This is a genomic window from Kiloniella litopenaei (assembly GCF_000982415.1).
Taxonomy (GTDB): Bacteria; Pseudomonadota; Alphaproteobacteria; order Kiloniellales; family Kiloniellaceae; genus Kiloniella; species Kiloniella litopenaei.
On record NZ_LANI01000025.1, the window covers coordinates 1 to 57,671 of the forward strand.

A 57,671-nucleotide genomic window follows, 5' to 3' on the forward strand; every position below is an offset into this window, starting at 1 on the left:
CGCAAATTGCGAGGACTTTGTCAGCAGTCTGTAAGGGGCATTGCCCCTTTCTTTGTTGGAGCGGGTTGAAACAGATAAATTTAAAAGCCAAACTGATATCAACCAAATCAAATCCTTGATTTGGCAAACCCGCCAGAAACTATAAAGTGGGCGCCCGAGTTAATACGAGGAGAAGCATGCGCGGTGTTTGAGCGCAATACGTCCTCTTAAGGGACGGTACAAATCTTCTCAGTGGCGCTTGAACGATTATAAAAGGCCTTTTAATGAATCTCCCCACAAACACGGCACTTGTTGTCATTGATGTACAACGGGCTATTGATGAAGCTTTCTGGTCTCGGCATGGGCCTAGAAACAATCCTGCTGCGGAACAGGCGATGGCGGCTGTGTTGAAACACTGGCGCGATACCAAGCGTCCTATTTTTCATATTCGACACGATAGCGTAAATGCTGATTCTACCTATGCACCGGGAGCAGAAACTCATGTTTTTAAGCCCGAAGTTATGCCTCTATCCGGTGAAGTGGTCATTGGAAAGGCCGCGAACTCTGCTTTTATCAACACCTCGCTTGAACAAATACTCCGGGATCAGGGGATAGATAATCTGGTGATGATGGGGGTGATTACCAACAATTCTGTGGAAGCAACGGTACGTCATGCTGGTAATCTCGGTTTTACGACCTATCTCATAGAAGACGCCTGTTTTACCTTTGCCTTTCCCGACTATAGCGGCATCCTGCGATCTGCGCAGGATGTACATGATATGTCACTTGCCAACGTGGATGGTGAGTACTGTCAGGTTATCAAGGCAGCGCAGGTATTGGGCGTCTAGACACAGGCCTTGAATGCAAAAAAACAAAGCGGGGGAGCTATGAAAAACTATCTGATTAAAAAGCATGAAATTGAACAGATGGAGGGAACCGCCAAGACGCATTTCCTCAATCCCAATGCAATACGTACCAACAAATCCCTTGGTGATCTCACGGATTTGACGGGTCTTGGTTTTCATATCATAGAGGTCGAACCGGGCCGGGACACAACGGAATACCACGTGCACTATCACGAAGATGAATGCGTCTATGTGCTCTCCGGTACGGCAACGGCCTATATCGGCGATGAAGAATACCAGATCAGTGAAGGTGATTTTGTTGGCTACCGTGCAGGCGGAGAAGCTCACGGTATTACGAACACAGGCACAGAAACCTTTAAATGCATTGTCGTCGGTCAACGGCTCGCTTTTGACATGGCTGATTATCCGCACAAGGACAAACGTATCTTCCGCGAAGACGGCAAACCATGGCAACTGGTGGACAAAGAAAACATCGAAACGCCCACCGGTCCCCTGGGCAAAAAATAAAGGGGGAAGTCAGTATTTCACGCGCAGAACGACTTTTGAGCTTGATAGAGGAATTCAGACGCCATCGCCGCCCCGTTTCCGGAAATGATCTTGCGCAGGCATTGGATATCTCGATCCGAACCCTCTATCGAGATATCGCATCACTGCGTGCGTTAGGGGCTGGTATTGAGGGCGAACCCGGTGTGGGGTATGTGTTGCGTCCGGGTTTTCTATTGCCGCCGGTGATGTTTACGGCAGAAGAGGTGGACGCACTGGTTCTCGGGTCGCTCTGGGTGGCGGATAAGGCCGAAGCCCCTATGGCTGAAGCTGCGCGAAAGGCGATGGCAAGATTGACGGCGGTTATGCCGATCGAACTTGTTGATCGGGTGGAGGCCCAATATGCCGTTGTGGGGCAGAGTGAGCCATCCCATCAAGAGACAATCGATATGACGGTGGTGAGGAAAGCAATCCAAAACGAACGGAAGCTGCTTGTTCACTATCGCGATGGGGCAGGTAAAAGTTCCGAACGTGTTATATGGCCATTTTTCTTGATCTATTTTAATGGCGGACGTCTTATTTCGGCATGGTGCGAGCTCAGGGAAGATATCCGCCACTTTCGGACGGATCGTATTGAAACTCTCTCTGAAATATCCGCGCGATATCCCCGACGCCGACACGATCTTATAAAGCTTTGGCGCGAAGCTGAATCCTGTGAAAATTCCCCAAAATGACTACTGCCATTTTCTGACATGCCAGCGGGTTAGTGTTCTTTCGTAACCAGAGGAACGGACATGAAACCATTTGCATTTCAACGATTATTCTGCCTCGCGGCTTTACTGCTTGGCACTCAACCAATCTATGCGCAATCGCAAGATAGCCAGGAAAATAAAATTATGGAACACAATCAAATTCACACGATAATTGAAACCAATAACGCGGCTGTAGCGTCGGGTGACATCGAGGGAGTGCTTGTCACTTTCGAGCCAGATGGTGTTCTGGTGGGGGAACCAGGCATGATCGCAAAGGGCACACCTGCATTACGAGAAGCTTTCAAGCAGTTTATTGCCATAAACCCTAAAATAACCATTACCAACCATGAGGTCATTCAGGCTGACGATATTGCGCTTCATTCTTCGACCTGGACGCTGTCTGGACTGGCACCAGATGGTTCGCCCATTGAACAAAGTGGGTTTTCTGTTGTCGTACTTCGTAAACAGCCAGATGGAAGGTGGTTGATGGTGATCGACAATCCATTTGCAAATCATCTTTTGTCCAGAAATTAACGTTCTGAACTTTTTTGTTCAAGCGCTACTGAGGCTGGTCCTCACTTCGTTCCGGGCGCCCGGTCGGACTGGCCAGACCCTTTATAGGATCTGGTTGACGCAAGATTAGACAAATAAGAGCTACCACCAAATTGCTGGTGCAATTTGGCAAGCCCAAGTGGGCGCCCGAGTTAATACGAGGACAAGCATGCGCGGCGTTTGAGCGCAATACGCCCTCTTGAAGGGTGGAAATAAATCCAAATTATTTTCTAATGGCGGGAATAAAACGCGCTCTGCGTTGTAACCCTGACAGGACAAGGATTTCCAATGTCCTGTCAGGGTTTTTATTTTTACCGCATAAGGAACAGTCGGGTTATGTATTATCATCACACGCTCAAGGCATCATCACTTGCTAAAAAAAGCCTTTCAAGAAGCACATTTTTAAGCACATTACTTTTGGTAGGTGCGCTTGGGGTTTCAGAAACAGCACAGGCAGGGAGCAGTCTTTTCCAGAAGCTAAAGAACAATCTGGAAAACGAAGCTACTCAAGAGGTTACACAAGAAGCTGACAAAGCACTTCAGGCCGGGAAAAAAGAAGTGATTACGGGTGTTACGCAAACTGGGGCACCACAAAAGAGCACGACCCAGACATCCACATCATCTGCGACAGAAGTTGCGGCGACAAACCAGACACCCCAGTTGGGCGCGCCGTCTCAGGATCTGGTTAGCATGACCAAATGTGCTGCTTTAAAGCCCGAGAATATTACCATTGGAACACTGGGAGACTATACGTTTCAACAGGGCTTTAGCAATGAAAAGCGGTCTGGTTTGATCAACCGCCGTGCGGGGGCTTTGAGCAATGGGTGTATTCTGCCGTCCCTTAATTCTCGTGAAATTGCCTATATGGAAGTTGATGAAAAAAAGCTTAAGGCCTTGGGCAGTTCCAATGATTGGGAAATGCAGTGTATAAAATCGGGTAATCCGGGCGCTGGTGTTGTCGGGGCGAGTGAGCCAAAAAGCGAATATTCCTACACCGTAAATGTGCTAAGCGGCAAAGACATGATGCTGCACTGTGGTAATTCTGAAAATGTTGCGGAATGCGCCGAAGGCAGTAACAGCAGCCGTAGTTCTGCCTGGAAGAAAAAACTCGATGCAAGTGGCAAAACCATGCTGAGTGTCTTGGCCAATACCAGTACGCTAGCCCCTGCACAGGGTGAAAAACTCTATTGCCAGTACTACAACAAAAAATCCGGCAACAGTCTCTTTGCTTTTGAATACCTGAGGTTACAAAACTAAAGCTGGCTAGCTGATTTTCTGTACATGAAAAGGGCTCTGATATTTTTTATCAGGGCCCTTTTTGAATAATTATCTGCTGATCGTAACACCGATCATCTTGAGACCGGCAAAAACCAGTGCAGCGCCTGCACATTTATTCAGGGCGCTGGCAAACCATGTTTTTATACCGCCTTTCTCTCCGCTGCGGGTAATGCGTTCGCCCATATAGGCATAGGCGCTATAGATGGGAAGTTGCAGGGCAAAGGTTGTTGCCCCCATGATCAGAATTTGAGGGGCAATGGGGCGATCCAGATCGATAAACTGCGGTAGAATCGCGATAAAGAACAACATGGCTTTGGGGTTGGATGCCATGATGAACAGGCCTTGTAGGAACAAAGCTATGCGCGTTTTCTGTCCTCTTGCAGGGGCGATGTTTATAAGGGCTGATTTGCTGAATAAGGCTCTGAGACCAAGATAGAGTAGAAAAGCAACGCCGATCCATTTAATGGTCGAAAAGACAAAGGTGGATGGGAGAATAAGGGATGCTATCCCCGTGGCTGACAGGGTGAAATAGATCATGCCGCCAACGGCAATTCCAAGAATACCAAATATTGCCCGCCCCAATCCGTAGCTTGCCCCTTGAGAGATAACAAGTATAGCCGAAGGCCCCGGGGAGGAAATTACGATAGCCGTCGTCGTGGCAAAGAGGAGGAAAAGATGGAAGTCCATAATGTGGCGCCTGTCTGGAAGAACCCTATGAGAGGGCCTTGATGGAAAAATAACGTAATGAGTAACGGCCGTAATTTAACAGGTAACAAGAACGAGGATGCAAGTTTTTAGCTGTTACAATAGCTTGCCCATTGTCCGGGACTAATACCATAGGCTTTTTTGAAATGGCGATTGAGGTGGCTTTGATCCGCAAAACCAACCGTAAAAGCTATGTCGGCAAGGGGGTGTTTTTCTTCGATCATTCTGCGGGCAAATTCTAAACGTCGCATAATCAAAAAGCGATGGGGGCTGGTGCCAAAAGCTTTTCTGAAATGCCGAGACAGAGTAAAGCGATCCATACCCGTTATCTGTTCCAATTCTTCAGAATGTACATTGCGACAAGCATTCTCATAGAGAAAGTCTTTTGCTCTATCAACGGCAGAGGAATGGGTCTTGCGTACAGAGGGCTTAGAACTTTTGGCATGGGAACCTTTGGCATGGCGCACAAGGCAATGGGCTATTTGACTGATCGTATCGTCTCTTGCCAAATCGCTCAGGTTACATTCAAGTTCACCCAAAGCCGCAATCATCGCGGTTTGTAGTTCTGGATCATCAAGAACAGGCGTCTCGACAAAGGGGAGTGACACATATTTCTCCCCCAAGGCATCACGAATCAAAGATGGCTCAAGATAAAGCATACGGTATAGCAACCCTTCGTCGGTCCCGGATCCACCATCATGCAATTCATCAGGGTGCAGAACGATAATCTGCCCTGGCTGGCTGTACCGTCGATCTCCGCGATACCCAAAGGCTTGAATGCCCTGCATTGTCAAACCCAAGGCATAGGTGTCATGACGATGCGGTTCAAAAAAATCACCAATAAAACGTGCCTGTATCCGGGATAAACCTGAAACCGATGGAGACGAGATGATTTGCGCAGATGCAGAAGATTTGCACGAACGTTCAAGACGTAGATTTATGCTTTCGTTTATCTGGTTGTTTTTGTGCACATCAAGAACCCTGAAACAGAAAGATCATTATGTTTGATACAAAAATTGCCATTGTTTTGCGAGATAATTTACAGCCTTGGCAGGCCTTGAACGTTACCGCCTTTCTAAGTGGTGGGCTTGCGGGTGAAAACCAGACTATCATGGGTGAAGGGTATCGTGATCGGGTGGGGAATAACTACAATGCTCTGATCCGTCAGCCGATTATAGTTCTGTCTGCCTGTGAAAGCACCATACAAAAAATTCACCAACGATCCCTTACACGTGGCGTAAAGTCTTCGCTCTATATCGAAGAGATGTTCTCGACAGGTCATGATGCAGCAAACCGCGCTGTTTTTGCAAAATATGATCCTGATGATGCCAAAGTCGTGGGCATTGCCCTGCACAGTGATAAAAAGATCGTCGATAAAATTACTAAAGGCGCAAAAATGTACGGGTAGAAGCTGGTTTTGGGTAATCATCTGTAGATCAGTTATTGCTTGGTATCTGTCAGTTCTTCGTCAGCTTAAAACGATAGTGTCCTCTTTAATTAATACTCAAAAGCAGAGGATGTTAAAGAATGAAGGGTATGAACCGTTGGACTGGCCTGATCTCTTTGGGTGGGCTGGTCGTTCTTTTGGGCGGATGCAGTAATACCGGGGCGGATTATCGGCCGATTGTTGATGGTGGTGAAAGTGCGGCCTATGAAAGTGATTTAAGCGAGTGTGCCAAAGTGGCCGATCAACGTGGCTATCTGAATGGTGATGTTCAAAATGCAGCCTTACTCGGCACGGGCCTTGGCGCCATTGTTGGAGGGCTGAGCGATGGTTGGGGCGGTGCTTTGGTTGGCGGTGTTATCGGCGCTGCCGGTGGTGCAGGTGCAGAAGCCTGGGATACCCAAGATGAACGCAAGCAAATTGTGAAGAACTGTATGAAGGGGCGTGGCCACAACGTTGTGGGCTAAACCTTCCTCACTTTCGGGCTCTTTTGGAAACGCTGAATTACCTCGAACAGTGAATTACTGGCTGGCTAATAGTCGAATGTTTCAGTTTTCCCCCTGAAACAGCTGTCGATCTCCCATAGCTGCTTTTGCCAGATGATCCAGAAGGGCCCGAACCCGGGCATTTTTTTGTAAGTCTCTATGGGTTACCAGCCAAAGTTCTCCTTCTACATCTGCTAGGGGCGAAAAGACGGGCACTAATCCATGCCAATTTTGTCCTGTTAAGCAGGGCAAGAGAATAAGATCGCGACTGTTGATCGCGAGTTGGGCATTGGTCAGCATACTACTGCTTTCATAGGCAATATGAACAGCTGGGATATTTTTACGTAGCCAGTCGGTTGTTTGTTGTGCAAGTGGGCCGCCTGACCAAGCAATAAAGGATTTTCCCTCAAGGTTTTTCAGGTCAGGTATTTGATAGGGCTGATAGTGAGTTGTTGATCCGTATATCCCCCATTTCAGGGTTGATAGCTTTCGGCCTATTAAACTCTCTTCTGTCGGGCGTGTGGGGCGGAGGGCGATATCTGCTTCGCGTTCAGTCAGGCTCAGACGCTGATTATCACTGATAATTTCTATATAGAGTCCCGGGTATTCTTCTGTGAAGGATGGGATGTGCCGACTCAGAAAAGAAGCGGCGAGACTTTCTGTCGATGTGATTCGCAACCTTCCGGTAAGTTTTTGATCTTTCCCTGTTAAAGCGCGCTCGGCACTGAAAGCTTCCTGTTCAATTCGTTCCGCTGCCGAAATGATTTCCTGCCCTGCTTCGGTGGGGATATAGCCGTGACGATGTCGTTCAAACAGCTTCAGCTTGTATGCCGTTTCTATTTTTTCCAATCGTCTGAAAACTGTAGAGGTGTTTACCTTTAGCTGCTTTGCGGCGCTGGAAATGTTACCTGCGCGAGAGATTGTTAGTACGTATTGATAGTCGTTCCAGGAAATCATGGTTGCTTTTTCGCAAATTAAAACCGCAAACTAACAACTTTTATCTCATAATTGCATGTGATTTCCTAGCGATAAATGAAGATTAAAGACGTGGTATTTGACGGCGATAAAAACCACGAAAACTTTATCTCTCAGCAGGCTTTTAACGGTTGTAAGGAATCTGAAAAATGAAACACTTGGTTATTCTTGGCGGTGGTTTTGCTGGTCTCTGGGCGGCAATGTCTGCTGCGGGTGCACGGGCTGATAACAATGAAGTAAAGGTTGATATTACCCTGATCTCTAATGATGCACATTTGGTGATCAGGCCCCGCCTTTACGAAGGAGCGGGTGAAGACAAACGCGTTCCGCTAAAGCCACTGTTGGATAAGATTGGTGTTCGGTTTATTCAAGCAAAAATAGGGTCCATTGATCCTCGGCATAAACAGGTTTTTCTTTCAGATTATACCTTAGGCAAAGTATCATATGATGCGGTTATTCTTGCAACTGGTAGCCATCTTAAACGGTTAAATATCCCGGGTGTTGAACAGTACGGATTTTCAGCGGATACCTATGAAGATACTGAAAGGCTGGATCACCAACTAAACCGGATAGTTACAGCACAGGAAGAAGCCGCAAAAACACTTATTGTAATCGGTGCTGGCTTCACAGGTCTGGAACTTGCCACCGAACTGCGGAGCCGCTTGAAGAAAAAATCAGACAAAAAGTTCCGTATTATTCTGGTTGATAAAGAAGAGATCGCCGGGGCAGAGCTTGGGGTTAACCCGAAACCCTATATTGATGAAGCTCTACGATTACACGACATTGAGCTTCGCCTGGGAACATCAATTAAAGAGCTGACAGAAAACAGTGTTACTCTTGCTGATGATCAGGTGATAGCAACCCAGACAGTTGTTTTCGCCAATGGAATGGAAGCAAATAAGCTGGCGGCAAGTTTTGGTGATCCAGATGCTGAGGCACAAGGACGATTGGCTGTTGCGCAAGATCTCAGCATTTCGGGTTATGATAACGCCTATGGCGCTGGGGATGTCGTCTGGGCCTATACCGAACCCCAGCCATCTTCAGATAAGAGTAATCAGACGGCCTCTCTTACCGAAAATTTAACCTACGATTCTGATCGGCCGCGGACACTTTTTTCCTGTCAGCATGCGATCCAGCTTGGTCGTTTTGCAGGCTATAATGCCATAAGAAAGTTATCGGGACAGCCGGGAAAAAATTATGAACAGGCCTTTTATGCGACCTGTCTTGATCTCGGCGACTGGGGCGCGCTTTTTACCACAGGTTGGGATCGCACAGCCGATAAAACAGGTGTTGAAGGTAAGGAAATGAAAAAGATGATCAATACCCAGTGGATCTATCCACCTTCGCCTGAATTGTCTCTGGAAGAAATCCACGCCTTTGTTGCTTTTGAGGTTGAAGATACTGCAGCGTAATAAAGGTCGGGTCACTGATATATAAAAAGGCTACCAGAACAAACTGGTAGCCTTTTTGTCTCGTTGGAAAGCGAGATTCGTCTAGTGACGGAAGTGACGCATGCCCGTATAGACCATGGCAAGTCCTGCTTCGTCGGCGGCGGCAATGACTTCGTCATCACGCATGGAACCGCCCGGTTGGATCACTGCGGTTGCCCCGGCTTCGGCGGCGGCAAGCAAACCATCAGCGAAGGGGAAGAAGGCATCGGATGACACCACAGAACCTATGGTTCCGGCCTGGCTCAAACCTGCTGTCTCGGCAGCTTCTTTGCTTTTCCAGGCGGCAATTCGGGATGAATCAACCCGGCTCATCTGTCCGGCACCAATGCCAACAATTGCGCCGTTTTTCGCATAGACGATCGCGTTGGATTTTACATGCTTGCCAACTCTGAATGCGAAAATCATATCGGCGATTTCCTGCTCGGTTGGCTGGCGTTTCGTGACAACTTTCAGATCGTCAGCCGTAATGCGGCCATTATCCCGCCCTTGCAACAGGAAGCCACCGGATATGGTTTTCATTGTCATGCCTGCATCGGTCGGGTTTGGCATCTCGCCTGTCACAAGAACCCGCAGGTTTTTCTTAGCAGCGAAGATCGCTTTGGCGTCGTCATCAATTGCCGGGGCGATAACCACTTCCGCAAAAAGATCGGCAACTTGTGTCGCTGTGGCTGCGTCCATAGTTTTGTTGGTGGCGATGATGCCACCAAAGGCACTTGTTGGATCACAGGCGAGGGCAGCTTTGTAGGCGTCACTCAGATTGTCTGCTGTTGCCACACCACAGGGATTGGCGTGTTTGATAATGGCGATTGTCGGGGCATCGAATTCTGACACCAGCTCAAAAGCTGCATCAGTGTCGTTCAAGTTGTTATAGCTTAGTTCTTTGCCCTGTAGCTGTTGTGCTGTGACAACGCCAGGACGGGCATCAATGGACTTGTAGACTGCGGCTACCTGATGCGGGTTCTCACCATAGCGCAATGACTGTTTGAGCTTGCCACCCAAAGAAGTCTCACGAGGGAAGTCAACACCACATTCCCCTTGAAGCCAATTTGAAATCATAGAATCATAACGTGCAGTATGGCTGTAAGCTGTCGCAGCAAGCTTGCGACGGGTTTCATTGGTTGTCGCACCTGCGTTGGCAGTCATTTCTTCTTGAACAAGGGTGTAATCATCGGGGTCAGTTACGATTGTTACAAAGCCGTGGTTCTTTGCCGCAGCACGCACCATTCCGGGGCCGCCGATATCAATATTTTCTACACAGGTATCATAATCGGCACCTGATGTGAGCGTGGCTTCGAAGGGATAGAGATTCACAACAACCAGATCAATCGGGGCGATGTCATGTTCTGCCATGGCATCAGTATGTGTCTTGAGGTCCCGCCGGGCCAGAATACCGCCGTGGATTTTCGGGTGCAGCGTTTTAACGCGCCCATCCATAATTTCCGGAAAACCAGTGTGGCTGGAAACCTCTTTAACTGGAACGCCAGCGTCACTTAATGCGCGTGCAGAGCCCCCTGTTGAGAGAATTTCTACGCCTTTATCAGCGAGAAACTTACCAAATTCAACAAGACCTGTTTTATCAGAAACAGAAACGAGAGCACGACGGATGGTGTCAGACATAGCAATTCCTTGCAGCTATCTTCTACCCCGGTTGCCCGCCGGGGCGGGAAGTATGGATCATTTTTGTACGCTTTTACGTCAAGAACGATCAGTGTTGGCCGAAATTTTCTTAGGCAGGGCACTAATAAACCGAAGGGTCATATGATGCAATGTATATCGTGTGGTATAACCAATGACGCACGAATTTGTTGTGGTGTTCGGTTTTATAATCTGGTGATATGTTCTGAATTCAATCTGATTGGCCGAGAGTGTTTACTGAGAAAGAGCTTCGCCAAACTGTTGGGGAGGATGTTCTGCCCGCTTAACATCAGGTTTGAGTCGCCCGTTATATTCAGGGACAAGGTGACATAGCTGTTCAATTACCTTTTCACGGTCCCGTTGGTCGATAAGACTGGATAGATAATCCAGATCCCGGTTGAGTACATCACGGTCTGTTATTCTCGGCGTTGCCAACTTCAAGCTGTTATGAGTTGTGGGAAGAAGAGGCTCAGTTTCATGAAATAATTCTTCGTATAGCTTTTCGCCAGGGCGAAGGCCTGTGTACTGAATTTTGATATCCTTTTCAGGTTCAAATCCGCCTAATCTGATAACTTGCCGGGCGAGATCTGCAATTTTCACCGGGTCCCCCATGTCGAGCACATAAATCTTGCCTGCGTCTTCGCGTGCCATTGCGGCACCTAAGGTCATGGTTTGTAATACCAGCTCGACAGCTTCTTTTATGGTCATGAAATAGCGTGTGATATCCGGGTGGGTCACTGTCAGAGGTCCGCCAGCTTTCAATTGGCGTTCAAACAGTGGAACCACTGATCCCGTTGAGCCAAGGACGTTACCGAATCTGACCGTCACAAACCGGGTTTTATTTTCTTGTTTACCAACAAGGTCCATGGTCTGGCAGTAACTTTCGGCCAAACGTTTACTGGCGCCCATAATGTTAGGGGGGTTAATTGCTTTGTCTGTAGAGATCAGAACCATCGTTTTAACACCAACCCGTCGACAGGCATCGGCGGTGTTTTTGGTACCAAGAACGTTGGTATGAATACCTTCGATGGGGTTCGCTTCGACAAGGGGAACATGTTTCAACGCGGCGGCATGGAAAACAAGTTCGGGTTTGAAGCGGTCAAATATTTGATTCAGACGAGATTTATCCCGAACATCACCAAGAACAGCATCCCGTTTCAATTCCGGATAGTCTTCGGATAGTTCCATATCAATGGAGTAGAGATTGAATTCTGAACTATCTAATAGAATTACATGTGAGGGGGTAAAAGAAGCAATCTGTCGTGACAGCTCAGAACCGATTGATCCACCACACCCTGTGATAAGAACGCGTTTCCCCGATATCAGCTTTGCCATAGCCGGACGGTCCAGCTTGGCTTGTTGGCGGCCGAGCAAATCTTCAATAGCAATGGGTTTAACCTCTATTTCGCTACCAATATTGCTTTTGAATTCTGTGGGGTTGGGTAAACGCTCAATAAGTAAATTGTTTTGGGCTGCAACATCATTGATGTGTTGCATGCTGTCTCTGTCGATTACTTTTGAAATTATAATCCTTTGAGGGCGCCTGTTGCTAACAGCTACTTTGTCGAGAGCATCCTGAAGTTTTTCCAAGGGCCCCATAATGGGTAAATCGTGCATACGTCGGCCTGCTTCCTGGCCTGTCGGGTCAAGAATACCGACAACTTCATAGGCACTTGTGGGGTCCCTTGTAATATGTCTGAGAAAAGCTTCGGCAATATCATCAAAGCCGATCAAAAAAACTGGTACCCTTAGGTGACTGTCTTTTTCCATCAGCCTTCGCACGCCCTGATCTTTCCAGATGCGGTAGATCATACGGGGACCACCAAGAAGGAAGATGAGCACAAACCAGTTTATAATCAGAGAGCTTCTGGGAATGTCTTCGAGGCGATTCCAGAAAAAGAGAATGGGGAGGAACAATAACATAACAAGGCTTGAAGCCTTTATGATGTTGAGCAAATCATTCATCGAGGCATAACGCCAAGTGCCTCGGTAGAAATCGAGCATCCAGAATGTGCCAATTCCGATCAGGATAAAAAGAGCCCATGCAGGAAATAGACTGAGGGGCGGAATTGCAGCGGCGTCATTTACATCCATACGCAGTGCCAGGGAGATGGCAAACGAAATCGCCAACATGAACAGGTCATGCGAAAAAGCGACCAATGATTTGCTACGTGAAGTTACAATAAACTTCATTTAATATTTTTCCCAACGGCAATGTAGTGAATAGAATGACTTACTTAATTAGCTTTTACTTTACTGGCAATGACTAAGGTTGACCAGAAAGCTTTCATGTCGATGTGTTGATACTTTCTGGTTCTTATTTTTGATGTTTCTTTTTCAGTAACTTCATTGTGCTGAACACAAGAATAAAAGATATTGTCAGGCTGTACCATGGATAATCAGCACTGAGGAAGAGCGCCAGCGCTATTAAGACAATGTTGCATACCAGAATTGTTAGGGAAACGGCTTTGTGGCTCATTCCGTTTTGAACGCCAACCTGGTAATAGTGCTCCTTATGCGCTTCCCAAATTTTCTGTTTTCTTATTGCGCGCTTCAATAATGTAATAGTTGCATCACACAAATAATAGAGCGGCAGGATAAAGGCCGCGGCCCACATTCCTTTGGTTATTAAGAAAATCATAAACCACCCGAGAATATACCCAAGTGGAATTGAGCCGACATCGCCCAGGAATATGGCTGCGGGTTCCCAGTTCCAAATTAGGAAACCCGATGTCGCTGCAAGGATAAACAGGGGCAGGTAAAGAGCATCTGTTTGCCAGGAAAAATATGCGGCCATGAGAACAAGCCCTAGGGAAATTGAGGACGTTTCAACACCAGTGATGCCGTCAATGCCATCCATAAAGTTATAGAGATTGATAAACCACACCCATGAAAGGCCGATAAAAACATAATCAACCCACTGTGGGATGATTTCAGGAAACAATTTAATTGTTTGGCCGTCATGGTTAATTCCCCACAGGCTTGTGGCAACAACAATAATTTGTACCAGCAAACGAAATTTGGGGGACAGGTTTTTTAAATCGTCCAACCACGAGATGGCCATTAACGCTATCGCTCCGGCAAAGATAAACCAAAAACCGGGTAATGGTGTTAATGATGCTGCTCCATGTCCTACCCAGCCAAGCAGGACAATCCCCATAAGGGCAAGTCCCCCGCCCCGGGGTGTTGGAATTGTGTGACTACTTCGTTCGTTCGGATTATCAAGAATACTCTTTTTGACAAGGATTTTTCGAAGCATTGCCGTCGCCACGCAAGAGGCAAGCAGGAAAATTGCGAATATCGTCAGGATATGGAGAAGCTCTGTCATTGATCCCATAGATTAGATTGGTTATTTTTTTGTGCTGCTTTTTTTGTGTTTACTCTGACCAGTGACCAGTTGATTTCCGTGTTGTTTGTGCTTGTTGTTATGCCAGACAGAACAATTTGCTGACTGCGGCGAATCTCACCTGCTTTTCCCAGATAAATGCTTGGTTCCAGAGACAGGTTCGCCCCTTCGCAGGAAAACTGCCACCCCCCGCCTTTTTGCAGGCTTAATAGCACAGCATCGCCACCGTTTATAAGGGATGCTTTGACGTCGGAATGTAGATGGAAACGGGCTGCAAATTCTTGCCGTATTCTTTCTTCTAAATGATCAGAGAAACTTAAAACATCGCAACCTTCGATCCCTTCACCTTTTGCAAGGGCAATCAAGGTTCGATGATGAACAAGGCCCAATTTGTCTAGATAGCCATCGTGTGACATTTCCAGGCGAGCTTGACCGTTTTTATCTTCTTCTCTTCGGCACGTAACATTATCCGGACGCTTGGCAAGGCCGCCGTTTGGTGTCAGGTGGGCAGAATTTGTTTCTGCTAGTGTCATTGTTGTGTGTGCAGCTGTTGCCCGGGGTATCCAGCGCCATTGCGGATGATTTCTGTGAACGCCACAGTTTGTTATAAGCCGTTCTCGACCTACGGACACTTCAAAGCTGAGGGTTCCGGCATGAGCGGTAAGATCATAACCCGGGGGTGGAGGTGCCCCCGCATCAACGATAACTGTAATACGGCCGGATTGTAATCGTTGAAAACCACTTTGTGGGGCAGCAAGCAAAGGTTGTTTTCTGCCTTCTGCCCGGCGTAAAACCATATCAATCTGCCAACCGTGATCTTCGTTTGAATCGTTAAAAAGACAAAGCCCACCATCCCCGTGAAGAAACATTCTCAAGACAGGTGACATGGATTCAATCGCAGATATTATTGAACCGGGAACGTCTTTTTTTCCGGCGTGTAATGTTGCCCTTATGTCAATAAGATGCCTTAACACTTCCAAATGGATGTGAGGGCTTCTTTGTATATGGCCACCATCGGGCAAAATTTGCAGGGAAAGCTCTTTACCCAGCAGGTTTAATGCACGTTTCAGCCAAGCGGTTCCTTCGGGTAAGCAAACCCCCGCATAAAGAAGCCCCTTAATGGCACGAATAAGTTCTACGCCTGTAAGTCCTGCAGGCAAACAGGCAGACAGATATCGTGCTTGTTTGGCAAGGCTGTCGTGAATGCGTTGGCGAAGATCAATATCAGCAGAACTGCCAATAAATTCATAATGACCAAGCCAGTTATAGAGCCGACACCCCGTTATGGATGGCTCCCAGGTCAAAGGCCGCCATTGATTGTTATCCTGAATCCAAAGATTGAGCATTTCGCGGGCTGTTCGCCGGGCTTGGTCCCCAGCAGCAGCGCGCAAAGATCTTAGCCAGCTAAAGGAGTGAAATTCCCTAATCCAATCCGGTTCTGCCCCTATGGGATTCCAAAGCGGTGCAGGGTTGTTAATGACGTGCCCAGCAAGCTCGATTTGTCCTGCCAGAATTGCCCGGCCTTTGTTGGCGTCCCCCAGCCATGGATCGGTGGGGGTAAAAGCTAAATTGGGAATCGCTTTGCCACTGACGATCCAATCATGAACGGGACTTATAAGCAGGGGGTATTTTAATTTGTACCTGATTTTTCCCAAAATAACCGGATTGGGGAGCCTAAAGAACGAAGCCATACGTTCGGAAATATTGCTCTGGCCATTTATCCAACGGCCAGAGCTTTTTGGGGTATCCGATTTCTGAGTTTGGCTTTGGCCTTCCATAGGCTGATGCTCTTACTGCCCTTTTAATTTTTTGATGTTGTTTGCATAATTGTCTGGTCCCCCGCGAAAGGTTGCTGTACCCGCGACAAGAAGATCTGCGCCAGCTTCTACAGCAAGTGGCGCTGTATCAAAATTAATGCCGCCATCAACCTCAAGATCTATGTCTTTGCCAAGAGCATCAATTTTGTTTCTGAGGGCCGAAATTTTTCCAAGCGCACCAGGAATAAATGATTGTCCACCAAAACCCGGATTTACAGACATGACCAATAGAAGATCAAGGTCATCAATAACGTGATCCACGATATCTACAGGCGTTCCGGGGTTCAATGCCAAGCCTGCTTTGACGCCCAAAGATTTAATAAGTTGAATTGTACGATGAAAGTGTGGACCTGCTTCTGGATGAATTGTGATGATATCCGCACCAGCATCAACAAAAGCCTCGATATAGAGGTCAATGGGTGAAATCATCAAATGAACATCAAACGGCTTTTTTGTTACGGGGCGAACCGCTTTTGTTATAGAGGGGCCGAATGAAATATTTGGGACAAAATGTCCATCCATAATGTCGACATGTATGTAATCTGCACCGGCCTGATCCAGACGTTGAATCTCTTGTCCCAACTGGGAAAAATCAGCGGCAAGGATAGAGGGGGCGATACGTGTAGCTTTTTGCATTTATCCGGTTCTTTTATCCGAGGAAGCGAGGCTCTGCGAACAGAGATAATTTTCTTCACTTTGGTAGCAGTATAGCCTCATTTTCGCAAGCAATTGCCAGATAATGTCTGTTGTGGGTTAGCCAGAAATAATTTTGTCGTAGAGGGCTTTGTCTGTTGCACCTTCTGATCCGATCAGCAAGATCTGTGAAGTCGTGTTGATGCCTAGGCTTTTACGTAATCTTTCATCCTGAGAAATTGCAATGGTGGCAGCGAGTCCGGCCACAGCGGATTCCCCGGCGATTATGCCGGGGTCGTTGCCTATTGGTTTTGCGAGTAGCTTCATTGCAGGTGCAATAAAGATATCCGGTATGGATAGAAAATCAGATGCTTCTTCCCGCAAGATGCTCCAGGCTAGAGGAGATGGTTCGCCACAGGACAGGCCGGCCATGATAGTTTCTTCGGCTATATGAACGGAGGTTAGTGTGTCTTTTATCGCGCTTTTGTACAGACAGTTGGCTAGCTCTGGCTCTACAATAATAACCCGTGGAGAGTCTTTTCCCCATTTTTGTCGCAAGGCCGCACAAACAGAAGCTGCTAGTCCCCCAACACCGCCTTGGAGTAATACATGACTTGGTGGTTGTGAGAGTTCCTGGGTGATTTCGTTTGTCATAACCCCATAACCAGCCATCACATCAGTTGGTGGCTGCGTGTAGTTTTCCCAAGATGTATCCGAAACAACAAACCAGCCGTTTTCTTCGGCATTGGTTTTTGCAATACGAACCGAATCATCATAATCACCGTCTATGCGAATGACATCAGCGCCATAGCTTCTCATTGCTTTGGCGCGTTCCTCACTGACCTCTGCATGGATGTATATTTTGCAATCGGCACCGAATTTTTGCGCCCCCCAAGCCAAAGAGCGGCCATGATTTCCATCTGTTGCAGAGACAAGTGTGATGGTGTTTGTCAAAGAAGCATACTTGCCAGAGCGCAAATCCGAGAGGGATGCCTTTTCATTGAATTTATTTGTCAACTCTCGTTGTAGCACTTTGGCGGCCGCGTAGGCACCGCCAAGGGCTTTGAAAGATCCAAGACCAAACCTTGGTCCTTCGTCTTTGTAAAAGATATTTTGCAAATTCAGAGATTGAGCCAGGGTCTCTAAACGATAAAGAGGCGTTGGAACATATCCATCCCATGTCATGATTTCACTGGATGCATCTGCAAAACTTTGCGGTGCTATAACATTGTTAAATGCTTCACCTGTATGGCGATTATAGGAAGTGTGTTGAATGGCAGCAGAAGAAAAAATATCAAACATAAATTTATCCAAGCTAAAGTCGTGTTAGAAGTTATTCAGGAAGGCGATTTGCGACAAGCTGTGCCCAAAAGGCTGCTCCGATAGTCAGGGCATCATCATTAAAATCATAATCCGACGCATGAAGGGGCTTTCCATGAGCGCCTTCTGTTCCGTTACCCATTAACATAAAGCAGCCTGGCATTTCCTGGGAAAACAGAGCGAAGTCTTCTGAAAATGACATCGGTTCCCGATCGCCGTTGACGTTATCGCTTATTTTTTTTGCCGCTTGAATCGCAATTTGGGTTGGTTCTGCTGAATTAATCGTTTCGATGAATTCTGTGTTGAAGCTGAAATCTGCAGCAACGTCGTGACCTTGTGTTATGCCGTTCAAGAGCCGTTGCATATGGCTTTTAATCTGCTCTCGGTCATCTGGTGTTCTTGCGCGAACATCACCTTTGAGTATTGCCTTTCCCGGAAGGACATTTCTGCGGCCATTAGTAGTAAATTCAGTGATGGATACGACTGCCCCACACCCGGGATCCATTTTTCGTGCAACGATAGACTGGAAGGCCTGTACTATTTCAGCGCCAACAAGAATGGCATCGACCCCTTTTTGTGGCATTGCAGAATGACCTCCCCGTGCAGTGATCCTGATTTCGAACAGACTTTCGCTTGAGCAAATTGTACCAGATCTTGTCGAAAACGCGCCGAGAGGGGCGCCAGGTAAATTATGCAATCCATAGATTTCATCTACTGGAAATTTTTCAAGGAGGTTATCCTTCACCATGGCGGCGGCACCCAATCCATTTTCTTCATTGGGCTGGAAGATAAATACAACCGTGCCGTCGAAGCTTTTCTTTTCTGACAAGAATTGAGCTGCGCCGAGAAGCATTGCTGTATGACCATCGTGTCCACAAGCGTGCATTTTCCCGCTTGTTGTTGAACAATATTGATGAGAACTGGTCTCGTGAATGGGGAGTGCGTCCATGTCAGCCCTTAACGCTATGGCTTGATTCCCTCTACCTTTTCTTAGAATGCCGACAACACCTGTACCTCCAATACCCTCATGGACTTCCAAGCCATAGGATTTGAGTTCAAAAGCAACCTTGCGGGCGGTTCGATGTTCTTCGAAGCCTAGTTCAGGATTGCGATGCAAATCATGACGGATGTCGATCATTTTTTGTTTTTGATCCAAAAAAGCTTCTGGGGTGACATTGGTCATTGTTCATTTTCCTTTTATTCCTGTACATCAGGGTATAGAGAAAATTTTACTAAATTTATTTAATTGAAAATTTTATAGTATTATTTTCATAATAAATTGGCTTCTTTAGGATTAAGATAATAATGGATAGTTTTGATTATAAAATTCTTTCTCTCGTGCAAAAAGATAGTCGTATGACGGCCGAGAAAATCAGCTCAGAAATTGGCTTGTCACCTGCTGCGGTTCAAAAGCGCCTCAAGCGTTTAAAAGACAGTGGAGTTATCAGGGCAGAGGTGGCGTTATTGGATCCCAAAAAAATGGGGCACCCCATGACTGTCATTACAGAAGTTAGCCTAGAGCGAGAAAATTTGAACGTGCTTGATGGTTTCAAGAAACGAATGCGACAGGCCGAAGAAGTTCAGCAATGTTATTACACAACTGGCGAAGCAGATTTTATTATTGTCCTGCTGGTCAGGGATATCCAGCATTATGAACAATTTACCCGCGAGTATTTTTTTGGAAATGCTGAGGTAAGTAAGTTTAAAACAAATATTGTAATGGATTCAGTTAAGGTAGGAATGTCTATCCCGATACTTGATGTTAAAAAATAATATTCTTTTTTTTATTTGTGTAATTAAATGATTATATTTTTCTTGAAAATATGTTCGCTTAAAATCTCTCACTTCGTGTACTGGTTTTAACAAAGTATAAACAACATTAATGATATATTTTGTTTAACTAATTAATAGATTTAGGGTTTTATCAGTTTATCAGACTTTATTGCAGTTGGTTCTTTTTTTAAGTTCTTTTTAAGATTTTGTGCATATCATGGTATGCACGGTGATCGTTGAATAGCACATGTTCGATAAATTTGAGAACGGGCGGCTGTTTTAACATAAGGCGATAGGAGGGCCTTCGAGACGATGGAAATCTCTAAACTGTTCGATATTCGGATATCGAAAAAACTTCCAATTCTATTCATGGTTATTTCTGCAGTTTCTGTTGTTTCTGTGGGCGTGTTTAGCGTTTTCAACACATCGGCAAGCCTTATGCACCAAGAAGAACAAACATTGGTTGCGTTGGCTGAGGCTCGTAATTCAGCGTTACAAGATTATGTGAAATCAATAGAGGAAGACATTCTGATTTCTGCGGGGAATGGATATGTTCAAAATGCAATGTCTAATTTTGCCCTTGGGTTTCGGGATGAAGAGCGTCGCCATAAGGATCCGTTAAAATCTCTGCATGGTATCTATATCAACGACCCTACTGCCGAAGCGACAAATGCTGAGGGTAACCCGGAAAAAATTGGTGAAAAACATCTCTACAACGGTCCAGAGATTGAAGGATCTTACCATTCAGATCATCGTCGTTTTCACCCTTGGTTTCGTCAGATGCTTGCAGGTCGGGGGTATTATGATGTTTTCCTCGTCGATGTTGAGGGAAATGTTGTTTATACGGTTTTTAAAGAACTTGATTATGCAACGAACCTGAATTCAGGAAAGTACAAGGATTCTGGCTTGGCGCAGGCTTTTAAAGCTGCCATGAATAGTCAAAAATCTGGCTCAATTAGTTTCATTGATTTTGCGCCTTATGCACCGAGCTATGGTGCCCCGGCCAGTTTTATGTCAACGCCAATTGTTTCGGCAAATGGTCTGCAAGGCGTTTTAATATTCCAGATGCCCATTGATCGTATTAACGGTGTGCTGCAACAGCAAGCAGGTATGGGTGAAAGTGGTGAGACCTATATTGTTGGGCGGGACTATTTAATGAGAAGCGATTCCCGCTTTTCTGAAACATCAACAATTCTGAAAACTGAAGTCAAAACAGAAACAGTGACAAAAGCCCTAAACGGTGAGGTGGGTGTCGAAATTGTGCCGGATTACAGAGGCATAAATGTTTTGTCAGCTTATCAGCCATTGGATATTCATGGTGTCCGTTGGGCTTTGTTGGCAGAAATTGACGAAGAAGAAGTTCTTATTCCTTCACACAATGCCGCTTTTTACATCCTGATTATTGGTTTGGGTGTGCTTGTGCTGGTCGCGCTACTTGGGTGGTATTTTGCCCGTTCCATCAGTAATCCTATACGCCAATCTACATCTGAAATGCTGATGCTGGCCAATGGAGACAAGTCTTTTGATGTTTCGGGTGTTGGGCGCGCTGATGAAATTGGTGATATGGCCACTGCTCTGCAAACTTTTAAAGAAAATGCCATTAAACAAGATGAGATGGTCGAGAAAGAAAAAGAGTTGGTTGCTTTGCGTGAGCAGCGTACCAAACGTATCGAGGAACTGGTCGCACAGTTTGAAGCAGACAGTAACGAGATTCTGACAGGTGTTAGCGCTGCGGCATCTCAGATGAACACCACATCGGGTGAAATGTCTTCTGTGGCACAGGATACGGCGTTGCGGTCTAATACCGTTGCTGCTGCGGCAGAGGAGGCATCGGTAAACGTTCAAACTGTTGCGGCAGCTGCAGAGGAACTAAGTTGCTCTATTGAAGAAATTAACCGTCAGGTTAGTGAATCAAGCCAAATTGCCAGTGATGCTGTCTCTAAAGCGGACGCTAATATCGCTACTATCAAAGGTTTGGAAGAAGCTTCAAACCGGATTGGTGAGGTCGTCGGGCTTATTTCCGATATCGCTGAGCAAACTAATTTGTTGGCTTTGAATGCAACAATTGAGGCCGCGAGAGCCGGTGAAGCTGGTAAAGGTTTTGCTGTTGTAGCCAGTGAAGTGAAGAACCTGGCCAACCAGACAGCGAAAGCCACTGAGGATATCAGTGGGCAGGTAGATGAAATGCAAAGCGTTACTAAAACGGCTGTCGTTGCGATTGAAGCTATCGGGAAAACGATTGAATCCATGAACGAGATTTCAGTGTCTATTTCTACGGCGATTGAGGAGCAGGGCTCTGCAACGCAGGAAATATCCCGTAATGTTCAGGAAGCATCCGCTGGTACAGCTGAGGTTACATCGAACATGCAAGGTGTGAGTGAAGCCTCAACACAGACAGGCAATTCTTCACAGCAGGTACTTGAGGCTTCTGAAGGTCTGGCGCGTCAGGCAAATGATATGCGTAAGAGCGTAGAGGCGTTTATTCAGGGTATCAGGGCTGCTTAGAGTGATAGGCCTTTAGCCAAGGCAAACCTCTTAAGCAATTCTTCGAAGGCGGCAGGCGTAAAACCCGTCCATGCCGCCTTCGTCATGTCTGTGGCATGGTAAGCATCTTAGATCGCCTTCTTTTGTCAGTAACATTTCTAACCAGTCAGCATTGCCAAGTTCTTGGGGTTTAACCGGAACACGTTCAAAACGGGTTCTGTTTTTCTTGAGAAAACGTTCGATTTGATACTGACCTTCTTCAGGTTCCAGTGAGCAGGTTGCATAGACTATTGTGCCACCGATCTTCACCATATTCGCACAGTTTTCAAGCAACTCACGCTGTAAATCAGCCAAAGTTTTAATGTCGTCAGATCTTTTAATGCGTCCAAGTTCAGGGTGTTTGCGCAATGTGCCCGTGGCAGAGCAGGGTGCATCCAGAAGAATCGCGTCAAATTCTTCTTTGGGTTGCCAGGTTGTGGCATCGGCTTGAATGACTTCAGCGTTTAGTTGAAGACGTTCGAGATTTTCGTGAACCCGTGTTAAGCGCTTTGCAGAGGAATCTACCGCTGTTACCTTTGCGCCCGCTGTGACGAGTTCGGCAGTTTTCCCGCCGGGTGCGGCACAGATATCCCCAACCTTTTTATCCTTAACGGATCCAAGTAAGAGAGCAGGAAGGCTTGCCGCAAAATCCTGAACCCACCAATGGCCTTCGTCATAACCTTCCAGGAATACAGGATCACCTGTGCCAGCTGGTAGTCGAATGGAGTTGCCAGAGGTTACAACGCCACCGAGTTTTTCAGCCCATTCTTCAGGAGATTCTTTTACTGTCAAATCCAAGGGAGCTTCGGAAAGGTGGCTAAGTGAGATCGCCTTGGCTGTTTCTTCGCCATAGGTTTCTACCCATTTTTTCCAGAGCCAGTTTGGCAGGTTATCCTGACTTTCATCCATTTTTGCCAGCATGTCTTTGCCTTCACGGGAAAGACGGCGCAACACAGCGTTCATAACAGGCTTATTGCCACTGAGTTTCGGTCCTCTGGCAAGGTCAAGGCTGGTGCTGACGGCAGCATGTGGGGGTGTGTCGAGATAAAGAAGCTGAACGGCACCCAGGCGGATAATATCACGAACGTCAGCCATTTTGGCTGGCAGGCGCCGTTTCATGCAGGCGTTGATTGCTTTGTCAATTTGGCCAAGGCGACGCATCAGGGTTGAAATCAACAAGCGGGTAAAAGCTCTGTCACGTCTTTCCATAGATTCAAAATCTGCCTTGTTGTTGTTCAAGGCCTCATCAAGGGTTTGCTGTTCCCGCATGATGTTTTTCAAAAGGATCAGAACAAGCTTTCTCGGATTAACGGGGCGACCACCTTGAGGTTTGCCGCCTGTCCTGTTTTTTGATCCGGAATCTTTTGTGTGTTTGTTGTTTCTTTCAGTCATGGGCTAGGGTTTACCATGAAAGCAACGGGAAGAAAGAGCTATTTTTGCGTAGGTGCTATGTTCTTGATGAAATATTGATGGGGTCGGGGCAGGGTGCTTTTAACGCTGGCGCGACAAGATGCGTAATATCTTTTGGTCTGAAGGCTTGGCATTATCATCGTGACATGCCATATGAATAGCTATGACACGATCTTTTACGACACATACACCTCAACAAAAAGCTAGGAAGAATCATTTCCCGGCTCCGGGTGATATTACATCTGGTGCCAAGCGCAAGAAGGTGACGGCTGATGACCTTGATAAGGCTATGGAAGCCCGCCTTTTACGTGAAAAGCAATTGATGGAAGGCTTGGATAAAAAGCCTGAAATCGGTGGGCCGAGTGGACCGGAGCCAACACGCTATGGTGATTGGGAGCGCAAGGGTATCTGTGTCGATTTTTAAGCCTGATTTATTTGCATCGTTTTTAATTCTTAAAGTTGGAGTAACGAATAGTTATGGAGCTTCTTAGCCCTTATCGTCGGCGCATTGATGATCTTGATGATCAAATTATGGAGCTTTTTTCGCAGCGTTTTGCAATTATTCGCGAAGTTGCAGAGTTAAAAAACAAACATAATATTCCGGCAGTATTGCAAGACCGCGTTGATGAAGTTCGTGAAAGAAATGCTGCGACTGGTGCTGAAAAGGGTATTGATCCAGACTTCGTTCGTAAGCTCTATACCTTGATTATTGATGAATCCTGCGATCTGGAAGATCGTTTGATGGGGCATAAAAAATAACTGCCCCCTCAGCTTGGTCTGGTTCTCAAGCCAAGTCTTTTTATTGGCCTTAAATTTACCAAAGCTACACCGAACACGGTCATGGCCATACCGATCAGCGCGGTGGATCTGAAGGTTTCATCGTAAAGTACCCATGCCATCAGTGCTGCGGTTGGAGGCACAAGAAAGAACATACTTGAGACTTTTGACGCAGCGCCTTTGCGGATCAGGACATAGAGTAAGCTTATCGCCCCGACTGATAGAACCACCACTAACCAGAACATGGCAAAGATCATTTCCCCGGTCCAGTTTATGGTCATACTTTCGGTGAAATAAGCGAGGATGCCGGTGGGAATTGACGCGGCGGTATATTGAATCACTGCGCCCGTGCGCAAGTCCATCTCGCCACAGAAACGTTTCTGGTAGACGGTGCCTATTGAAATGCCAAACAAAGCAATAACAGCAATACTGACGCCAAGTGGCGTGCCTAAGCCATTTTCAAGTTTTGCCCAGACGACCAAGATTACGCCGCTGACACCAAGGAAAAGGCCTACCCATTGTCTGATCGTGATTTTTTCTTTCAAGAAAATGCCAGCAGTAAAGGCAACCAATAGCGGTTGAATCCCGACGATTAGTGCTGCGACACCCGCCTGGAGGCCCAATTCAATCGACGCAAAAACACCCCCCAGATAGAGCGCGTGCAGCAAGATGCCTGCCATGGCGATATGCACTGTTTGCATCAGAGTTTTGGGCCATTTTGCTTTCCAGATAAAAGAAATAAGCAAAAGAAGACCAACTGCGATGAGAAACCGCGTGGCCAAAAGGGTCATTGTTTCTGCGTAAGGCAGTGCCATTTTGGCGAAGACAAAGCCAGTTGACCAAATTAAAACAAAGGTGCCGGGCGCAAGTATAGCGAGGATGTTGTTATTTTCTTGCGGAGTTTGTGTCATGAGGCTCGGCTTTGTAGCAGGAAGATAATCTTTCATAGCAAAGATCTATGTCTTCTGCAGTACCGATATTGTCAGGGTTCAATTTGTCGGGATGCAAGCGGTACACATTCGCTTTGGGCGGTTGAAAAATATGACATTTGAAAATCGGTTCTAATGTTTTAATACTTATGTTTTCAACTATAAGGGCCAATTTTGAGGGTTAAGAATGGTTGGTAAGCCAATTAATACGCCATTACTAGATTTGGTTTTGGATAGAACCAGTAGTGATTCCCTCCAAAGTCAGCTTTTTTCTCAACTGAGAGAAATGGTGTTAAGTGGCCGATTGCAATCAGGGGAAAGGTTGCCGTCAACCCGTGCCTTGGCAAAAGAGTTGGCGTGTTCTCGAAATACAGTATTGGGGGCTTTTGACCAGTTACTTGCCGAGGGATATCTGGAAGGTCAAAGTGGTTCGGGCACTTATATTTCCAATGAGTTACCTGATGACATCGGGTTGGTGCCCGCAAAAACATCTTCTTATTCACAAGTACCCCCCAGCATTGGACAACGAGGGCTTTCCAGACGTGGGGAGCACTTGGCCATAATGCAAAAAGAGAAACGAGCTCATAAAAACTATCCGGCATTTTCTCCGGGGATGACGGATGTTGAATCTTTTCCTTTCCCGCTTTGGGCGCGTTCTCTTTCTCGTACCTGGCGTTATCCAAAGGATGACTTGCTTCGGAATCCTGATCCTTGTGGGTACATTCCTCTGCGGAAAGAAATTGCCGATTATTTACGTGTCGCCCGGGGAATAAAATGTGATTGGCAGCAAGTCATGATCACATCCGGTGCCCGGCAAGCTACTGACTTCATGGCACGGATTTTGTTGGATTCAGGAGATACGGCCTGGTTTGAAGAGCCTGGTTATCCGGGACTGAAGGGGCCTTTGCATTCCGCCGGAATAGAGATGGCCTTTGTCCCAGTTGATGATGAAGGCTTGTCTGTTCAAACGGGGCGTTCGATGGCAAAAAATGCCCGAATGGCAGTTGTTTCGCCATCTCATCAATACCCATTAGGGATCGTGATGTCGCTAAGACGACGGCTAGAGCTTCTTGACTGGGCCGAAGAAAATGACGCGTGGATATTGGAAGACGATTATGAAAGTGAATTCAGATTTTCCGGTAAGCCGATCTCTTCGTTGCAGGGACTGGAAGCAGAAAGAAGGGGGCATTTGAAAGGGGCGTCCCGGGTTGTTTATCTCGGTTCATTTTCCAAAGTGCTGTTTCATGTTCTACGTCTGGGGTATCTCGTTGTGCCTGATCATCTGGTTGATGCTGTCAGGTCTGCGCGGATGCTGATGGATGAACGTTCTTCTTTGTTGGCCCAACCTGCTCTTGCGGATTTCATGGCCGAAGGTCATTTTTCATCACATATCAGGCGTATGAGAAAGGTTTATGCACAACGTCAAAAAATGCTTGTTGATGGTATAGAAGAATATTTATCTGATTATCTGGAAATCAATCCAAATATTGCCGGATTACACATTACTGCCTATTTCACGGATAAGGCAGATAAAAGAACGACAGATCGTGAAGTTGTTGCCGCAGCAGACAAAATGAACATCTCGGCGTCTCCCCTGTCTCTTTTTTATAATAATAAATCAGTTGCCAGACAGGGACTGTTGATGGGGTATGGTGCATGCCGACAGGGCGAGATTGAATCCGGCTGTAAGCGATTGGCGTCGGTGTTTAAAAAGCTAACGGAGTAGGTTGAACATTTTATCGTTTTGATCATTTTGGCAATACTGTGGACCTATGCTTTTCTTTTTTTATTTCCCGCTGTACACATAAATGCCGACATAAATGTATTGGTATATTCTGGGGCGTGATTGGCAATCTTAGCCCTATCAATGGTGAACAGATGAAACCCTTAAGTGATTTTCCTCAGGCTGAAAAAAGCCAAATTCGTTACGTTCTGACAGACATTGACGATACAGTGACGACCGATGGTTTGCTGCGTGCAGAAAGTTACGCCGCTTTGGAGAGCTTGAACAAAGCGGGGTTTAAAGTTGTTCCTATTACGGGTCGGCCAGCTGGATGGTGTGATCATTTTGCCCGAATGTGGCCTGTGGATGCGATTGTTGGTGAGAATGGCGCATTTTACTTTCGCTATGACCATCATGCCAAAAAAATGACCTGTCGCTTTTGGAAAGAAGAAAAAGAGCGAGCAGAAGATCGCAAGCGTATTAATCAGTTGCGTCAGTCAATTCCCCTCAAAGTTCCAGGGGCTGGGATCGCATCCGATCAAGACTATCGGGTCGCCGACCTTGCGGTGGATTTTTGTGAAGATGTTGTTCCCTTGGGACAGGAATCAATTGATAAAATTGTCTCTCTGTTTGAAGAGGCGGGCGCGAAAGCCAAAGTTAGCTCAATTCATGTGAATGGGTGGTTTGGGAATTATGATAAACTGTCCATGACAGAAGTCTTGTTTCAAGAGGCTTATGGCCAGAAGCTGGATCAGGTTTTGGATCAGGTTATTTTTTCTGGCGATTCACCAAATGATTCCCCCATGTTTGCCCGATTCCCGCATTCGGTTGGTGTTGCGAATGTGCAAGATTTTGTTGGCAGGATGTCACATAACCCGACATGGATTACACGCGAACGAAGCGGTAAAGGCTTTGTCGAGCTGGCGAACATGTTGTTGGGTTGATGTCTGATTTTGATCTTGATCTTCGTGCGCTGGATATTTTTGTCACTGTTGTAGAAACGGGTGGAATGACAGCCGCCTCAGAGCACAAGGAGATTTCTCAGTCTGCTGTTTCCCAAGCTGTGGGTGCTCTTGAGCGAAAAATGGCCGTGCAGCTTATGGATCGCTCGGTGCGTCCTCCGGCCTTGACCCCGGCTGGGCGAACTTTGTTTGAACGCGCCAAATCCTTGTTGGACACAGCGCGGGAAACATCTTTCCTTGTCAGGGCATATCAACAAAGATCGCTACCAAGACTTAATATTGGAATGGTTGATTCCTTCGGGACGACGGTTGGCCCTCATCTTGTCAGGGGGCTTATGGATGAAGCAGTGGAATGGTCCGTTTGGTCGGGGCTGACAAAGCTTCATTTCAAGCGGCTTTTTACGCGCGAAGTTGATGTGGTCATAACCGAAGGTAGCATTCCATCAGATGAACGCATTATTTCGCACCGCTTGTTACAAGAACCGTTTGTTTTGGCGTTACCCGGGAATTATCAAAAGCCCGTTGAAAGTCTGAATCAATTGAATTTGGATTTACCATTGGTACGATATAGTTCTCGGTCATTGACCGGGATTAATATTGAGAATCATCTGAGGTCACTTGATATAATTGCACGGCGACGTTTTGAATTTGATACGGCAGATACGACCCTGGCGATGGTTGCCGTAGGCATTGGTTGGGCTATTACGACGCCCTTGTGTCTGTTACAGGCTAAAACGCACCTGAACAATATCCGTTGTGAACCACTGCCAGGTCCTGCTTTTTCGCGCAGCTTGATGCTGGCCACGCGTCGTCATGAACTTGAATCGCTGCAAAAGATGATAAGCGATATATCTCGCGATACTCTCACACAAAAGTGCATGCCGGAAATCGCGCAGTTTGCACCGTGGGTCATAGACGACATTGAAATAGGCGAAGCGTAACAACGCGAGAATCTTCAGGCTGACGCCTGGTTTTTATAAAGATACTCACAAACAGATAATAAGTCAGCGCAGGTGCTCTAGCCGGCTTCCCGCATGGATTTGATATAGCCAAGGGCGTAGTCAATACCGGACCATGCTGTCACAGCCGTTGCAATTGCCAATAGCCAGAACGATACCTGAACCGTATCCATATACTGGCTGAAAAAACCGCTTAGGGCATAGAGACCGACGGTCCAGACCTGTGCACAGGCCTGTACGATGGCTTTTATCTTGCCGCTGGACCTTGCGGCCATGGTAAAACCTTGCTGCTGGGCAAAGATTCGCAAATAAGAAACAACGATGTCACGGGTGATGATAATGGCGACGAACCATACTGGAATCCAGCCGATACCCAGAAAGCCGATAAAGACCATAGCACGATAGAGGCTGTCGCTCATGGGATCGATGATCATGCCAAGTTTGGTGACCTGACCATAACGACGGGCGATATGACCGTCTGCCATGTCTGAAATCTCTGCAATCATCATGACAACAATCGCTGCAAGTAAATATGCCTGCGTTCCCTGAAGGAGAAGATAAATGACGATAAAACCTGCGCCACTTCTAAACACACTAAGCCAATTGGGAAGATTCATGCTGTTGCTGCCCTTTGCATGAGATAGTTTTAAGGTCCTCTGGTTTCCGCTATCTCGCGAAAGGCGGATTTTTGTCCGTGGACTATAGATAATTTTGGTTTATAACAGTCGCTAAGAGCGGTCACAAGGACCATAAAAAAAGATCGTTAAAAAACGATACGAAAAAGGTGGTAACAGAGGGCGTTTGTAAAAAACTAAATGAGATTCTGGTTTAAGAAGAAAATTCACGCCCGAAATAAGAAGGAAACCATTGCTGGTTTGCTTCGTCTTCTCTATTTCCGTCTCGTAATCCCCGTTTTACGATCTGTTGACCAGCCCGAAATCGTTGCCCGAGGCGTTATGATGGGCTTGGCACTTGGCATGACACCAACGGTTGGTATTCAGCTTTATAGTGTTTTTATTGTCTGGTGGCTTTGCCGATATGTCGTCAAATGGCAATTTAGTCTGATTATTGCGATGGCCTGGTCCTGGCTTTCTAATCCCATTACCATGATACCGCTGTATTATCTTTATTATATAACAGGGCGCTTGATGCTGCTCGATTTTGATGGTGAGCAGGATTTTGAGAGCTTTTCGCGTATGATGGGGGAACATCTAACGCTGGAAGGTGGTATATGGGAAACTATTGTCGAGGTTTCTCACTTTATGCTGGAACAGGTCGGAACCTCAATTTTAGTTGGGTTTATACCCTATAGCTTGGGGTTAGGTGCTTTGGGCTATTGGATATCTTTTAAATTAGCGACACGCTATGCCGAGGCTCGTAAGAGGCGTCTTGCAGGATCCCGCGAAAAGCTTAAAAACTCTGAACAAGAGAACTAAACTTCATTCAAAAATGCCTGAAAAGAATAAGCCAACCCAGAAATGAATAAACCGATAAGGGGCGAATGGGGTTTGGTTTCGCTGACTTATCGGCTTATTCAGGTAACGATGTGTGCTTGTTTGCTCAACAAGCTGATAGATTAAGAAGCTGGTGCAATGTTTGTTACCAGATTTTTGCCTTCTTTCTCATCATAAGTCAGAACAACTTCTGTACCTGGCTCCAGACCTTCTACTGTCAGGCCGTTGACAAGCTCCATCACAGTACCGTTTTCAAGAATAATTGTGTTTGTTGCCGGATCTGCGGTCATTACACGACCTGTCATTTCAGCAGCACTTGCGATTGATGCAGATGCGATAAGACCAAGAGCAATAACACTGGAAATTAATTTTTTCATTGTCTGTTCCTTTGTTGACAAATTGATTGCGTCGATAAGCAAAAGTTAAGTTCTCGCCGGGCATTTGAGAAGGAACAAGAAGAGGACAAAGTTGGGTACATCTTTCGAGCATTCCTGTGTCAGAAAAGGGGTAAGTGTCTGAAATATGGCAACTATCGTCTATTGTCGCCACGATCTCTTCTGAAACAAGGCAGCGGGATGACATTCCATTAATTACTTGCCATAATTAAGTCACTTTTATTTTGCAAGTTAGTTGGGTATTTGATCAAAACCACACTAAAAGGAAATTTGAATGACTGAAAAAATCGAAGGTGGGTGTCTGTGTGGCCAGGTCCGATATCAGGCGAATTGTACAAAGCCGCTTTTTAAAGTGAATTGCCATTGTCGCGATTGTCAAAGATTGAGCGGGAGCCCTTATGTGGCGTTGGTGGGGGTGAAGGAAACCAGCTTTACTGTCACAGGGGATTTGAATTGCTTTGAGCATCAGGGCGGAAGTGGTGGTGCGATGAAAAGCTATTGCTGTTCGAAATGTAACAGCCGAATCTACGGGACCCCGGAAATTGCGAAAGGGATGGTTTTGATTATAGCAATGAGCCTGGATAAACCTGAATCCTATTCAGCTGACGCAGATATGTTTGTTAAACAGGCTGTGTCTTGGGATATAATGAATAGTGAAATTCCAAAGTTTGACGGCAGCATGTTTAAACGAGGGGGATAAAAAATGAGCACTGACTTTCCCGGCTTTCCCAAAGCAGGGTTTGAGTTTCTGGAAGATCTAAAAGAAAACAACACTCGGGATTGGTTCGCTGAAAACAAAGCGCGCTATCGGGAAACGTTACAGGATCATTTACTGGATTTTATTCAGGCAATGGTCGAGCCTTTAGCCGAAATTACCCCTCATTTTGTGGCCGATGCCCGTCGTAATGGCGGGTCGATGTTCAGAATTCATCGTGATATCAGATTTTCGAAAGACAAGCGGCCCTATAAAGAGCATGCGGCGTGTCATTTCCGTCATTCGTTGGGCCGGGATGCCCATGCACCGGGTTTCTATGTTCATCTGGCAACGGATGAAGTGCTGTATGGCGGCGGAATCTGGATGCCGCCAAGTGATGCGCTTTATATGATCAGGCGGGCAATCGTTGATCGTCCGAAAGAATGGGACAAGGTTTTATCAGATCCGGCGATCCGCGATGTTTTTGGCGAAATCGGTGGCGATGGGCTCAAGCGTCCGCCAAAAGGTTTTTCAGCTGACGAGCTACATATTGAGGATCTCAAACGCAAAACCTTTTTCCTGATGCACCGGACAACACCCAAAGCAGCTCAACGTCCCGAGTTTTTAAACGAAGTTGTTGAAGGCTTTAAAACGGCCGCGCCGCTGATGAGATTTCTGTGTAAGGCCGTTGACGTTCCTTTTTAGGTGGTATCAATCAGAATAGCTAGGTCTAACGAAATGCAATCATCTGTCTCAAACCATAATACTTGCGACTAATAAATCAGACCATGATTTATAGCTACTTAGTTCCATTAGCCGACGTTCGGCTATTGAATATTAATACCATAATTAGGGGGAATTTTTAATTTTATAAACTGATTATTTATTTTAAAGGGAGGACCAGTTATGTTGAATTATTATTATAAATCATTGAGTTAAAGCTGTATCAAAAAGCGGTAAATCTCGACCATAGCAAAGGTATCCATCTCACAGTATGAAAGAAGCGCTTTCGCTTGAATTTTAGTTTCTATTTCTGGAAAAGCAATCATTTTCTCCCATGCGTCCATAGCAGAAGTGCCATCTTGTATATTTAACTCCTTAAAATCAAGATGAGGACAAATAATAGGTAATACTTTCTTGATCGATGTCGAGCCGTCAAAATGTGCATCAACATAAGCTAATTTAAACACATCCTCCAGATTAACCAGCCGGGAATTTATGTCATTTAGGAAGTTACGTTTTTCGGGATACCATTTTGCCATTTCCTGATTTTGCTTTCTTTCGAATGATGCATGCCAAGAAACAATGCTTCCAGTTTCTCCAAAATCCTCTTCCATCTGCTCAATTAAATTTAATGGTAATTTTGCTTCATGTTGCAAAAAATCCTTATGAGTTAAAGTTCCATCTTTTTCTAGAATATGAAGTGAGTATTGGATTGGAAAATGTTTGTGTGGTGAAACTCCATCAATCAAGGGAACTGCGGAGGCATATGTTTCGTAGTCAAAAAAATACAGTGGATATTGATATTCCTTCAGGGTGTCCGATATTTCGGTTCTATCAATTTGAGGCTCCCCTGATTGTGCAGATCTTAATACGCGGGTTTGTATTTCCGACAGTAAATAATTAACTGGTACATCCTGTAAATTCATTATCCCTGCCATTAAAAATTCTTTCCGTTTTTTCGGGCTTAGCCTTGGCAAGTTATATATGGATTGATTTGATATATCCGGATTGAAATACTCAAAGGTATCACAGTGATGAGCTTTTGACTTGTAGATACAGCTACACCTTTTCAGGTCAATTTTAGCCTTAGCCAAAAGATGTAAAGCTTGATTTATTTCTGTAGAAGTTTCTGCGTAGATTTTACGCACCTCATCAGTTACATCTTCGAAGATGAGTAAAGATTTTGGATTTATAGCTCCTTTACGTACATATTTTCCATTTAAATAAATGAGAATTATCTTATCTATTTTTTGGCCACTTCTTTCAGCTGTAATAGTTTGGAAACAGGCGTCTTTTATATGATTATTATTTCCACTTTTCTTTATGCTAGTAGAGGACTTAACTTCATATAAACAAGTTTGACTCTTGGCATTAACCTCAAAACAGTCGATTTTTGTTAACAGGCCGTCATTCGACCGAAAGGTTTTATGATAACTTATAGTGCTATTTCTTGAGGCTTCGAAAAGAGTGTGTACGTACTCCATAACTTCGTCACTCTCGCGAGTCAGCTTTTGCATAAAAGCAGTGAAATTACCGTCTGGATAATTTTCATTATCTTTCTTGTACACCCAAAAGGATTTTGGACAGCTCAAGTAATGAATGAAATTTGTCTTCGTAAGTTCCATATTTTTGCTATCATTCGAATTAACATAAATCAGGCCACCCAGAATTTCTTAATTCTCCCTATTTTTAGTTAGGTAATGATTAGGCCCTTGTAAAATCAAAGCTGGGAAACTGCAAAAAAGGGAGTAAATATGCTTAAAGCGGCTCACCATGGCCGCTTTAATTGGTTATGCTGTTTTAATCCAGCAATACCATACGCATGTGTGTGAACTGTCTAGGACAATCCGTAAGTTAGGTGATTGCGTAAATTTAATATACCTCTTGGCTTTGCTTAGCGTCTAGCTCTTTTCCAAAATTGAAATTATCCCAATTGGTAAACCATAATTGTCGACGTCCAGATTTTGATTTGAAATTAATAATATCGTTTTGAGTAGAGAGTTCTGTAACATTGAAACTACTCAAAATTTTTTGTTTGGTTGATTTACTAACATATGGACATGAAATTATATCAAGAGCTAACATAGTCATTTCAGCCTCTTTGAAGCGTGTTTTCTTTTTTGTTTCGACTTTAAATAAAGCGATTTTCTCGATTTTCTTTCTTAAATGATCATATCTCTTTTTATTTCTCATATAAAATAATGATACTGTTATAGAGAAATAATCAAAGTTCCTTTCTACCTCTTCAATTTTTTCAGGTTCAAGGCCTAAATATTCAATTAATGCAGATTCCTCTAGCCAGAAATCTTTGCCTAATTGTGTTAAAGCAATAAGGAGGTAAAGAGTTTCAATTTGAGAATAGCCGATTTTGTTGTTCTTCTTTATAACGAAGGATATTTCATCAAAAATTAATTTGTGAATTTGATTACTATATTCTCTATTCTTCATTCCCAGGAGAAATTCACAAATTGATCTAATTACCCGGCATAACCTGATGGTTGTATTAACCTTTGGGGAAACTGTATAAATGAAAAAGACGAACTCAAGTATATGTAATAATGCATTAACTAACTGACGTTCACTATGCGTGGTTTTTTCTACAAAATGATAGTTATATAGTATTTTTTCAATTTTTTTCTCAATCACTGCAAATGTGTAATTGAGCATATCTTTGTAATCTACATTATTAGTTTTTATAATGGTTTTAAAGGTGGTTATAAGGCGGTTAGCATTAACAGATATTGAACCTACTGTTTTTATTTCACCGCAATCATCACTCACCTCTTCACATTTATATTGTAGACTTTTACTTAAAAATTTCGAGATTTGATTTTTAGCAATAGTGATGTCAGTAATAATTGGCTTATTAAAATCTTCTGCTTTATTTGAATTTAATGAAAGTTTATACTCTTTAAGGGCGATTTGTAGTTCATTGACTATTAAAGTCTTATCTTCAGCATTATTATAGAAAATGAAATAATCATCAACATAACGATATATTTCATAATCGTGTTTAAATTTTAATTTATTGGGTGTTTTCTTAAGTCTTTCTTCTAGATTACGGTCAACTCTTTGAAGAATGATTTCTGCAAAAACTCTCGAGAATTCAGGCCCGATAACTATGCCATTAGTTTCACCATAATGTAGGCGTTGCATTAGTTTATCGAAGCGACCACTAAAGCTATTATTGGCCTTAGTGATAAATTCCTTAGAAGCGCTTTTACCAATAACAGCCCAAACTATTGAGTGGGTATAAATACTATCAAAACACTTTGATACATCCAATTTTTCTAAGTTATCGTATCGCTTTTCACATTTGTGATATAAAAATGATTCATAAAACTTATAAATATTACTGATTTCTTTGTACGAAAAGAACGATTTTAAATTTTCGTGTTCTTTATTGTGCTCTTCAATAATACTATCGATTTCAGTATTCGCTAATCGGCTAAAATGAAGTCGATCTTTCAAAAATTTATATGTTGAAATTTTATTGGGTCTTCTTAAAGAAAAATTGCTAAGTGAGGTATAGTATAAAATTGTTTCTTTATGGCGATCATAAAACTCGATCACAGACATTTGGCTTCGCGGATGCGGTATGGTCAATTCTCTAAATTCAGACTTTTTGTGATTTATTTTGAAGCTAAACGGGGTTAGATTTGTATGTGCACTATCCCCTTTCCCAGGTGCACCATTATTGAATACCTCAAATGTGGTCTCAAAACCTTTAATTTCAATTTTTTTGTCAGCAACTTTCTTAGGATTCAAAGGTAAAGAAAAAAGAATATGCATCAATGAGTTAAGTGCTTTACTGCCTTTCTTCCAGCGAAGTGAAATGTTATTGTCAGCATTGATACATTCAATCTTGTTTTCTAAGACAAAGCTATAAAAATGGCGGTTTGAAAATGAAAGAGGCACTTCATAGGGTAATACATCTGACAGAAGTGTCCGTTCTTTCTTATATTTAATATTCAATTTTCTAGCGGACATATTTCCATACCTCCACTATTTGTTCTAATTCACTGGGCTTAAATTTATAGAATCTTATTTTTTCAAATCCTTCTATGAAAGATTGCTTAAAAATCGTTGATTTTAAATATTTAGACTGAAGCACTGAAGTCTTAGATTTGAGATGATCATCAAGTTCCTTTAAATCCTGAATTCCTTTTTTACAAATAAGAGGATTGGAGAAATATATCCCTGAAACTACATTTTTTTTGTTGTTTACAAGGCGGGTATTCGCAGCAAGAAATTTCAATCGATTAACTAGTAATTTTCGGGATTGTCGTTCTGAATTTTTTCGACTGTATAAATAATCACTAAAAGCTAAATTAATTCTAGTTTTGTATCGAGTTTTCTTCTTCTCACTTAACCCAATGGACACATTTCCTGCATCAACCTGAATTTTATACCCAAGATATTCAAAAAAAAATTCATTTGATGGATGCGATCTAATTAATCGTGTTTTTGCACTATTATATTCTAATTTAAGCGAAGAAATTTGAGTTTGGAAAAATCGCCCAACGTCAATTGGATTTCCATTAGCTGGTGGACAAAAAATGAAAATAATATCGTCGACATACCGCGCGTAATAAATGACGCCAGGAAAGCGATAAATCTCCATATCCAACTTTCTCATGTATAGCTCAGATAAATAAGCACTTAATCCTATACCTCGGGGTATTCCTTTTGGGCTTCCGGATAATTTACCGTATTCATACAGAACCTTTTTTATTATCTTCTTAGTACTAATCGATAGATATGGGTCACCATTTATTTTACTTATAAGCTGGTCTCTAGGTATGTTTTCATAAAATCCAACTATGTCTGTTTTTACAATATACTTTGGGAATTTATCGCTTAACAATTCACGTAATTGGCAAATTATATGATGGCGATTACTTTGTTTTACCTTATAGATTCTGCGAATATTGTATTGAACTTGCCTTAATGTAAAATATGAAACAGCTTTATCTTCTATTGTATAAGCGGCCTTCCCCATTCCAATATCAATTTCTTTTATTTTGATATCGAGATCAGAGTGAAGTGCTTCATCAGAAATTTTTTCTAGCTCTTCACCAATCTTTGCCTCTCTCTGTTCTTTAAGTTGCCTTAATTCTTCACCTAAAGCTTCAAGATCTTCGATATACTCTTCAGCTGTAAGTTCATTTTTTTTAGATTTGTGATTTTCATATTCGTTTTTTTTCCTTTGAACCTCTTGAGTAATCTCAAGCAATTCAGGAAAAAACCTTTTCTCCAAATAGTTACCTTTTCGGTTCTCTATATCGAATATTTTTCGAAAATTCTTTGGTGAAAATGATTGGTCAAGCATGAGTAACCCTGATCCTGTGCTCACACTTAACTGGCAAGAAGTATTCATCACTGTGAAAATTATTGTTCGAGTACAAGGTATCTACGCGACCCCACAAACATTTCTCTGTTACTGCAATATTCTCTACCTGCGCCATATGCTGTTAAATTCTTTCTCTTCGATCTATTTTTAAATCGGGCAATATGTCCGCTTTGGGTTGGTTGCGGAAGTTCGGTAATAATTCAAACATTATATAAAATTGACTGATGCACAACCTTTGGTGTTATTGCGTTTGTAAATTAATCGGACGTTTTCTTGACGCTGTAGTAGTTTCAAAAGCCCGATAAGTGCGGTTTGAAGCTCTGATGATTGCAGTTCATTCAAACTAGTTGATCAACCAGATGTTTCGTTCTCGGAAGTCTCTTTGTTCAACGCATCCAATGGTATCTTGGTGCCCTCAATATATTCCAGCCCCCAGGTTGTTACTTCGCGGATAAGGGGGCGAAGTGCCTGTCCCTTTGGGGTGAGGCGATATGCGTAGCGCGGCGGATTATCCTGATAGGACTTTTTCTCAACAATACCTGACTGTTCGAGGCGCTTGAGACGATCCGCAAGGATGTTGGTGGAAATTTTCTCGGGAGAACTCAAAAGTTCTTTGTATTGGCTTTTGCCAAAATGCATCAGATCGCGAATGATCAGAAGCGTCCAGCGATCACCCAGGATTTCCAGTGTTTGGGAAATGGGACAGCTTGATCGCATTGGTCACCTTCTGGTTGGTTATCTGGTGTGTTGGCAGAGAGAAAATCGCCACATTGATAGTCTATCATTTTATTGGATTCAAAATAAAAACAATATGCTCAGCAGCCTGTTCCAAAAGAAACCGTCTGCGTCTTTTTGTTTCTTGATTGACCTGAACAAGAAAGAGATAAGGGAGGTCTAATCTAAAGGGAGTTTTTGGAATGTACCTTGTGGCAGATGCAAGTGGCCCCATTGGACGCGCGGTAACAGAACAGTTGGTCGGACAGGGGCAACTGGTTCGGGTTTTGACTGCGGATGCAGCCTGTCGCGATTTGTGGCGTGGCCGCGGGGTTGATGTGAACGAAGGTGATCCCAAACATGCATCCAGTTGGGCAAAGGCGCTTTCCGGTGTGCAGACACTGATTGCTATCTTGCCGCCTTTTTTGAGTGAAGAAGGTTTGCTTGGGGCGGCGGATGGCTATCGTTCTGCTTTGGTTGAGGCACTTTCTTCCGGCGGTTCAGATTTTCGGGCTGATCATGCGCAAAAGATAAAAATCGTGCTGTTGTCAGCTATGGGGGCAGAGAAAAAAATTGGCTGGGCCAAAATACTTGGACAGTTGGAAAGCGAGCTTAAAAGCTGTTGCAAAAATCTGACGATCATCCGGACGGCTTTTATCATGGAAAATCTGGCGTCTGGTATGGCGATGGCCAAACACCATTCGGTATTCCCCAGCTTTTTTATTGAAAAGCAAAACTATGCCATGGTGGCACGAAACGATCTTGTCTCCGTTCTGGTTTCAGCAGCCCTTGATCCGCTTGATGGCTATAGCCTGTTAGAGCTTCACGGGCCGGAAGCTTACAATCTGGACGACATTGTTGAAGCCGGGCGGAATGTTCTCAACAAGCATATTGCATCTCTGTCATTACCCCAGAATGACTGGCTTCAGATTATGATTGATCAGGGGTTGGATGAAAATGCTGCGTTGATGTGGCGCGATTACTACACGCAGATGAATCTCGGAAACATTACAAGCGATCCAAGCGCAACCCCGATTGCCGGGGAAAGCAAGCTTTCGGATGCTCTTTTTCAGGTCTGGAAGTTGATGCGACAAAAAGAGCGTGCGGCAATCGACCCGGAAAAGAAAATATATGAAGGTTTGGTCTAGAAAGACCAGAGAAAAAAAAATGGTATGCCGATTGGTGGCATACCATTTTGTAATTTATAGTCGCTAAAAGTTCTCTAGCGAGTGAAACTTATGTGGCATGACTCTTGGTGCGGTGCCAAAACATCTATCTTCAAGCTGCTCATATCAATAAGGGCGATGAGGTTTTGCAAAGACTGTTTGTTTGCCATCAAGTCGTTTGATTTGTGGGCATCTTCTTTGGTGTCCCAATAGTAAATATCTATCCATAGGCCGGCATCATCTTTTAAGAGAGACTGATACCTAAATCCGGGTAGTTTTTCGAGGTCGGGAACCATTGCCTGAACAGCATCGATCATCTGTTGATCTGTCACGTTTGGCGCGGATTTCCAGCTCACAATCTCTACAACATACATCGTCTTGTCCTTTTGGCTTTTATGAATGACGGGGCATCATATTGCCTAAATAAACAAGAACAATTAGCATAATTGGTAATTGTTTATTCTCATTTTGGAACGAATATGGATTCCTTTCAACGCGCCTTGATTTTTAAAACGGTCGTGGAAAACAAGACAATGGCAGCAGCGGCTCGCATTATGAGCGTCAGTCCATCGGTTATCAGCAAGCGGATTACCGAACTGGAAACGGCGATGGGGGTACAGCTGTTAAGGCGAACTACTCGACGTATTACCTTGACCGAAGCGGGAAGTAATTTTTATCACCGTATGGTTTCTCTGCATGGTCAGTGGCAGACCCTTTTGGATGAAACACAGGATTTGGGGAAAAGTCCGCGAGGTCGTCTTACCCTTGCGGCACCGTCCCCTTTATTGAACAGAGTTTTGTTGCCCAAGTTGGGAGCATTTTTAAATCAAAACCCTGATATAGATGTTGAGTTTAAATCTGCTGCGTATGAGACTTTGCCTTTAGCCGGAGTTGATCTTTCGTTGGCGCGGCAGATTGATGACCTAGATTCCATGGCTTACGTTGGTCAGCGATTGTGTCGCTATTATAACCAGCTTTTTGCCAGTCCGGATTATCTGGCCGCGAGCAAACCTCTGTCTGAAAGCAATGATTTGCGATCACATGCATGTTTATTGTACGGAGAAAACACAAAGGCGACGACTTGGCATTTTCGATGTGATGATACTCAAGATGCCTCTGTTGACGTTTCCGGGCGGATTTCCAGTAATAATACAGAAGCTTTGATTGCCGCAGCTTGTCAGGGGCAGGGCATTGCCTATATCCCGGAATTGATTATCCAGGACGAAGTTAAAAGGGGTGGCCTTGTTCCGGTATTACCGCATTTAAGAAGTAAAACTTTTGAAATGTGGTTCTATTATCAGAAGCTTGATTTTGTCCCTTTGAAACTGCGTGTGTTACTAGATTTTTTGAAGCAACAATGGAAAGACCCAGCATGATAAAGGCGGCCCAAAGAAAAAGGCAGCTCTGGTAGAAGCTGCCTTTGATAAAGCGAAGAATGATTTATTTATTCATTCTGTTTTCAATCAGGTCATCAACGACCGACGGGTCAGCCAAGGTAGAGGTATCCCCCAAGCTGCCATAATCGTTCTCGGCAATTTTACGCAAAATACGGCGCATGATCTTGCCAGAACGGGTTTTTGGCAGTCCCGGTGCCCATTGCAGCATATCAGGTGTCGCAATCGGACCGATTTCTTTTCTGACCCAGGTCACAAGCTCTTTACGCAACTCATCACTAGGTTCTTCACCCGCATTCAGCGTTACATAGGCGTAAATGCCCTGGCCTTTGATGTCATGCGGATAACCAACCACAGCTGATTCAGCGACTTTAGCATGGGCCACAAGGGCTGATTCAACTTCGGCTGTTCCCATGCGGTGGCCGGAAACGTTGATCACATCGTCAACGCGTCCGGTAATCCAGTAATAGCCGTCTTCATCGCGGCGACAGCCGTCCCCGGTGAAATAAAGACCGTCATAGGTCGAGAAATAGGTCTGAACAAAGCGTTCGTGATCTCCGTAGAGTGTCCGCATCTGTCCGGGCCAAGAGTCAGAAATGCAAAGGTTGCCTTCGGTCGCGCCTTCCAATGGTTTCCCGTCGTTATCAACCAATAGCGGCTTCACGCCAAAGAAGGGCCGTGTTGCTGATCCCGGTTTCAGCGGTGTTGCCCCCGGTAAAGGTGTAATCAGAATACCGCCGGTTTCTGTTTGCCACCAAGTATCAACAATCTGACAGCGACCTTCACCAACAACCTGATGATACCACATCCATGCTTCTGGATTGATCGGCTCACCAACCGTACCAAGAAGACGGATTGTTGATCTGGATGTTCGTTTAACGGCTTCCAAGCCCTCACGCATCAAGGCACGGATCGCGGTTGGCGCAGTATAGAAGATATTAACCTTGTGTTTGTCACAGACTTCCCAGAAGCGCGAAGCTGTTGGGTAGTTTGGAACACCTTCAAAAACAAGTGTTGTTGCACCGTTGGTCAGTGGGCCGTAAACGATGTAGCTGTGGCCGGTAATCCAGCCGACATCAGCCGTACACCAGTAAATATCGCCGTCATGATAATCAAAGACGTATTTGTGAGTCATTGATGCATAGACGAGATAGCCGCCAGTTGTATGAAGAACGCCTTTGGGTTTTCCGGTTGAGCCGGATGTAAAAAGAATGAAAAGCGGGTCTTCGGCCTTCATTTCTTCCGCAGGGCACTCTTTGTCAGCTGCAGCACAGGCTTCATCCCACCAGACGTCGCGTTTGTCGTTCCAGTCGATATCACCACCAGTGCGTTTAACAACAAAAACGGTATCGACATCAGGACAGGACTCTAGTGCTTTATCGGTATTGGCCTTAAGGGGCACTTTGCGCCCACCGCGCAAACCTTCGTCAGCGGTGATCACACAGTTGGATTCACAGCCTTGAATTCGACCGGCCAGCGCATCTGGTGAAAAGCCACCAAATACAACGGAATGAACGGCACCAATTCGGGCACAGGCCAGCATCGCATAAGTGGCTTCGGGGATCATCGGCATGTAGATGGTGACACGATCACCTTTCTTCACGCCGCGGGCTTTCATGGCATTGGCGAAACGGCTTACGTTATCGTGAAGCTGTCCATAAGTGATGTACTCATGCTCGCTGGGATCATCACCTTCCCAGATAATTGCCGTGTCATCTTTTTTTGTCGGCAGGTGGCGATCAATGGCGTTATAGCAAACGTTTGTTGTGCCATCTTCATACCAGCGAATGTGCACATCGCCGGGGCCATAGTTGACATCTTTGACTTTGGTAAAGGGCTTAAACCAGTGAATGCGTTTACCATGTTCAGCCCAAAATGCTTCGGGATCTTCGATGGATTGCTGGTACATTTCAAGGTAGCGGGGTTCATCAACCCAGGCATTCTGGGCGAGGTCTTCCGGAACGGGGAAAACAGTGGCGTCCGACATTTTTCGGTCTCCCTATTATTATTTATTGTTGCGCTGCTTTATTTTTATCAGCGGTTTTTTGTTCGCAGGGATTATTTACGGAATTTCCTGATTTCTCAAGGGTAATTTGGAAATAATCGATAAGGTGTTGTCCTGTTAATGAAAATTATGTTGCGATGCAGCAACTGTTGTTGTTCACATCGGCCTTTGTTGTTGGACAGGGGCCAAGCCTGAGTAACAGAAAAAGGATTAAATTAAGTAAGGGGGGCAGGGAAAACCAAGATTATGATAGCAACAGATTTGAAGGCGGGTTTCAGGACCAACTCTCTGTTGTTTCACCACGACGCACAACAGTGCGTGGTTTATCGGGTTCTTCAAAAATACTGATATCGTTACAGGGACGGCCGAAATAATAACCTTGTCCGAAATCAACGTTGCAGTTGATCAATAATTTTGTGGTTTCTTCGTCCTCTACCATCTCGGCTACAGTTTCTGTTTTTAACTTTCGGCACAGATCAGCTATGGCTTTGAGTATGTGAGCCGATGTTTCATCTTCTAGGGCATCGCGGACATAGCTACCGTCAATTTTGAGTACATCAACCTGAAACTGACGAAGATATTGGAGAGAGGCCTCACCGACTCCAAAATCATCAAGGCAGACTTTATGACCGAGTTTGCGAAGGGTCTGCATTGCTTCATTGGCAATAAGCGGGTCCGGTATTCTTGTTGATTCGGTGATTTCGAATAACAGGGACTCTGGAGAGTCTTTCAGAGGAGTTAATAATGGTGTGAGCTGATTGATGAAATCAGCATCCCCGATAGAGGCTGCAGACAAGTTTATTGCGATTGATCTATTGAATTGCGTGCTGGGATTGTTCTGTATCCACTTGATTGCTTTGCGGCAAATCGCGAGGTCAAAACCTTTGATAAGATTCAAATCCTCTGCAGATCTTATAAATTCTTGTGGTGATCCCGTTTCGTCGTTTATACGCGCCAGAACTTCATAGTGATGAATTGCACGGGTCTTTAAATCTACAATTGGTTGGAAGACAATCATGAAGTCTTCACCCTCGGTGACCCTGATAATACGCTCTGCTGTTTTTTTGATGCGCGCTAAAATCTCTGGTAACGAATGCGCAAGATCTTCCAAACTAAAGCTTTCACTTTGATCGTGGGCAAATTGCTGAATCATAAAGCTTAGCGCCTGGGCTGCGTTGCCACCCGAAATACCGCTATCAGCAAGGGCAATACTGGCCTGTTCAACTTTTAGTCCAATTCCCTTAGGGTCAGCCGCTTTGACTTGTTTAGAAATTTCGTCAGTTAATTTGTCAATGTCCAGATCCGGGCGACTGATCAGCCCGTACTTACCGTTTCCGAATGATGCTGCCGAATTTGCCTCTGTAGAACTGGCTCGCAAATAGCTGTTGATTGTCTCAGATAACTCTTCTCGGGTATCCTTATCCAGCTTCTTTGCAAACTCATCGTAGTTTTCCAACTCGATAAATGTGAGTTTATCATCGGGATTGGTTTTTAGATGTTCTGTTGCTGCCTTGCCAAAACTCACCCTGTCATGAACAACGGTCCCCCCTGCTTCCCGTTTTGTTTTGGGGGATGTTGCAGATACGACAGTCGGTAGCTTACAAGACAGAAAGTAATGTTTTTCAAGGTCTTCAACATAATAACCCGTTAGCGAAAGCGGCTGGGATTTTCCTAATTTATTTTTAAAATCAATATTCATGGGGTTGGGTCTGACACCACCAACCATGCCGGAAAGAAGGTTCTTTAGCACAGGTTCTTCATGGGGCAGGACAAGGTCGTCAATAGACATGCCGATAAGCTCTTCTACTGCGTGCCCGAAAATGGCTTGGGTCGCCCCGCTGACAAAAACGATTTCCCGTTTTTCCGAGAGCTCAAGCAACAGATCCGCTCGGCAAAAAGCAAAAGCGAGAAAACGATCCCGTTCCTGTCGCAAGGAACTTATCAAACTGTCATTGCCCATTTGGCCCCCAGGTTTCGATGACTCTCTTATTTTGAGAGCGCAGTAGTAATTGTTTAGGGTAATGCCAAGAAGTTAAAGCAAGGTGAAAACAATTTTGCTTCGGGTATAGTTTATATCCTAATGTGAAGAGAAATTATAGCTCGCCTTAGATGTATTATAAAATCTAAGGCAAGGGATTAATTTGATTCAATTGGTGATTTGAATAACCACGAGTATAGTATTCATTATGAGTTCTGTTAAACGACATCTATTGGCATTGCTCGCTATTATAATCTTTTGCTTATTGATTATGATTGTGTTTCCCGGATCTTTAGAGGCTTTTGGTACTAAGTTCTGGGATGCAGCTTTGTGGATTGGTGGCTGTTTTTCATAGGTAATGGTTCAAATTTTTATCTCCCCCCTCAGTTGATAGAGCTAACTTTTATGGCTATTTCTGAAAAAAATATACCTTCCTCACGACCTATCTGGGTGGTTCTCCTGTCTGGTTGTGTTGTCCTTTGTCTGGCCTTTGGAATTCGGTCTAGCTATGGCCTTTTTGTGAAACCGATTTCTGACGAGTTGAATTGGGGTCGTGAAGTTCTTGCCTTTTCTCTTGCCATTCAAAATTTGCTTTGGGGTGCAGCACAGCCTTTTGCGGGCATGATTGCTGACCGTTATGGTGCTGGGCGCGTCTTGGCATTAAGTGCCTTGATTTATGCTGGTGGTATTATTCTAGGGGTGATGGATTATTCGCCAATAGCATCACATATGGGGCCGGGTTTTTTTGTTGGTATTGGTCTGAGTGGCACGACTTTTGGCGTTGTTCTGGCTGTTATTGGTCGCTCGGTTGCTGAAGAAAAACGGTCCTTGGCACTGGGTATTGCAACGGCATCTGCTTCTTTGGGGCAATTCCTTATTATTCCCCTTGGCAGTAGTTTGTTACAGAGCTTTGGGTGGCAGGATGCCCTGTTAATTCTTGCTGGGTTGTTGATGTTGATTATTCCCGCCGCTTATTTTTTGCGCGGCGTGTCATCTGCTCCGCAAGGCTTGGCGGACTCCGGGCTTAAAAATTCTGACTCTATGGTTGATACCTTAAAAGAAGCTGCTCGACATCGAGGGTATTGGTTGCTTATTGCGGGTTTCTTTGTTTGTGGTTTTCATTTGGCTTTTATAACAGTTCACTTTCCCTCTTATGCGATTGATAAAGGATTGGCTCCGGAAGTAGGGGCCTGGACGCTGGCTCTTGTTGGGTTGGCGAATATTTTTGGCTCTTATGCAGCGGGGGCGTTAGGCGGTGCCTATCGTAAAAAATATTTACTTTCCGGAATTTACCTAGCACGATCTGCGGCCATTCTTGCGTTTATTTTCATGCCAGCCACAACAGTGTCCTTTTTAATTTTTGGCTTTGTTATGGGGCTTTTATGGCTGAGCACTGTTCCTTTGACATCGGGTCTGGTTGCGCAAATTTTTGGCCCTAAATATATGGGAACTTTGTTTGGTTTTGTCTTTTTTAGCCACCAGGTCGGCAGTTTTATAGGGGTTTGGTTAGGGGGAATTTTGTATGATTCTACTCAATCCTATGATCTGGTATGGTGGATTTCAATTTTTCTGGGTGTTTTTGCTGCGGTAGTTCACTGGCCAATAGCTGATCAACCTTTACGCCGGTTTTCACAAGCTACTTGATCAAGGCTCTCAGAGTTAAGATCATCGTTATTTTAACCTTTAGATTGAATCTCTGAGCAGGATATTTTTCTTTGTACTTGATTAAGGTTTTATCCTGTAAACTTGGTGCTAGTATAGCCGAAACCTTAATCGTTTCGGAAATATACAGGAAGTAAAAGTGGAAGTGAAATTGCATATGCCGACGAACAATCTGAAGCCAAAGGTGCCGTCAGAAGGCGGTCCTGAACTTGAGGATATCGTTGAAAAAGCCGAAAATGCACTTTCAGAGATGGAGGGTGATTACGAGGTTCTTGTTGCGGATGAAATCGCCAACATTAATGAATTTCTTCTACAGGCAAAAAGCAATCACGATGAATGCGCAGATCGCATAATTGAAATCCATCGTATCAGTCATAATATCAAAGGTCAGGCAGCAACATTCAGCTATCCTCTTTTATCATTAGCTGCAAAATCACTGTGTCATTTTATTCAGGAAAATGCTGAAAGGGCAGGCGAACGACTTGATCTGATTGAAGCCCACGTGAACACGATGCGGATTATTCTGACGCAAAAGCTAAAGGGTGACGGAGGACAAGAAGGCCAAGGGCTGATAACCGCTTTGGAACAGGCCGTGGGGAAAATTCTGGCGAAAGACTGAATCGTGTATTGTTTTGGTCTGGGTATCTTGCGCTGTATTTAGCGAACCGATCTTAAGGGTATCTTGTTTAATAAGGTTTGGTATCGCCCATCTCACAAATAATCTGCCATTCATCATTACTTACTGGCATCACAGAAAGCCGTGATTGTTTTATTAGTGCCATATCTTGTAAATCGGGATGTGCTTTGATTTCTTCCAAGCTGACTGGTGATGTCATGGGGTAAAGCGTTTTGACATCGACCATGCCAAAGCGCCCGGATTTATCTGTATGATCGGGGTAGTACTCTTTGCATACCTCAACGATGCCAACAATCTTCTTTTCTTTTACTGAGTGATAGAAGAATACCCGATCTCCGATCTGCATCGCTTTCATATTATTTGATGCCTGATAGTTGCGGACACCGTCCCAGTGCTCAACGCCTTTGGCAACTTGATCGTCCCAAGACCAGCTACCGGGTTCCGTCTTCATCAACCAATATGCCAACGTGACCTCCTTTTATTCTGGGAATTCCTTGGTAGGAGAATAGCACTGCTCACCCAGTAAACAAGCAGTGCTATTGATATTTGGTAAGATGAGGAAGTTCCCCAATAGAGATTTCCATTGGTTTTGTTCTTATTTCGGCAGGGCCTGTTTCCAAGGTGTGATTGTGACCTGCTCGAAGAGGCCAGCTTTGTTGTAGGGATCGTTTAGGGCAAATTCTTGTGCAGCAGTGTCGTCATCAAATTCAAGGATCAGCAGGCTGCCTGTCATGCTTTCGTAATCAGCGCCCAGTGTTGGACCTGCGACGACGATATGATCAATAAACTGGTTGAGGTATTCCAAATGCGCAGGACGATTTTCGGCACGGACGTGCGCGTGATCTTTTTTATCTACACATGAAAAGATGAATTTCATTGGATGTATCCTAATCTAAGTGAAACATAGTTTTGAATGGTTATATCTCTGCCTTTTGAGGGCGGGCGAGAAGTTGGGCGATCGTTTCGTTAATATCTGCGTCGTTGTGCAGTATGTTACATACCGCATGACAGATCGGCATATCGATAGAGAGCTTTTGTGCAAGCTCTGTTACTGATTTGCTAGAGCTTAACCCTTCCGCAACGGTAATTCGCCCCTTGAGGTAATCCTGAATCGCGATACCTTGGCCCAAAGCTTTGCCAAGCGCATAGTTTCTCGATTGTGTGGCTGTGCAGGTGAGGGTGAGGTCCCCCATACCCGAAAGACCCATAAGGGTTTCTCGCCGCCCACCTTTTGCAAGGCCCAGTTTTACGATTTCTGACAGACCGCGGGTGATCAATGCGGCACGGGCATTGTCGCCTAGTCTTTTTCCCTCGACGATGCCACAGGCAATCGCGATTACATTCTTTACCGCTCCGCCAATCTCGGCCCCGATTGGATCCAGGGATTGGTAGATTCTAAAGGAACGGTTATTGAGCGTGTTTGATAGTTTTTTACCTAACACTTCGTCTGCACAGGCTAGGGTTACCGCAGTGGGTAGTTTGTTGGCCACTTCAATGGCAAAGGTTGGTCCTGAAAGGACTGCAATCGGGTTGTGCGGGAGTATTCTTGCGATCATTTCTGTCATCAGGAGCCCGCTTTTGATTTCGACCCCTTTGGTGCAGAGAACAAGCGGTGTTTCCGGGTTAATTTGATCTTTACAGGTTTCTAGAACGGCGCCTAGGTGTTGAGAGGGGACAACGAGAAGGAGGGCATCACAATCTTGTACAGCAGATATTTCCGTTGTCGCTATGATTCTAGGGTCAAGGTTTGCGCCTTTTAGATAGAGCTTGTTTTCATGGGCATGATTGATATCTGCAACAACGTTTTCGTTACGTGACCAGAGAATAACATCATTTCCAGCCTCTGCGGCAACGGCAGCAAGGGCGGTCCCCCAAGCACCAGCCCCGAGAACCCCGATTGTTTTAACGGGCGGTTTTGTCATGTCTTTACTGCCTCAACGCCCGTCAGTTGATCAAGTGGCCAACGTGGACGCGGAGCGAAATCCAGAGAGTCTGTTAACCCCAGACGGAGGCGTTCCAATCCGGCCCAGGCAATCATCACGCCGTTATCGGTGCAAAGCTTGACCGGCGGGGCCAGTAGGCTTGTATTATAGGTATCTGTCAGTTCCGTAAGACGAGCGCGTAGCGTCAGGTTTGCGGCAACACCGCCAGCAACGACCAATGGCCCCGGTTGGCCATAGGTATCCTGAAAAATATCCATTGCTTTTTTACAGCGATCAACAAGAACATCGCCAACAGCCAATTGGAATGAGGCTGCAAGATCCGCTTTATCCTGCGCGCTCAGGTTCGCAATATCGACTTCTGTGCTTTTCCCCTTGCTGGCACATTCAAGGATTTGTTTGCGTATGGCCGTTTTTAAACCCGAAAAAGAAAAATCACAGCCCGGACGCCCTTTCATGGGGCGCGGTAGATCAAAGCGTTTGGGGTCGCCGCTTTTGGCAATTTGTTCGATCATTGGACCGCCGGGATAGGGGAGTCCCATCATCTTGGCGGTTTTATCAAAAGCTTCACCGACAGCATCATCAATCGTGCCGCCCAATCGGGTGTAACGGCCCACATCTTCGACTGCGAGGAGCTGGCAGTGCCCACCGGATACGAGGAGGAGGAGATAAGGAAAACCCGCAGCGTTTTTTTCGGTGAGACGCGCAGTTAAAGCATGTCCTTCGAGATGATTCACAGCTAGAAAAGGGAGCTTTCGTGCAGCTGCGATTGCCTTGGCTGTCATAACCCCAACAAAAACACCACCGATCAGGCCCGGGCCAGCAGTTGCGGCGATGCCATCCAGTTGATCAAAGTCCAGATTGGCTTCTTCCAGTGCAGATCTTATCAGGCGATCAAGATGATTCATATGGCTGCGGGCGGCAATTTCGGGAACAACTCCACCATAGGGTTTATGCTCTTCCAATTGGGTAAGAACTTTGTTGGCGAGAATGTTGTGATCACTATCCACAATGGCCGCTGCAGTTTCGTCGCAGCTGGTTTCTATACCAAGTACCTTCATGCTTTTTAAATCGGCCATGTTTTCCAATTTGGCGTTTTCCAATTCAGCAGAGTTATGAGAACTGGGTTATGAGAGAGGCTGCACTTCATTTAACAGCCTTTCCCCAATATTTAAAATCTTGTCGTAGAAAATACCATTCACGGCATTTCGGCAAGGTTTCGCTATAGAAAACTTAGTTAATCAGCTTTTTGAAGGGTAAAAGCTATATCCCTTTTGAGGTTCATAACCAAAAGTTGTTTTTATGTGAGGTGGAAAAATTGTGAAGGTTGGCTACCTAGTAATCAATACTCTTTGTTCTGCTACTGTCGTAATCGGGGATTTTATGAGACGAATTGAAGCCCTTGTCGTTATTGTATTGTTGATAGGCGGTTTATTTCTCGCTTCTTTATCGCAAGCCGTGAATTTGAAAGAAGAACCGGGTTCTCCGGATTCTAATGTCAATGAAATCGTTTTGGACAGTGGACGCTATGTAATAGTGACGCCTGGGGCTCAAACAGGTGAAGAGCCTTATCCAACGTTATTTTATTATCATGGCTATGGGCAAAGTGCTGATCTTGTCCTGAAAAATAAAGCTTTGTTGAATCTTGCGTCTTCACGGGGTGTTATGCTGGTTATTCCTGATGGTCTCAATCGCAGCTGGTCCAATGTTGGTGCACCAAGTGAACGTAGGGATGAAATTGCCTTTACCCGTGATATCCTGAGGGATGTGAAATCTCGGCATGAGGTTGATGAGGAACGTTCGTGGGTTTCGGGTTTTTCCCAGGGCGGATCAATGGCCTGGGATGTTGCCTGCTATATGGGCGAAGAATTTTCAGCCTTTTTCCCGATCGCGGGTTCGTTTTGGCGCCCTCATCCCGTTGCCTGTGATGAACCGGTAAACATGCGCCATATTCACGGACTGTCAGACCGGGTCGTTCCCATGACTGGACGGCCTATTGGTGAGCGTTGGCATCAGGGGGATGTGAAAATAGGTGTTGGTATCTGGAAAGAAAGGAACCGTTGCGAAGCTAATCCTGAAACTGTCATTCTTCCCGATATGACCTGTGAGGTATGGCGTGGATGTGCGACGGGCAAAGAGTTGGAGTTATGCCTCCACAAAGGGGGACATAACATTAAAATGAATTGGTTAGCTCAAGGAATGGATTGGGCAGAAGGCTTAATCTAAACTATTAAATCATGTACTGATTACCTGTAAGTTTTCGGTCCTTCCGTGATTTTTGTCAGGTGGATAAAGCTGATGCAGGTTATCAAACTAAATGATGTTGCGATAAAATAAAAATTGCTATAGCCGATTAGATTGACAAGATAACCACTAATAATACCTGCTATAACGGCAATTGCTGTATCAGCGGATTGAAAAAGCGTAAAATCCACTCCAGCTTGGTGTTTAGAGCTAAGGCTCATCAAAATGGCGTAAATGATTACAAACCCCATAGCTGATGTATATGATAGCAACAATGTTGAAATAAGGATCCAGAGCTTAGGAGCTTCAGGAGTAAGGCAAATAAGGGTAATACCGCCTACAGTGATTAATTTACAAAAAGTTATAAATAATAAAGAGGTCCGTTTGGTCTGATTCTGAAGTAGTACACTCCCTGCTAAAGCTCCTGCCAGGCCGAGTAATGCTCCTCCAATCCCATTTACGAGGCCGATATAATAAAGACTAATTTTGCTGTCGACGAGTAGCGGCCCTATCATGCTAAGAGATAATCGATTACCAATGGCATAAATAGATATCATTATGAGGCCATAAATTACTTCTTTTCTCTTTAGGGCATAAATTAGGCTCGGGGTATGTTTTGTTTGGGCTGCTTTTGCATGTTCTTCTTTGATAAAACAAAGAGGAACCGAGAGTATTCCTAGCAGTAATCCAATAATTATAAAGGATTTCTCTGGATTAAAATAACTGACAAGGGTTACGAATAATCCGCCTCCAATTAAGATACCGATATAACTACTGCCCGTTTGTGCAAAACTCCCCCAATTTTGATTATTTCTCGGGACTTGTTCTATGGTTAGGGCATCGGCAGCGATATCTATTGTTGATGCTATAACCGCAATAAATATAAGAGCACATAATATCCATTTGAAATCATTGAGTTGGGAAATAAGGAACAAACAAAGTATTAAGATAAACTGCCCAATTAAAATTATGGCCTTGCTTCGTTTGGAGCCGTCATTTTTTATACGGTATTTTTCAACATAGGGTGCCCATAAGAATTTAAGTGACCAAGGTGCCATAGCAAGGAAAACCATGCCGATAAGATGATGATCATATCCCTCTGATCTCAAAATCGCAGGTAAACCAATAAATGTTAGACCACCGATCGCGCTTTGCAGTGCATAGATACTTGATATTGCTATAAGTAATTTAATAGTGGGCCAACGTTTCAAAGAATTGGTGTTCATTTGTGAAAGTGTCATGTTAATCAATTTTTTTCCTGAATACCGTTTTCAGAATCCATAATCTCAGATTGGATGTTTTTGAGGAAATAACGACCTAGAAGGTTTTCAGGTATGAGCTTCATGCTTAAATTTCTCAACCAGAAGCCGTAATGGGTTTTGGGTATAAAAATAGATGCAATTTTTCGACTTCTTTTTTGCAGGCGCAAAATTGATTTCCTTAGCTGATTTTCGTAATAAACCATACCATTTGGGAGACCATGCCTTTTAATACCTTCGGATAAAAGATATGCACCCGTTAAAGCCATGCCGGCGCCTTGGCCAGATAATAAAGACATGCAGTATGCTGCATCACCAATTACAACTTTGTTGCCTTGACTCCATTGAGGCATTTCTATCATTGCCATATTATCGAGATAGATATGAGCTTGTTGGGACTTGGCTAATTCGATCCTCTCAAGGCATATAGGATTGGCTCCCGAGAAGATATTTTTCAAATATTCAGCGCGGCTATTTTGTGGAATAGAAGATATATTGTTGTTTTGCCAACAGAGAATTGCCACTAATTGTTTTTCGTTGAGAGCATAATATTGACTTTGTCTACTAGGTTCTACATATGAGACAAACTCTGTTTGTAGAGTATTGGGGATATCAACTGTAAAGGCTGCTACGCTATATCCCATATGATGTATGAATTGGCTTTCATTTCCAAAAAATTTCGATCTCAAATCTGAATGAATTCCATCCGCTCCGATTATTAAATCGTACGATTTCCTCGACCCAGATTGAAATATGACTTCTGTCTGACCATGCGCATGGTCGCTGAATGATATTGCTTTTTCACCAAAGGTTATGGGGAGGTCATCCTTTGTGTGATTATAGATGGTTCGTACAAGATTAGTTCTTGGAAAGCTTAAAAACTCTAATTCTTCAAGTATTTTAGAGTAGTTGAGTCTATGCAGATGTTTTCCGGTTTTGCTTATGTATAAATTTTCTCCTATTGAGATATTTTGCTGTAGGAGGTCATTTTTTAAACCCATTTTTTCGGCAATATTAAGTCCTGGCCCTGAAAGGCCGATCATATATCCATTTTGCTTAAAATCTGGATATTTTTCGACAACTTCAACGTCCAAATTTTGTCGGTTTAGCCACCAAGCTGTAGCTAAACCGGCAACGCCAGCGCCACAAATTAAAACTTTCTTTTTTTGCATAAATTTTTTCCCTAACCTAGAAGCGACTGGTTAGAGATAAGCCTAAAAACCGTCCTTCACCCAGTTGGCTTTTGGTGCCTCCTGGCCCAAAATCAAAGGCACTAACCCTGTAATTTTTATCTGTAAGGTTTTCCCCAAATACTTTAAGAGACACATTTTCTGTTACGTCCCAAGTCGCAGAGGCATCAAAAAGCATATAACCGCTTTGAGTTATAGTATTGGCTTCGTCAAAGTATGTTTTCCCAATATAACGTCCACCGGCTTGTATAGAAAGTTCACCCGGTATGGATGAGATAGGCAAAAGATAATCAGCAGATAAATTGTATGTTTGATCTGGCGCGTAAGGAACCCGATTGCCACTATAATCACTTGTAGCTGTGGGGTCATTATAATCCTCGAATGTAGATTTTCCTATATGAGCGCTGCCTAAAAGCGTTAGATTATCACCGAGGTAGGCGCGAGCAGATAGCTCAATACCTTTACTTTCTGCAGTACCTACATTTTTTAAAACGCGAAATGGCTGAGTACCGACATAGATTTGTTTGTCATCTGTTTTGATGAAATAAGCTGCCGTGTTGAGTTCCAGATTATTATTGAAGAATGATGTTTTTGCTCCAACTTCAAAATTATCCGATATTTCAGAGTTGTAAGCGATGCTGTCATTAATACTGCTAACGGCTTTGTTAAAGCCTCCAGGCTTATAACCTTGGCTGTAAAGGCCGTATACCCGAACATTATTGAGCAGGTCGTAGCCAATGGCTAACTTTGGTGAGATATTGGTAAAACTTTTTTCACTGTTAAAGTTAAAATTGGTTGGAGATGTTTGCTCGAAATTTACTTCTGCTAAGTCGTAAGAAAAACGGGCGCCTGCTGTTAAGTCGAGCTTGTCCGTTAAAGAGTATGTTCCTTCACCAAAAACGGCATAGCTATCAATTTGATGTTTTCCTATGTTTGTGCCAGATGCCGAAACTGGTTTTCGTTCAAAATTTGTTCGTTGAGCATATATGCCGGCAACGCCATTCAAATTATCGCTGGGTTCAAAGGCTATTCTAATTTCTTCAGAATAAGATGTCTGGGTTTCTGGTAATTCGCTTCCAAATATATTCCTTTCTAGACCTCTGTCTTGAAAGGATGTAATCGACTGTAATTCTATTTTATCCCAGTTATAGCTTAAATCTAGGGATGCAGATGTTGTTTTTCTCTCTAATTCTGGTTTTGTGCCACCCTGTGCCACAATTGTGACTTCCCGGTTTTTCTCGTCGGAAGCGTTAACGTAGAATTCTTCGTGAGATTTGTAATCCTCATGTGTGAGGGATAACTCTGCCTCAAAAGGGTTGTCTTTTTCTGCGTAACGAAGCTTGCCTCTAAAATATTTGGTCTGGTTATCATCTACTTTATTATCACTGATATCTGTCGCAGTTAGCTCACCAGATTCATGCGATTTTTTGATGGAAAACTCTCCAAACAGTTTATCTTCAAAAAGAGGACCTGAAACGAGAGCCTGTCCGTATTGTTCTTTACCATCAATAGAGAGTTTACTCTCGAGTCTGAATTCGTCATCTGGTTTTCTTGTGATTATGTTTATGACACCGCCCTGAGCGTTTCTGCCATATAGCGTGCCTTGTGGACCTTTCAGAATTTCAACGTGATCGAGATTGAGTAGCTCTTGTGAGAAGACGGCCTGATCTTGAGGGCTACCATCTACATAAATACTGACTGAGGGGTTATAAAAATCTGAAGAGGAGAGACCGCGGATACTGATATTACTGTATGCTTTATTTCCTCGACTACGAATTTGAAGACTACTATCCAGTCGATCAAGGTCCTTGACGCTATCGATTCTGGATTTTTCTAGCTCTTCAGAATCATATACTTGTATTGAAGAATTAATTTCTTCAATGGTCTGGTCTCGTTTAGTAGCGGTTATGACGATTTCGTCTAATAAGATATCTGATGCATATGACCTTTCTATGGATAAAGTGCTCATTATTGTTATTGATGTTTTTAATATTTTACTTATTTGCATTGCCCCAAGTCTCATAGTTTATAGCGTTGCTTTTTAAGCATTTGATGTCACGCCGTTAATTTTTCATTTGGGCACACTTTATTGACATATAATTTTGAAACCACCGTGATCAGGGTGAAAATTGTTGCAATCGGAACTAATAATTAATAATGATTATCATTATTAATTATAGAGGGTATTTTGTTGACGAAAAATAGAAAATTTTCTGAGCAAAAATTACTTTTAAAAGTATTAGAGAATCATGAAATCCGTGCAGTTAATGAACCATCTGATGGTGGATTGGATTTTACTGATTGGATCCGGCGAGAAGATCTCGAAAGAGGGCTAAGTATTAATCGTATTGATAAGATTGTTGATAAACCAGTAATTATGGAAGCTGAAGGACCTCCTGTATTTTCACTGGTAACATTCTTTTCAGGGGAAGGTTACTTATCTATAACAGATGGTAAAAAGCTAAAATTAATACCTAACACATTGGTTTTATTTTACTCTAAAGCAATAGCTAATGGTCGAAATGAGTTCTATCCACCAAGTCCATTAAAATTTATTGAAGTAAGATTTAATATTGAATTTTTACAGAAAATAATTCCACGTGAATTGAATAAATTCACAGAACTGTTTGTTTCTGATTATTCTGTTCCCTCTAAAAATGCTTGGTTAAAATCAGTTCTAACGCCACCAGAAATTTTGCCAATTATGCAAGATTTATGGGATTTGAATTTACCTGATAGTGCTCTGAAGACGCTTTATTTAAAAGGGAAAGCATTGGAGGTTCTCTCGTTGGTTATACAATTTTTTGAAAAACAGAATAATTCAAAGAATAACGTATCTTTGTCACCATCTGACAAACGAAAAATATATCAGGCACGAGAGCTTCTAGAAAAAAAGCCTGATAAAGAATGGCAAATAGCTGAAATATCTCGGACAGTTGGTATTAATGAAAGAAAATTAAAATTTGGTTTTAGAAGTATTTTGGGGGCATCAGTGTATGCCTCTCTTCAACAGATACGAATGGAGTTAGCAATAAATTTACTTCTGGAAACTGAAGAAAGTATTACTGATATAGCCCTTACCGTTGGTTATTCAAATCCAAGCCATTTCTCGCAACTTTTTAAGCGTTATTACAAATGTACGCCAAAACAATATAGGTATAAGGCGTAGCAGTTCTCCTCGTTGTAAATATCCTCGATGCTTTCCCAAAATATACTTGTGAAGTGATAGACATCGAACTGCGTCGGTTCGTCGCGCGATTTATCAGCAGCATAGGAATTGTCGAAAGGTAACTGAAAGAGTAAGGTGCGATTGATTGAACACTCTCTGGATAAATTTATGCATCCAGACTTACAGGAACCTATGGCAATAATCTATGACTGATACTCCAATTCTTCGTCTCGGTACCCGGGGAAGTCCCCTTGCGCTCGCACAAGCTTTTGAAGTTAAGCGGTTGTTGCAAGAAGCACATTCTGATTTGAAAGATGAAGAGTCTGTCGAGATTGTTGTGATTAAAACCACAGGCGATAAGATTCAGGATCGGGCGCTATCTGCAATCGGCGGTAAAGGGCTTTTTACCAAAGAAATTGAAGACGGTTTGCAGGACGGTAGCATTGATATTGCCGTACATTCGATGAAGGATGTACCGACGTGGCTGCCTGACGGGTTGGAAATCTCTACTGTTCTAGAGCGGGAAGATCCGCGTGATGCGCTTTTCTCATCCAAAGCAAATTCGCTGGCAGACCTTCCCAAAGGTGCTGTTGTTGGTTCCGCATCGTTGCGCAGGCAAGCGCAGATCAAGGCTAAACGCCCGGACCTGGAAGTCATTACCTTTCGTGGATCAGTCCAGACCAGACTGCGTAAACTGGAAGAGGGGCAGGTAGATGCTACCTTGCTCGCCGTTGCAGGCTTGAACAGACTGAAACAGTCCGATTTGATTACGGCGGCTCTTTCAACCGAAGAAATGTTACCCGCACCTGCCCAGGGTGCCGTGGGGCTAGAGGTTCGAATTGGGGATGACCGGGTGCGTGCATACGTTGATGCCATTCATCATGAACCAACGATGCAACGTATTACCGCGGAACGGG

At 44.2% G+C, this 57,671-nt stretch carries 53 protein-coding genes (1 of these 53 running past the window's edge); 25 read left to right on the top strand and 28 right to left on the bottom strand.

Annotated features, from left to right (window positions below):
* The first annotated feature begins 263 nt into the window (after window positions 1-263).
* The 5 genes from WH95_RS16210 to WH95_RS16230 all read left to right on the top strand — a co-directional run bounded on the left by WH95_RS16210 (window position 264) and on the right by WH95_RS16230 (window position 3,889).
* A complete protein-coding gene (locus tag WH95_RS16210; RefSeq protein ID WP_046509248.1) occupies window positions 264-827 on the top strand; it encodes a cysteine hydrolase family protein in 564 nt (187 codons plus the stop codon).
* A 39-nt stretch (window positions 828-866) separates the two neighbouring features.
* The gene (locus tag WH95_RS16215) at window positions 867-1,352 is read left to right on the top strand and encodes a cupin domain-containing protein (protein WP_046509250.1); all 486 of its coding nucleotides are present in this window, start codon (window positions 867-869) and stop codon (window positions 1,350-1,352) included.
* A complete protein-coding gene (locus WH95_RS16220) occupies window positions 1,292-2,062 on the top strand; it encodes a helix-turn-helix transcriptional regulator (protein WP_204247812.1) in 771 nt (256 codons plus the stop codon). Before WH95_RS16215 ends, WH95_RS16220 begins: the two co-directional genes overlap by 61 nt.
* Before the next feature lie 60 nt (window positions 2,063-2,122).
* A complete protein-coding gene (locus WH95_RS16225; RefSeq protein WP_052742091.1) occupies window positions 2,123-2,614 on the top strand; it encodes a YybH family protein in 492 nt (163 codons plus the stop codon).
* A 354-nt stretch (window positions 2,615-2,968) separates the two neighbouring features.
* Complete coding sequence (locus tag WH95_RS16230; protein ID WP_046509252.1) at window positions 2,969-3,889, top strand: hypothetical protein; 921 nt, start codon at window positions 2,969-2,971, stop codon at window positions 3,887-3,889.
* Between the two features lie 69 nt (window positions 3,890-3,958).
* Here WH95_RS16230 and WH95_RS16235 read toward each other — a convergent pair whose 3' ends face one another.
* Complete coding sequence (locus tag WH95_RS16235) at window positions 3,959-4,597, bottom strand: LysE family translocator (RefSeq protein ID WP_046509255.1); 639 nt, start codon at window positions 4,595-4,597, stop codon at window positions 3,959-3,961.
* A gap of 107 nt (window positions 4,598-4,704) precedes the next feature.
* Window positions 4,705-5,586 (bottom strand): AraC family transcriptional regulator, encoded by an 882-nt coding sequence (locus WH95_RS16240; RefSeq protein ID WP_204247813.1) that lies wholly within the window; start codon window positions 5,584-5,586, stop codon window positions 4,705-4,707.
* Window positions 5,587-5,615: 29 nt separating this feature from the next.
* On the opposite strand from WH95_RS16240, the gene WH95_RS16245 reads away from it, so the two are divergent.
* The gene (locus WH95_RS16245) at window positions 5,616-6,023 is read left to right on the top strand and encodes a DUF2000 family protein (RefSeq protein WP_046509256.1); all 408 of its coding nucleotides are present in this window, start codon (window positions 5,616-5,618) and stop codon (window positions 6,021-6,023) included.
* Between the two features lie 128 nt (window positions 6,024-6,151).
* Window positions 6,152-6,526 carry a glycine zipper family protein gene (locus WH95_RS16250; protein WP_052742102.1) on the top strand — a complete coding sequence of 125 codons (375 nt, stop codon included), beginning with the start codon at window positions 6,152-6,154 and terminating at the stop codon, window positions 6,524-6,526.
* Window positions 6,527-6,607: 81 nt separating this feature from the next.
* Here WH95_RS16250 and WH95_RS16255 read toward each other — a convergent pair whose 3' ends face one another.
* Window positions 6,608-7,501: a LysR family transcriptional regulator gene (locus tag WH95_RS16255; protein ID WP_046509260.1), complete on the bottom strand. Its 894-nt coding sequence runs from the start codon at window positions 7,499-7,501 to the stop codon at window positions 6,608-6,610.
* A gap of 167 nt (window positions 7,502-7,668) precedes the next feature.
* Here WH95_RS16255 and WH95_RS16260 point away from each other — a divergent pair, with 167 nt between their 5' ends.
* Window positions 7,669-8,931 carry an NAD(P)/FAD-dependent oxidoreductase gene (locus WH95_RS16260; protein ID WP_046509262.1) on the top strand — a complete coding sequence of 421 codons (1,263 nt, stop codon included), beginning with the start codon at window positions 7,669-7,671 and terminating at the stop codon, window positions 8,929-8,931.
* An 81-nt stretch (window positions 8,932-9,012) separates the two neighbouring features.
* On the opposite strand, the gene purH is transcribed toward WH95_RS16260, so the two are convergent.
* From purH to WH95_RS16295, 7 genes are all read right to left on the bottom strand, one after another.
* The gene (gene purH, locus WH95_RS16265) at window positions 9,013-10,587 is read right to left on the bottom strand and encodes a bifunctional phosphoribosylaminoimidazolecarboxamide formyltransferase/IMP cyclohydrolase (RefSeq protein WP_046509264.1); all 1,575 of its coding nucleotides are present in this window, start codon (window positions 10,585-10,587) and stop codon (window positions 9,013-9,015) included.
* A 252-nt stretch (window positions 10,588-10,839) separates the two neighbouring features.
* The gene (locus WH95_RS16270; protein WP_046509265.1) at window positions 10,840-12,798 is read right to left on the bottom strand and encodes a polysaccharide biosynthesis protein; all 1,959 of its coding nucleotides are present in this window, start codon (window positions 12,796-12,798) and stop codon (window positions 10,840-10,842) included.
* Window positions 12,799-12,922: 124 nt separating this feature from the next.
* Complete coding sequence (locus WH95_RS16275) at window positions 12,923-13,933, bottom strand: MraY family glycosyltransferase (RefSeq protein ID WP_046509267.1); 1,011 nt, start codon at window positions 13,931-13,933, stop codon at window positions 12,923-12,925.
* Complete coding sequence (locus WH95_RS16280) at window positions 13,930-15,729, bottom strand: heparinase II/III family protein (protein ID WP_052742092.1); 1,800 nt, start codon at window positions 15,727-15,729, stop codon at window positions 13,930-13,932. Before WH95_RS16280 ends, WH95_RS16275 begins: the two co-directional genes overlap by 4 nt.
* 12 nt (window positions 15,730-15,741) lie before the next feature.
* Window positions 15,742-16,404, bottom strand: a complete 663-nt coding sequence (gene rpe / locus WH95_RS16285) for a ribulose-phosphate 3-epimerase (RefSeq protein ID WP_046509268.1) — start codon at window positions 16,402-16,404, stop codon at window positions 15,742-15,744.
* A gap of 117 nt (window positions 16,405-16,521) precedes the next feature.
* Complete coding sequence (locus tag WH95_RS16290) at window positions 16,522-17,703, bottom strand: diaminopropionate ammonia-lyase (protein WP_046509270.1); 1,182 nt, start codon at window positions 17,701-17,703, stop codon at window positions 16,522-16,524.
* 31 nt (window positions 17,704-17,734) lie between these two features.
* Window positions 17,735-18,904 (bottom strand): amidohydrolase, encoded by a 1,170-nt coding sequence (locus WH95_RS16295; protein ID WP_082114200.1) that lies wholly within the window; start codon window positions 18,902-18,904, stop codon window positions 17,735-17,737.
* A 122-nt stretch (window positions 18,905-19,026) separates the two neighbouring features.
* On the opposite strand from WH95_RS16295, the gene WH95_RS16300 reads away from it, so the two are divergent.
* Entirely contained in the window at window positions 19,027-19,494 is a 468-nt protein-coding gene (locus WH95_RS16300) for an Lrp/AsnC family transcriptional regulator (protein ID WP_046509272.1), read from the top strand.
* A 312-nt stretch (window positions 19,495-19,806) separates the two neighbouring features.
* Window positions 19,807-21,999: a methyl-accepting chemotaxis protein gene (locus WH95_RS20740; protein ID WP_052742093.1), complete on the top strand. Its 2,193-nt coding sequence runs from the start codon at window positions 19,807-19,809 to the stop codon at window positions 21,997-21,999.
* Window positions 22,000-22,029: 30 nt separating this feature from the next.
* Here the strand turns inward: WH95_RS20740 and WH95_RS16310 are convergent, their stop codons facing one another.
* Window positions 22,030-23,409, bottom strand: a complete 1,380-nt coding sequence (locus WH95_RS16310; RefSeq protein ID WP_052742094.1) for an RsmB/NOP family class I SAM-dependent RNA methyltransferase — start codon at window positions 23,407-23,409, stop codon at window positions 22,030-22,032.
* Window positions 23,410-23,590: 181 nt separating this feature from the next.
* Between WH95_RS16310 and WH95_RS21875 the strand changes: the two genes are divergently transcribed.
* Both WH95_RS21875 and WH95_RS16320 read left to right on the top strand, forming a co-directional pair.
* On the top strand, window positions 23,591-23,851 hold the full coding sequence (locus WH95_RS21875; RefSeq protein ID WP_052742095.1) for a DUF1674 domain-containing protein: 261 nt from the start codon (window positions 23,591-23,593) through the stop codon (window positions 23,849-23,851).
* 53 nt (window positions 23,852-23,904) lie between these two features.
* On the top strand, window positions 23,905-24,186 hold the full coding sequence (locus tag WH95_RS16320) for a chorismate mutase (protein ID WP_046509274.1): 282 nt from the start codon (window positions 23,905-23,907) through the stop codon (window positions 24,184-24,186).
* A gap of 8 nt (window positions 24,187-24,194) precedes the next feature.
* On the opposite strand, the gene WH95_RS16325 is transcribed toward WH95_RS16320, so the two are convergent.
* Window positions 24,195-25,151: a DMT family transporter gene (locus WH95_RS16325; RefSeq protein ID WP_245622990.1), complete on the bottom strand. Its 957-nt coding sequence runs from the start codon at window positions 25,149-25,151 to the stop codon at window positions 24,195-24,197.
* A 169-nt stretch (window positions 25,152-25,320) separates the two neighbouring features.
* On the opposite strand from WH95_RS16325, the gene pdxR reads away from it, so the two are divergent.
* The 3 genes from pdxR (at window position 25,321) to WH95_RS16340 (ending at window position 28,759) form a co-directional block, all read left to right on the top strand.
* Window positions 25,321-26,859: a MocR-like pyridoxine biosynthesis transcription factor PdxR gene (gene pdxR, locus WH95_RS16330; protein ID WP_046509276.1), complete on the top strand. Its 1,539-nt coding sequence runs from the start codon at window positions 25,321-25,323 to the stop codon at window positions 26,857-26,859.
* Window positions 26,860-27,011: 152 nt separating this feature from the next.
* Complete coding sequence (locus WH95_RS16335; RefSeq protein WP_046509381.1) at window positions 27,012-27,800, top strand: HAD-IIB family hydrolase; 789 nt, start codon at window positions 27,012-27,014, stop codon at window positions 27,798-27,800.
* Complete coding sequence (locus WH95_RS16340) at window positions 27,800-28,759, top strand: LysR family transcriptional regulator (protein WP_046509278.1); 960 nt, start codon at window positions 27,800-27,802, stop codon at window positions 28,757-28,759. The genes WH95_RS16335 and WH95_RS16340 overlap by 1 nt, the downstream gene beginning before the upstream one ends.
* 77 nt (window positions 28,760-28,836) lie before the next feature.
* Here the strand turns inward: WH95_RS16340 and pgsA are convergent, their stop codons facing one another.
* On the bottom strand, window positions 28,837-29,394 hold the full coding sequence (gene pgsA / locus WH95_RS16345; protein ID WP_046509280.1) for a CDP-diacylglycerol--glycerol-3-phosphate 3-phosphatidyltransferase: 558 nt from the start codon (window positions 29,392-29,394) through the stop codon (window positions 28,837-28,839).
* A 198-nt stretch (window positions 29,395-29,592) separates the two neighbouring features.
* Between pgsA and WH95_RS16350 the strand changes: the two genes are divergently transcribed.
* The gene (locus WH95_RS16350) at window positions 29,593-30,213 is read left to right on the top strand and encodes a DUF2062 domain-containing protein (RefSeq protein WP_046509282.1); all 621 of its coding nucleotides are present in this window, start codon (window positions 29,593-29,595) and stop codon (window positions 30,211-30,213) included.
* Between the two features lie 140 nt (window positions 30,214-30,353).
* Here the strand turns inward: WH95_RS16350 and WH95_RS16355 are convergent, their stop codons facing one another.
* Window positions 30,354-30,608 (bottom strand): DUF1344 domain-containing protein, encoded by a 255-nt coding sequence (locus WH95_RS16355; RefSeq protein WP_046509284.1) that lies wholly within the window; start codon window positions 30,606-30,608, stop codon window positions 30,354-30,356.
* Between the two features lie 292 nt (window positions 30,609-30,900).
* Between WH95_RS16355 and WH95_RS16360 the strand changes: the two genes are divergently transcribed.
* A complete protein-coding gene (locus WH95_RS16360; protein ID WP_046509287.1) occupies window positions 30,901-31,326 on the top strand; it encodes a GFA family protein in 426 nt (141 codons plus the stop codon).
* Between the two features lie 3 nt (window positions 31,327-31,329).
* Window positions 31,330-32,025: a DUF2461 domain-containing protein gene (locus tag WH95_RS16365; protein WP_046509289.1), complete on the top strand. Its 696-nt coding sequence runs from the start codon at window positions 31,330-31,332 to the stop codon at window positions 32,023-32,025.
* Between the two features lie 230 nt (window positions 32,026-32,255).
* Here the strand turns inward: WH95_RS16365 and WH95_RS16370 are convergent, their stop codons facing one another.
* From WH95_RS16370 to WH95_RS16385, 4 genes are all read right to left on the bottom strand, one after another.
* Window positions 32,256-33,668, bottom strand: a complete 1,413-nt coding sequence (locus WH95_RS16370) for a DUF2779 domain-containing protein (RefSeq protein WP_046509291.1) — start codon at window positions 33,666-33,668, stop codon at window positions 32,256-32,258.
* A 247-nt stretch (window positions 33,669-33,915) separates the two neighbouring features.
* Window positions 33,916-36,033 (bottom strand): antiviral reverse transcriptase Drt3b, encoded by a 2,118-nt coding sequence (gene drt3b / locus WH95_RS16375; protein ID WP_046509293.1) that lies wholly within the window; start codon window positions 36,031-36,033, stop codon window positions 33,916-33,918.
* Window positions 36,023-37,375, bottom strand: a complete 1,353-nt coding sequence (gene drt3a / locus WH95_RS16380; protein ID WP_046509295.1) for an antiviral reverse transcriptase Drt3a — start codon at window positions 37,373-37,375, stop codon at window positions 36,023-36,025. The genes drt3b and drt3a overlap by 11 nt, the downstream gene beginning before the upstream one ends.
* 372 nt (window positions 37,376-37,747) lie before the next feature.
* Window positions 37,748-38,113, bottom strand: a complete 366-nt coding sequence (locus WH95_RS16385; protein ID WP_046509297.1) for a winged helix-turn-helix transcriptional regulator — start codon at window positions 38,111-38,113, stop codon at window positions 37,748-37,750.
* 200 nt (window positions 38,114-38,313) lie between these two features.
* On the opposite strand from WH95_RS16385, the gene WH95_RS16390 reads away from it, so the two are divergent.
* Complete coding sequence (locus WH95_RS16390) at window positions 38,314-39,258, top strand: SDR family oxidoreductase (protein WP_046509299.1); 945 nt, start codon at window positions 38,314-38,316, stop codon at window positions 39,256-39,258.
* 74 nt (window positions 39,259-39,332) lie between these two features.
* On the opposite strand, the gene WH95_RS16395 is transcribed toward WH95_RS16390, so the two are convergent.
* A complete protein-coding gene (locus tag WH95_RS16395; RefSeq protein ID WP_046509301.1) occupies window positions 39,333-39,650 on the bottom strand; it encodes an antibiotic biosynthesis monooxygenase family protein in 318 nt (105 codons plus the stop codon).
* Between the two features lie 105 nt (window positions 39,651-39,755).
* On the opposite strand from WH95_RS16395, the gene WH95_RS16400 reads away from it, so the two are divergent.
* The gene (locus WH95_RS16400) at window positions 39,756-40,652 is read left to right on the top strand and encodes a LysR substrate-binding domain-containing protein (RefSeq protein WP_046509303.1); all 897 of its coding nucleotides are present in this window, start codon (window positions 39,756-39,758) and stop codon (window positions 40,650-40,652) included.
* 64 nt (window positions 40,653-40,716) lie between these two features.
* Here WH95_RS16400 and acs read toward each other — a convergent pair whose 3' ends face one another.
* Together acs and WH95_RS16410 are read right to left on the bottom strand one after the other, a co-directional pair.
* Window positions 40,717-42,657 (bottom strand): acetate--CoA ligase, encoded by a 1,941-nt coding sequence (gene acs, locus WH95_RS16405; RefSeq protein ID WP_046509305.1) that lies wholly within the window; start codon window positions 42,655-42,657, stop codon window positions 40,717-40,719.
* A 292-nt stretch (window positions 42,658-42,949) separates the two neighbouring features.
* On the bottom strand, window positions 42,950-44,635 hold the full coding sequence (locus WH95_RS16410) for a sensor domain-containing phosphodiesterase (RefSeq protein WP_046509307.1): 1,686 nt from the start codon (window positions 44,633-44,635) through the stop codon (window positions 42,950-42,952).
* Between the two features lie 423 nt (window positions 44,636-45,058).
* Here WH95_RS16410 and WH95_RS16415 point away from each other — a divergent pair, with 423 nt between their 5' ends.
* The gene (locus tag WH95_RS16415) at window positions 45,059-46,297 is read left to right on the top strand and encodes an MFS transporter (RefSeq protein ID WP_046509308.1); all 1,239 of its coding nucleotides are present in this window, start codon (window positions 45,059-45,061) and stop codon (window positions 46,295-46,297) included.
* Window positions 46,298-46,454: 157 nt separating this feature from the next.
* Window positions 46,455-46,934, top strand: a complete 480-nt coding sequence (locus tag WH95_RS16425) for a hypothetical protein (RefSeq protein WP_157845990.1) — start codon at window positions 46,455-46,457, stop codon at window positions 46,932-46,934.
* A 67-nt stretch (window positions 46,935-47,001) separates the two neighbouring features.
* Here the strand turns inward: WH95_RS16425 and WH95_RS16430 are convergent, their stop codons facing one another.
* The 4 genes from WH95_RS16430 to tsaD all read right to left on the bottom strand — a co-directional run bounded on the left by WH95_RS16430 (window position 47,002) and on the right by tsaD (window position 49,953).
* Window positions 47,002-47,418: an EVE domain-containing protein gene (locus WH95_RS16430; protein ID WP_046509314.1), complete on the bottom strand. Its 417-nt coding sequence runs from the start codon at window positions 47,416-47,418 to the stop codon at window positions 47,002-47,004.
* A gap of 129 nt (window positions 47,419-47,547) precedes the next feature.
* The gene (locus tag WH95_RS16435; protein ID WP_046509316.1) at window positions 47,548-47,829 is read right to left on the bottom strand and encodes a YciI family protein; all 282 of its coding nucleotides are present in this window, start codon (window positions 47,827-47,829) and stop codon (window positions 47,548-47,550) included.
* A gap of 40 nt (window positions 47,830-47,869) precedes the next feature.
* Entirely contained in the window at window positions 47,870-48,874 is a 1,005-nt protein-coding gene (locus WH95_RS16440) for an NAD(P)H-dependent glycerol-3-phosphate dehydrogenase (RefSeq protein ID WP_046509318.1), read from the bottom strand.
* Complete coding sequence (gene tsaD, locus WH95_RS16445) at window positions 48,871-49,953, bottom strand: tRNA (adenosine(37)-N6)-threonylcarbamoyltransferase complex transferase subunit TsaD (RefSeq protein ID WP_046509383.1); 1,083 nt, start codon at window positions 49,951-49,953, stop codon at window positions 48,871-48,873. The genes WH95_RS16440 and tsaD overlap by 4 nt, the downstream gene beginning before the upstream one ends.
* Before the next feature lie 322 nt (window positions 49,954-50,275).
* Here tsaD and WH95_RS16450 point away from each other — a divergent pair, with 322 nt between their 5' ends.
* Window positions 50,276-51,118 carry an alpha/beta hydrolase family esterase gene (locus WH95_RS16450; RefSeq protein WP_052742096.1) on the top strand — a complete coding sequence of 281 codons (843 nt, stop codon included), beginning with the start codon at window positions 50,276-50,278 and terminating at the stop codon, window positions 51,116-51,118.
* A gap of 20 nt (window positions 51,119-51,138) precedes the next feature.
* Here the strand turns inward: WH95_RS16450 and WH95_RS16455 are convergent, their stop codons facing one another.
* From WH95_RS16455 to WH95_RS16465, 3 genes are read right to left on the bottom strand one after another with little or no spacing between them, the layout of a single operon-like run.
* Complete coding sequence (locus WH95_RS16455; RefSeq protein WP_162199395.1) at window positions 51,139-52,377, bottom strand: MFS transporter; 1,239 nt, start codon at window positions 52,375-52,377, stop codon at window positions 51,139-51,141.
* A gap of 5 nt (window positions 52,378-52,382) precedes the next feature.
* Window positions 52,383-53,567, bottom strand: coding sequence for an FAD-dependent oxidoreductase (locus WH95_RS16460; protein ID WP_046509323.1), 1,185 nt, complete (start codon window positions 53,565-53,567; stop codon window positions 52,383-52,385).
* A 16-nt stretch (window positions 53,568-53,583) separates the two neighbouring features.
* Window positions 53,584-55,593 (bottom strand): TonB-dependent receptor, encoded by a 2,010-nt coding sequence (locus WH95_RS16465; RefSeq protein WP_162199396.1) that lies wholly within the window; start codon window positions 55,591-55,593, stop codon window positions 53,584-53,586.
* Window positions 55,594-55,776: 183 nt separating this feature from the next.
* Here WH95_RS16465 and WH95_RS16470 point away from each other — a divergent pair, with 183 nt between their 5' ends.
* The gene (locus tag WH95_RS16470; protein WP_046509327.1) at window positions 55,777-56,754 is read left to right on the top strand and encodes a helix-turn-helix transcriptional regulator; all 978 of its coding nucleotides are present in this window, start codon (window positions 55,777-55,779) and stop codon (window positions 56,752-56,754) included.
* Between the two features lie 205 nt (window positions 56,755-56,959).
* Window positions 56,960-57,671, top strand: the 5' portion of a protein-coding gene (hemC, locus tag WH95_RS16475) for a hydroxymethylbilane synthase (protein WP_046509330.1). The gene runs 239 nt beyond the window's last position; the window shows 712 of its 951 coding nt (coding positions 1-712); its start codon is at window positions 56,960-56,962; the stop codon falls past the right edge of the window.

What these genes read in the sequence shown, in the direction of transcription:
- WH95_RS16210 (WP_046509248.1), top strand. Translation starts at nt 264, where the DNA reads ATGAATCTCCCCACAAACACGGCACTTGTTGTCATTGATGTACAACGG.
- WH95_RS16215 (WP_046509250.1), top strand. Translation starts at nt 867, where the DNA reads ATGAAAAACTATCTGATTAAAAAGCATGAAATTGAACAGATGGAGGGA.
- WH95_RS16220 (WP_204247812.1), top strand. Translation starts at nt 1,292, where the DNA reads ATGGCAACTGGTGGACAAAGAAAACATCGAAACGCCCACCGGTCCCCT.
- WH95_RS16225 (WP_052742091.1), top strand. Translation starts at nt 2,123, where the DNA reads ATGAAACCATTTGCATTTCAACGATTATTCTGCCTCGCGGCTTTACTG.
- WH95_RS16230 (WP_046509252.1), top strand. Translation starts at nt 2,969, where the DNA reads ATGTATTATCATCACACGCTCAAGGCATCATCACTTGCTAAAAAAAGC.
- WH95_RS16235 (WP_046509255.1), bottom strand. Translation starts at nt 4,597, where the DNA reads ATGGACTTCCATCTTTTCCTCCTCTTTGCCACGACGACGGCTATCGTA.
- WH95_RS16245 (WP_046509256.1), top strand. Translation starts at nt 5,616, where the DNA reads ATGTTTGATACAAAAATTGCCATTGTTTTGCGAGATAATTTACAGCCT.
- WH95_RS16250 (WP_052742102.1), top strand. Translation starts at nt 6,152, where the DNA reads ATGAACCGTTGGACTGGCCTGATCTCTTTGGGTGGGCTGGTCGTTCTT.
- WH95_RS16255 (WP_046509260.1), bottom strand. Translation starts at nt 7,501, where the DNA reads ATGATTTCCTGGAACGACTATCAATACGTACTAACAATCTCTCGCGCA.
- WH95_RS16260 (WP_046509262.1), top strand. Translation starts at nt 7,669, where the DNA reads ATGAAACACTTGGTTATTCTTGGCGGTGGTTTTGCTGGTCTCTGGGCG.
- purH (WP_046509264.1), bottom strand. Translation starts at nt 10,587, where the DNA reads ATGTCTGACACCATCCGTCGTGCTCTCGTTTCTGTTTCTGATAAAACA.
- WH95_RS16270 (WP_046509265.1), bottom strand. Translation starts at nt 12,798, where the DNA reads ATGAAGTTTATTGTAACTTCACGTAGCAAATCATTGGTCGCTTTTTCG.
- WH95_RS16275 (WP_046509267.1), bottom strand. Translation starts at nt 13,933, where the DNA reads ATGACAGAGCTTCTCCATATCCTGACGATATTCGCAATTTTCCTGCTT.
- WH95_RS16280 (WP_052742092.1), bottom strand. Translation starts at nt 15,729, where the DNA reads ATGGAAGGCCAAAGCCAAACTCAGAAATCGGATACCCCAAAAAGCTCT.
- rpe (WP_046509268.1), bottom strand. Translation starts at nt 16,404, where the DNA reads ATGCAAAAAGCTACACGTATCGCCCCCTCTATCCTTGCCGCTGATTTT.
- WH95_RS16290 (WP_046509270.1), bottom strand. Translation starts at nt 17,703, where the DNA reads ATGTTTGATATTTTTTCTTCTGCTGCCATTCAACACACTTCCTATAAT.
- WH95_RS16295 (WP_082114200.1), bottom strand. Translation starts at nt 18,904, where the DNA reads ATGACCAATGTCACCCCAGAAGCTTTTTTGGATCAAAAACAAAAAATG.
- WH95_RS16300 (WP_046509272.1), top strand. Translation starts at nt 19,027, where the DNA reads ATGGATAGTTTTGATTATAAAATTCTTTCTCTCGTGCAAAAAGATAGT.
- WH95_RS20740 (WP_052742093.1), top strand. Translation starts at nt 19,807, where the DNA reads ATGGAAATCTCTAAACTGTTCGATATTCGGATATCGAAAAAACTTCCA.
- WH95_RS16310 (WP_052742094.1), bottom strand. Translation starts at nt 23,409, where the DNA reads ATGACTGAAAGAAACAACAAACACACAAAAGATTCCGGATCAAAAAAC.
- WH95_RS21875 (WP_052742095.1), top strand. Translation starts at nt 23,591, where the DNA reads ATGACACGATCTTTTACGACACATACACCTCAACAAAAAGCTAGGAAG.
- WH95_RS16320 (WP_046509274.1), top strand. Translation starts at nt 23,905, where the DNA reads ATGGAGCTTCTTAGCCCTTATCGTCGGCGCATTGATGATCTTGATGAT.
- WH95_RS16325 (WP_245622990.1), bottom strand. Translation starts at nt 25,151, where the DNA reads ATGAAAGATTATCTTCCTGCTACAAAGCCGAGCCTCATGACACAAACT.
- pdxR (WP_046509276.1), top strand. Translation starts at nt 25,321, where the DNA reads ATGGTTGGTAAGCCAATTAATACGCCATTACTAGATTTGGTTTTGGAT.
- WH95_RS16335 (WP_046509381.1), top strand. Translation starts at nt 27,012, where the DNA reads ATGAAACCCTTAAGTGATTTTCCTCAGGCTGAAAAAAGCCAAATTCGT.
- WH95_RS16340 (WP_046509278.1), top strand. Translation starts at nt 27,800, where the DNA reads ATGTCTGATTTTGATCTTGATCTTCGTGCGCTGGATATTTTTGTCACT.
- pgsA (WP_046509280.1), bottom strand. Translation starts at nt 29,394, where the DNA reads ATGAATCTTCCCAATTGGCTTAGTGTGTTTAGAAGTGGCGCAGGTTTT.
- WH95_RS16350 (WP_046509282.1), top strand. Translation starts at nt 29,593, where the DNA reads ATGAGATTCTGGTTTAAGAAGAAAATTCACGCCCGAAATAAGAAGGAA.
- WH95_RS16355 (WP_046509284.1), bottom strand. Translation starts at nt 30,608, where the DNA reads ATGAAAAAATTAATTTCCAGTGTTATTGCTCTTGGTCTTATCGCATCT.
- WH95_RS16360 (WP_046509287.1), top strand. Translation starts at nt 30,901, where the DNA reads ATGACTGAAAAAATCGAAGGTGGGTGTCTGTGTGGCCAGGTCCGATAT.
- WH95_RS16365 (WP_046509289.1), top strand. Translation starts at nt 31,330, where the DNA reads ATGAGCACTGACTTTCCCGGCTTTCCCAAAGCAGGGTTTGAGTTTCTG.
- WH95_RS16370 (WP_046509291.1), bottom strand. Translation starts at nt 33,668, where the DNA reads ATGGAACTTACGAAGACAAATTTCATTCATTACTTGAGCTGTCCAAAA.
- drt3b (WP_046509293.1), bottom strand. Translation starts at nt 36,033, where the DNA reads ATGTCCGCTAGAAAATTGAATATTAAATATAAGAAAGAACGGACACTT.
- drt3a (WP_046509295.1), bottom strand. Translation starts at nt 37,375, where the DNA reads ATGCTTGACCAATCATTTTCACCAAAGAATTTTCGAAAAATATTCGAT.
- WH95_RS16385 (WP_046509297.1), bottom strand. Translation starts at nt 38,113, where the DNA reads ATGCGATCAAGCTGTCCCATTTCCCAAACACTGGAAATCCTGGGTGAT.
- WH95_RS16390 (WP_046509299.1), top strand. Translation starts at nt 38,314, where the DNA reads ATGTACCTTGTGGCAGATGCAAGTGGCCCCATTGGACGCGCGGTAACA.
- WH95_RS16395 (WP_046509301.1), bottom strand. Translation starts at nt 39,650, where the DNA reads ATGTATGTTGTAGAGATTGTGAGCTGGAAATCCGCGCCAAACGTGACA.
- WH95_RS16400 (WP_046509303.1), top strand. Translation starts at nt 39,756, where the DNA reads ATGGATTCCTTTCAACGCGCCTTGATTTTTAAAACGGTCGTGGAAAAC.
- acs (WP_046509305.1), bottom strand. Translation starts at nt 42,657, where the DNA reads ATGTCGGACGCCACTGTTTTCCCCGTTCCGGAAGACCTCGCCCAGAAT.
- WH95_RS16410 (WP_046509307.1), bottom strand. Translation starts at nt 44,635, where the DNA reads ATGGGCAATGACAGTTTGATAAGTTCCTTGCGACAGGAACGGGATCGT.
- WH95_RS16415 (WP_046509308.1), top strand. Translation starts at nt 45,059, where the DNA reads ATGGCTATTTCTGAAAAAAATATACCTTCCTCACGACCTATCTGGGTG.
- WH95_RS16435 (WP_046509316.1), bottom strand. Translation starts at nt 47,829, where the DNA reads ATGAAATTCATCTTTTCATGTGTAGATAAAAAAGATCACGCGCACGTC.
- WH95_RS16440 (WP_046509318.1), bottom strand. Translation starts at nt 48,874, where the DNA reads ATGACAAAACCGCCCGTTAAAACAATCGGGGTTCTCGGGGCTGGTGCT.
- tsaD (WP_046509383.1), bottom strand. Translation starts at nt 49,953, where the DNA reads ATGAAGGTACTTGGTATAGAAACCAGCTGCGACGAAACTGCAGCGGCC.
- WH95_RS16450 (WP_052742096.1), top strand. Translation starts at nt 50,276, where the DNA reads ATGAGACGAATTGAAGCCCTTGTCGTTATTGTATTGTTGATAGGCGGT.
- WH95_RS16455 (WP_162199395.1), bottom strand. Translation starts at nt 52,377, where the DNA reads ATGACACTTTCACAAATGAACACCAATTCTTTGAAACGTTGGCCCACT.
- WH95_RS16460 (WP_046509323.1), bottom strand. Translation starts at nt 53,567, where the DNA reads ATGCAAAAAAAGAAAGTTTTAATTTGTGGCGCTGGCGTTGCCGGTTTA.
- WH95_RS16465 (WP_162199396.1), bottom strand. Translation starts at nt 55,593, where the DNA reads ATGCAAATAAGTAAAATATTAAAAACATCAATAACAATAATGAGCACT.